The organism is archaeon CG10_big_fil_rev_8_21_14_0_10_43_11, from assembly GCA_002763265.1.
In the GTDB taxonomy this organism is placed as follows: domain Archaea; phylum Nanobdellota; class Nanobdellia; order PEZQ01; family PEZQ01; genus PEZQ01.
Map to the genome: position 1 here is coordinate 57,672 of PEZQ01000002.1, position 54,018 is coordinate 111,689.

Sequence of the window (54,018 nt, forward strand, 5' to 3'; positions counted from 1 at the left end):
TTTCCTTTTCCTTCATAGAACTCAGCAAGTCCGCGTGCAAACGTTGTCTTTCCCGAACCAGGACTTCCTGCAATAAGAATACCTTCTGCTTTTTGTTCAAAACGCTCAACAATTGCGGGGTCAAGCTTGTAGTCTGTTAATTCCAATTGCACAAGCGGGCGTACTGCGGTAATTTCAAGACCATCACTAAAGGGCGGTCGCGTAATAACAATACGTATATCTGCATATTGTACAATAGTCGAATATTTTCGGTCAATCTCAATAAAAGTATCATCAAAAAAATGTGTTTTTAAGATGATTTCATCAATCAGATCTTTCATTCGTGCTTTTTCAAGAATATCACTTGACGCCGCAATAAATTCAAATTCACCGGGCTTGCCTTTCTTAACGTAGGGTTCTACACCTTCTTTGAGATGAATGCTCATTGTATGCTCATCAAAATAGTCTTCAATGCCAAGACGCTTGTCAACTTTCTTGTCTTCGCGAAGCACCATGACTTCCATGCCCATTGCTTTAGCTGTTTTTCCCTGTACTACATCACCCGTCACAAGCGTTGCTTTTCGCTCCCACGCAGCGTCACGTATCATTGCATCAATCTCGCCTGAACGTGCGCGTTTGATTTGCGATTCACTGGGGCGCTGGCCAACATACTCAATTGCAATTGCGCCTTTTGCAGCAAGCTCGTTTAAGCGCGTCAATTCCTCAAGACCGCGAAAACCTGTTTCACGGCCAAAATTTGCCTGATGTTCAATTTCGCCAATAACTGCTTTATGAATTATAATCGTTCCTGAAACTTTTTTTTCAGAAATCAATTTAGTAAGCATGCCTTCAATAACCACTGACGTGTCAACAAGAAATGTCTTTTCCTTTGCTGTCATACACTATCTTACAAAAAGCTCGCACTTAATAAACATTCTTCAGAAAAGAAAAAAAAACACAAGAGGCAAAGTGCCTCTTAGGTTGCATTCTTGATTATTTTCTTCCCGTTCATGTAGGTCACGAGCACATCTGGAATCTTGATTGAACCGTCTTTTTGCTGGTATGTTTCAATTACCGCAATCATTGTTCTGCTTGTTGCAATTGCCGTGTTATTGAGCGTGTGCACATACTCTTTTGGCGGTTTTCCAACACCTTCACGATACTTGGTGTTTAAGCGCCGCGCCTGATAATCAGTGCAGTTACTATTTGAGCCGCACTCACGATACTCATTGTCTGAACCTAAATATTCTGTGTCATACTTTTTTGCAGCAATAGGTCCAAGGTCGCCTGTGCACACATTGACCACGCGGTAGGGGATGCCCAGTGCCTGATAGAGGTCTTCTGCATTTTTTTGTAATTCTTCATGGTATTTCCATGAATCTTTGGGAAGACAAAAAATGAATTGCTCAACTTTGTTGAAATGATGCATGCGAAACAATCCTTTTGTGTACTTACCATGACTGCCCACTTCTTTTCTAAAACACGGGCTTACACCAACAAATTTGAGTGGCAACTCTTTTTCTAACACTACTTCATCTTTGTACATTGTGCCAATTGCGTGCTCGCTTGTTGCAATAAGATACGTGTCATCTCCTTCAATCTTGTACATAACCTCTTCAAAATCGTCGAGTGAAACCACGCCTTCGTAGGCATTTCTGCGCAGCATTAAGGGGGGATAAATAAGCGTGTATCCTCGCTTGCGAAGAAGGTCAATTGCAAAGTGCTGCAGTGCCCGATCAAGAAGCACAAGGTCATCTTTTAAGTAGACAAAACTTGCGCCTGCTGTTTTTGCCGCGCGCTCTTCATCAATAAGGTTAAGCTCTTTGAGCACCTCTAAGTGATTTTTTGCTTCAAAATCCCGCTTTGGCACGGTTCCCCACCTGCGTACCTCAATATTATCATTTTCATCTGCGCCATAGGGCACGGAATCATGAATCAGGTTTGGAATGCGCATAAGAAGCAGTCGTCGTTGGCTAAAGAGCATGTCAACTTTTGCCTGGGCGCGCGTGATATCATCATTTACTTTTTTCATTTGTGCAATTTTTTCTTTGTCTTTTCCTTTGCTTGCAGCAAGCTCGCGAGAAACGGTGTTTCTCACATTGCGTAATTCTTCAAGTTTTTTTGTTCCTGCTCGCCACTGCTCGTCTTTTTTGAGCACTTCATCAACCATTTTTGGAAGTTCCGGGTTTTTTCTGCGCGCAAGATTTTGTTTTATCAGCTCAGGCTCTTGCCTGATGCGTTTTATGTCAAACATAGTTGTACCCCACATATGGTGTGTTTATATTCAAGAATATGACAAAGAATTGGTTGAGTCATTCTCCAGACAGGCGGGAATCACATCCGTGAGTCATATCAAAGACTTCACACGCACACACTTTTTAAATATTACTATCCCCTATCAGGGTATGCGCCTTTTTCTTGCAATTACCCTTCCAAAAGAATATGCACACGCAATTTCACGCATTCCTCTCACACCTTTTGCAGGCAAGCGTGTTGAAGAAGAAAACTACCACATTAACCTGCACTTTTTTGGTGAGGTTGCTGACGAAAAGCCCATTATCAAAACGCTTGAAACTATTTCATTTAAGGCGTTTCCACTGGAAATAAAGGGGTTTTCCGAGTTTCCTTCAAAACAACATCCGCGTGTGGTGTTTCTTGGTGTTTTTTCTCCGTTTCTTCTTGAACTTCACAAAAAAATAGTGTCAGCACTCCATCTTAGTGAAGACAGACCATACACGCCACACCTCACGCTTATGCGCGTTTCTAAAACAAACACAAAACTCGCGCAGGCATTTTTTAAAACACCGTTTCACGCGCCTTTTCTCGTGTCATGCTTTTCACTTTTTAAAAGCACACTCACACCGCAAGGACCGCGTTATTCTGTTGTTAAACACTTTTGTGCACACTAATTATTTTAGTCTGGTAGCGTCTTGTTTGGTATATCCAATTTTTGGATTACTTAAAACGAAAAAGAGAGAGTGGCATCGTCCTAACGGACATTTTTCCTTTTACTTCGTAAAAGCATGTATAGGAATGTGCGTCAAGATAGTCTTTTTCTGCGAAAACAGAAATTTTAGTGGGGGGATTTCCTAACCAAATGTCAAAACTTTATCTGATTCTTCAACTAACTTTAACAAATCTTTCATGGTTGAAATTGGACAAACTTTACTGCTTTCTTTTTCTCTTGATTTTAGGCAAGTTCCACAAGCCAATATCTGTCCCTTGTTTTCAAGAAATAAATCAGTCTGTTCTTTTGCATTATATTTTTCATTTTTAATCTCTTCAATTTCAACTCCTTTATTTATTAAGAAAACTTTTACTTTGTGATTTGCTTTTAATGAGGTGCTTCCAAATCTAAAAGCATTCCAGACAACTTCGGGTTCATTTGTACCTATAACAATTCCAATTTTCATTTAAATCACCTGTTTAATTCTTTTCTCATTTCCTCAAATTGTTTTTTACTTATTTCTCCTTTAGCATATCTTTTCTGTAAAATATTAACTGGAGTCTCATGCATCCCCCAATTTTTTGTAAATTTATAAATCAGCCAAACCATCAGTGCAATTGCGCCTATTAAAAAAATCAGCCAGAGTATATTCCAAAAACTATTATACCCATAATATGTGGGATAGTTTCCCATCATTCCAGAACCACTCATATTCATCATGCCTCCACCCATCAATCCTCCAACATCTTCATTACAATAAAGCCGTTTTGCCATGTTGATATGTACTTGTCTTAAACTTTCAGAACCCTCTCCACCCATCATGTTATCCCTCATCTCATGGGCTTCGCCAGTATGCATTTGCTCCATATAATAATCACCAAAGGATTCAAGTTGTTCATCTGTAAGTTTATCACAACTAATTCCAGAATCTATAAGTTGTTTTGTTTCATTAAAATCATGTTCGTGAGCAAAAACTAAGCTGACGCTTAATAACAACATACCGAAAATCAGAATTGTGAATATTTTTCTCATTTTTTTATCTCATAACCCGTAACAATATCTCCATTTTTCTTTAATCTTTCAGCCAAAACGTCTCTTATTATATCAAATGCTTTGATGATTTTCGGATTTGTAAGTCTGTAATAGATATTCTTGCCTTTCCTGTCTGTTGTAACAATTCCTTTGGATTTCATAATTGACAAATGCTGGGAGATATTGGCTTGACTTAGTTTTGTCTTTTTTATCAATTCTGTTACTGATAATTCTTTATCTTTCAATAAATTCAATATTTCCAACCTTGTTGAATTTGAAAATACTTTGCACATTCCAGCATGAATTTCATACCGTTCTTTCATATTATTATATTAGAATAATCTAATATTTAAATATCTTCCAATCATTAAACGGAAATCCCCCCGTCCTGTGGACATTTAGTCTGTTCTCAAAAATCAAAGATTTTTGGAACCCCAAAAAAGCTAAGCTTTTTTGATGGCTACGCAGAAATTGATATAGCCGGCAAAAACTACGGCACTAACTGGATTTTTGGCAGTAAGAAAACTCTGCGCTCCCTTTGGTTGGTTGGGGCGCTGCGCTTTTGTCGCTTCACTCCTCACTCTCGTTTAATAGGCATTAACCGAGAAATTGCTCGGCTTGCAATTTCTCCAAATTCACTTTTTCAGCTCTGTTCCGCTCTCTTCGGTCGCTCCACGAGGGAAAAGTGAACTTCCCTTAAGCCCAATGTTATATGAACCAAAACAACCTAACTCAATTAGTTAATTACGTGCCGCAATTAAACGCACATACCTGAGCAGTCTCACTTTTTTTCCAAAAGAGTTAAATGAGTTTCATTGCGCGTGAGTACGTAATGGCAACACTTATCATTGCAGAAAAACCAAATGCGTGCAAAAAAATTGTTGAAGCCATTGCTGACACGTACCAAACAAAAAAACGCGGGGGCGTTGCGTATTATGAGTTTGTGCGCAAAAACAAAACATATTACGCAGTTCCTGCAGTTGGACACTTATTTAATCTTACGCATAAGCGCGGCGCGCGAATCCCTATTTTTGATGTTTCATGGGCGCCGTCACACACGCTTAGTGACGCGTCAGCGTTTACTAAAAAGTATTTGGATAATTTTGTTAAACTTAAAAAATCAGTTAAAGACATTATTGTTGCAACTGACTATGACATTGAAGGGTCAGTTATTGCCTTTACTATCCTTGAAAACGTGTTTGGAAAACACGACGCAAAACGCATGAAATTCTCAACACTCACAAAAGAAGATTTAGTGCACGCGTTTGACCACATGCATGACCACATTAACCGCGGATTTGTGAATGCAGGCGTGCTTCGCCACCACCTTGATTACTTTTGGGGTGTAAACGCGTCACGCGCTCTTATGAACTCAATTAAAGAAGCCGGCCGTTTTCGCATTCTTTCAATAGGTCGCGTGCAAGGTCCAACACTCAAACTCTTGTATGACCGCGAAAAAGAAATAGAACAGTTCATTTCCACAACCTTTTTTGAACTCTCTTTTACTTACAAAGGCGTTGTTTGCGAGCACGCTCATACAATTTTAGAAAAACAGGAAGCAAAAAAACTCTTTAACAAAGTCAATAAAAAAGTTGCGGTTGTTACTAACATTACGGTGTCAGACCAACACCTCACCCCTCCTGAACCGTTTAACCTCACTACGCTGCAAACAACCGCACACCGCGTGTTTAAGTTCTCACCAAAAAAGACACTTGACCTTGCCCAATCTCTCTATGAACACGGTCTTATATCATATCCCCGAACATCTTCGCAAAAACTTCCCCTAAGTATTGGATATGAAAAAATACTCAAAAAACTCGCAAAAATAAAAACATACGCGCCGCTTTGCGAGTCACTTCTCAAAAAAACACTCAAGCCGCGTGAGGGGAAAAAAACAGATCCCGCACACCCCGCGATTTATCCAACTGGCGAGCTTGTTGACGTTTCAGGTGCTGAGAAAAAACTATATGACCTTATTGTGCGCCGATTTTTTGCCGCATTTGGCGAACGCGCAGTAAAAGAACTTACCAAAATCGCATTTGACGTGTGCGGGGTTGATTTTTACGCGCATGGTCACACTATTAAAAAACCAGGATTTCTCACCTATTACGCACCCTATGATGGGGGTCAGGAGAAGCTGCTTGAGCATTTTGAGGTTGGACAACGCATCACTCCAGATTCATTTGAAAACGCGCAAAAACAAACCAAACCCCCGTCACGGTATTCGCAAGCATCACTTATTCATATGCTTGACAAACGAGACCTTGGCACAAAAGCAACACGAACGGGTATTATCAAAACACTCTACGACCGTGGCTATCTGGAGGACACCAACATTCATGTCACCGAGCTTGGCATGACGGTTGTTGATATTCTCAAAAAGTATTCGCCTAAACTCGTGTCAATTGAGCTGACAAGCGAGACTGAGAAAAACATGAAACTTGTTGAATCGCACAAGCGAAATAAGGATGCTGTGTTAGAGGACGCAAAAACGCATCTTGTGGACATACTCAATGATTTTAAAAAACACGCAAAAAGCATTGGCAGCGAGCTTGCAAAAGCAGTTAAAGAAGACAGTGCGCTTGGACCCTGCAGCGCGTGCGGTCAGGACTTGCGTGTTATTCATTCACGCAGAACCGGTAAACTCTTTGTTGGCTGTAGCGGGTATCCAAAGTGCACAAACAGTTATCCCCTGCCCCAGCACGGTTTGGTAAAAAACGTGCACAAGGCATGTAAAACCTGCACGTCGCCGCTTGTCTTGCTTATTAAAAAAGGCAAACGCCCCTGGCAGCTGTGTATAAATCCGCAATGTCCTACAAAAGAAGAATATGAAAAAAAATTAAGACCAAAAACTGATTAGTTTATACATCCTTTGCTGCAAGCTTGATATCCTCTTCTTTGATGGTTTTTCTTCCAGCATGCTTTGAGAGATGTGCAGCGCGCTCTGAAATTTTAAAACCAATCTCGCTAAGCACCTTTTCCATTGCTTCAGTTGCGCTTGCAGAAACGCGCGGTGCACCGCTTCCTGTTCTAATAAGTTTTTCAATGGGTGCAAGTGGTAAAACGGGAGAAGAACGATTAGACATCACGTATCACACAGTATTCTTTTTTAAATGCACAGAGCACGTAGTGCGTACCATACCTCACGCTTCAAACCTATTTAATGATTTCGGTTAAGCTCGCAGAAGCCGTATTTTGAGCAAAGAACGTTTCTGATTTATTCAATTCAATTTTGTGGTTACGATGGGCTTTTCTTTTACTAAAACAGTGTGTTCCTGTTGCGAAACAATGCCTCCGCTGGCTTCTACAAGCACCGGGTACTCTTTTATAATGCCCTGTTTGGTCAGCACTAAGAGCGCAAGATTTGCGCTCTTTCCAAACTCTTCGAGCACCCATCTGCGTGAAAACGGCAACGTGTTTCGCTCTTTTTTAATCCAGTCCAAGATTTTTCGGGCGCTAAACACGCGCACAGGCCGTATATTTTCAATCATGAATATTTCAACATCTTTTCCGTTTATTGCAAAACCCTCTCCATACGTGGCGTAGGGTTCAATAGCGATTTGCATCCCGTCTTTGAACACGCCGCCTCCTTTATTTGTGTAATTGGGCACGTTCACGCCAGCATGAATACAATAGGGCTCAATACTATGACCCACTAAATTCCTGACTGTGTTAAAACCATACTTGTCCATTATGGGTTGCACTGCTGCGCCAACTGCACTGATTTTTGCACCGGTCTTGATAACACCCAATGCTGCAGTAAGTGAATCGCGCACGCACGCGATTAATTTCTCATGTTTGTTTGTTCCTATCTCAAATGTTCGCGCATTGTCTGATATGTGTCCATCAATATGCGCTCCTAAATCAATTTTAACCACGTCCCCTTTTTTGATAACGCGCTCATCTTCAAAACGCGCGGTACCGTGAGCTGCAACCTCGTTTACTGAGATATTCACGGGAAATGCAATGCCTGCCCCGCTGTCAAGAATTTTTTTTTCAAGCGTTTTTGCAATATCAAGATAGCGTGCGCCCGCTTTTACTAGTGATGCTGAGTGCGCAAGAACGCGCGCCCCAACCTGTCCTGCTTCAATCACTTTTTTTTCATCCATAGTAATACCTCTTATCGTGCAAAAACTATGTGAACTACCCTACCTCAAGAGATAGGGCTTCTTGCTTCATAGAACCTACTTGCTCTAAAGGAACAGAGGTAGATTTCTCCACACCGGACAATTCCTGCCCTGCTAATTTATTTAGTATGTTTATCGCTGAATTGTAATCTCTATCTATGACAAAGCCACATTCAGCACACTCGTAGGTTCTCTTATACAAAGGCATATCCTGTATGCGTCCGCATTGAGAACAGGTTTTACTTGTGTTTCTTGGATTTACTTTAACTATCTGACAACCAGCACTCTCAGCCTTGAAGTTCAGAAGTTGAGTAAATTTACCCCAAGAAGCATCTACCCTATTTTTCGCATTGAAATATTTTTGTTGAGACATCTGTTTTATATTCAAATCTTCCATAACGATTGTTTTGCATTCTTTGACTAAGTTAGTTGTAATCTTATGCAAGAAATCTGTTCTTTGATTTGTTATTTTAAGATGAAGTTTTGATAATCTTTTTCTTGCTTTTTTTCTGTTATTACTTCCTTTCTTTTTTCTTGATAATTCTTTATTTAAATGCTTTAATTTTGATAAGTTCTGTTCTAATATTTTGGGATTTTCAGTTTTATTTCCCTTGCTATCAACTAAATAATTATTTATACCTAAATCAATTCCGATAATTCTATTTCCACAGAATATCTGCTTTTTTTCGTCTGTAATTATGATAGCATACCATCTGTCAATTCCTTTCTTAATCTGAATTTGTTTTATATTTCCATTCACGTCTCTATGAACTTTTATTTTTATATTTCCTATTTTTGAAAGATGTAGTTTATTATTTTCCAAAGAAAAACCGCTTTGATTATAATTTATCGTCTTGAACCAGCCTTTTCCCTTGAATCTTAATCTCCCAACTTTTTTATGATTTCCCTTCAAAACTTTTAATGCAGATAGATTGGAAAATAATTTGTAGCATTCATATTGAAGTGTTTTAGAATAAACTTCTCTAAATCTTGGTTCGCATATTTTCAAGTCTGGAAGCATTGCCTGTATCATATTTCTATCAATTATTATTTGATTATTCAATTCTCCGAGCATCATATTGTATGCTTGTCTACAAGTATCTAAAGCAAATTCTAATTTTTTTGTCTGTTCTTTATTTGGATACATCCTATATTTTGTTGCTAACATCTTAATTTACTCCTTGTTTATCAACATAACTTTTCAAAACATCAAGAGTCACTTGTCCTGATGTCGCTAAGAAATATGATGGAGACCAAAAAGTTCCGTTCCATAATTTCTTTTTTACTTCTGGAAAATTCCTTTGTATTTCTCTTGAAGTTATACTTTTTATAGCATTTAGATAACGAGTGATATCTAAAGTTGGTTTGCATTTGAACAACATATGAAAATGGTCTTTATCTGGTTCTATTCCTAAAATATCAACTTGGAAATTCTGGCTTATATTATTTATCTGAGTTTTGAGCATATCAATAATTTTATCACTATCTAAAACTTTCCTTCGATATTTTACACACTGAACAAAATGATAATTCAGTGAATATACTGAATGAGAGCCTTTATCTAATTTGTGTTTCATAGTTCTTTATATTATCTAACAACCATATCATTATAGCTTTTCTATACCTAATCATATATCATAATAATTATGGTAGCCTTTCATCTCCCCTCTTACAAAAGGAGACTTCTCGGCTACGAAGTTAAAAATGTCTTAATCTATCATGCCCGTTTCATTACACAAACGTTTTTATTCGTTGTAGGGCTCAAAAATCAACGCAAACACGCGGTGTAGCATGCGTGCAGAACTCGTGGCGCATGTGTTTGGATTGCAGGTATTGAACAGTTATGAAACATATCACATCAATTGACCTTTTTTGTATCGTACGCGAACTTCAAGCACTCAAAGACGCCCGCGTTGAAAAAATTTACCAACCAAAAAAAGGCGAACTTCTCTTTGTGTTCCATCATCGACAATATGGTAAAATATTCTTTCGCATCATTAGTGGTGTTGCTGCTTTTTTTACAAAAAGCAAAAAAGATTACACCAATTTTCCGCCCCACTTTTGCATGTTTTTGCGAAAACACTTGCGAGGCGCGAGTGTGAAGAGTGTAAAACAACGACGAGAAGACCGCATTATTGAGATACATTTTGAAACAAAAGAAGGACCGCGCATTCTTGTCTCTGAACTCTTCTCGCCAGGAAACGTGCTGCTATGTGAAGGAGACTATAAAATTATTGCTCTTCAACACGTTCAAATCTTTAACGACCGAAAACTTATTGTCCACAAAGTCTATGAGCCTCCTGAGCCCTTTATTTCAGGTCTTAGCGTGAATTCGCTTACGTTTAAACGCGCCCTTATGGCATCAGGCAAAGACACGGTGGTCAAAGCACTTGCTTCGTCACTTGGTCTTGGCGGAAAATATGCAGAAGAACTGTGCGCACGCGCACATGTCTTGCGAGAAACGCCGCTGTTACAGCTGGGAAAAGAAGAATATGACACCCTCTATAAAGTACTTGACGAGCTCGTGCGCTTGCTTAAATACAAACCCTATAATCCCTTTGTTATTCTTGAGTCTGGAAAACCTGCTGACTTCTCGCCCGCAGCGTTTGAGATTTATGCAAACGCAGAGTCAAAAAAGGTTTCATCCTTTAACGAAGCGCTTGACGAGTACTATACCCATATGATTGTTGAAGATGTTCTTGCACAAAAACAAGCAGAACAATCAAAACAAACAGGAAAATTTGAAGCAATACATAAACACCAAGTTGAAACAGTTCGTGCATATGGGGATACTGCGGCAAAAAAACGCGAAAGCGCGCAGAGCATGCTCTCCCGGATTGACTTTATTGAGAGTATACGAAACGCGATTAACAGTGCGCGAGACCGCGGCGATTCATGGTCTGATATTGAGCAAAAGCTTGAAAACGACCGAAAAAATGGCATTGAAGCCGCGAAAATGGTTAAACAAATTGACCCGGTTACTAAAGAAGTGATTCTTGACACCGAACCCGAACTGCGTATTGCGCTTTTTGAGAGTGCGGGCAAACAATTAACCAGCGTGTATGAGCAGGCAAAAAAGCTTGAAACAAAAGCAGAAATTGCACAAGAACACGCCCATTCAACTCAACAAAAAATTGAAGAACTGCGCACACAACCCCTGCCCGAACTTGCTTCCCACGAAGTGCCTCGCCACGCACTTCCCAAGCCCACATCAGTAGCGTGGTTTGAACAATTCAAACATTTCTACACTTCTCAAGGACATCTTGTTGTGTGCGGAAAAGACGCTGACACGAATGAATTGCTCATTAAACGCTACATGAACGATTCTGACATAGTGTTTCATGCAGATATTTTTGGCTCGCCTTTTGGTTTGCTGCAAGCTCAAGGGGAACAAACGCCTGATGAGATTGTGCAGGCAGCTATTTTTGTTGGCTCCCATTCGCGCGTGTGGCGTGAAGGCCTGGGCACTACTGACGTCTACTGGGTTGAACCTTCTCAGGTCGCAAAAGAGGGCGGACTCCAAAAAGGAAGTTTCATGATTTATGGCAGAAGAAACTATGTGTATACTATTGAACTTGAACTTGCCATTGGCATTGTTGATGGTGCTATTATTTCAGGACCAAAAAATGTAGTTGCAGAAAAAACAGCGCAGTACATGAGTATTGTGCCTGGACACACGTCTCAACATGACACTGCACTCAAACTTAAAGAAGTATTGCACTACGCAGGAAGCGTTGACGATTTTGTTAAGCATATTCCTGCAGGCTCATCAGACCTGCGCGAAGCTCAACCCCGCGCGCGCAGCGAGCAAAAAGAAGAACACAAACCTTCAAACACGCCGTTTTTTGGCGAAGAATCTGAAGAACCTGAAGAAGAGGATGCCACAGAGCCAGAGCTTCCACGGTATGGTTCACTTGATGAAAACAAAGAAGCGCCTTCTTTTTTTGACGAGTCAGATGCCAAAAAAAATGATGAAGACGCATCGCGTGAAAGCGAGAGTGATGATACTGATTCGGATGACTTTTTTTTCAATGGTTTTGACGAATTACAGTTATAACTTCTGCGTGGCATTAATAAACACAAACTACCCCTCTTAAGACTATGCAACGCGTGCTTGACACGATTCTCAAAAAGAGTACACCCACTTCATCAGAGCATCGCAAGGACAAAAAAATCATTGAGCACGTGGTTAGCACGCTCACAAAAAATCTGAGTGCTCAAAACCAGTCTGCACAAGTCATGGTTGGTGGAAGTTTTGCAAAACAAACCTATCTAAAAAATGATAAAGACGTTGACCTTTTTATCAGGTTTCCGTTAGGCACCAATAATATAAGCGAACTCGCAAAACGCGCGTGCGCACCCTTCAAACCTAAGACTATTCACGGTTCGCGCGATTATTTTTTATTCACGCACAAAGCGCTGCACTTTGAAGTTATTCCTGTGTTTAACATCACACACCCAGACCACGCGCAAAACATTATGGATGCATCACCTCTTCACGTAGCCTATGTGACAAAACACCTCAAAAACGTGGATGATGTTCGTCTTTTCAAAGCACTGTGCAAGGCACATCATGTGTATGGTGCTGAATCATACATTTCTGGCATAAGCGGGTATGTCTTGGAGTTGCTTGTTATCTACTATGGTTCATTTACATCAGCACTCCGTCATATTGCAAACTGGGGTGAAGATGCATTTGTTGACCCCGCAAAGCACTACAGCGGAAAAGAACCGGCAAAGCGCGCCCTATCAAAAAGCAAACACTCACCCCTTATTCTCATTGACCCCACGCAAAAAACGCGCAACGCTGCAAGCGCGCTTTCAAAACGCAATTTTAATTATCTTAAAAAAATAAGCCGCGCCTTTCTTGACAACCCGTCAAAAAAACTCTTTGAAGACGCGCTCACGCTTCCCTTACTTCGTGCGCAGGCAAAAAAAGAGAACCACTTTTTCGTATCAAAAAATCTCCGCATTACTGGGAAAAAAGATATTTATCTTGCAAAATTGCATCGCGCTCTTCGAAAACTCAACAAAAAACTTGAACTCCTTGATTTTACTATCCTTGCTCTTGGTTTTATCCCTGACACAAACTATGTCAGGGTATATGCGGTGTTTCCCTCACGTTTTATTCCGCTTATCAAACGCGTGATTGGCCCCCCAAAACACATGAAAAAACATGCAAACCTCTTTGTCAAACGGTGGGCGGGAAAAAGCATTCGCGGTCCGTACTCCTATGGCGGGCACGTGTGTGTTGATGTTGAGCGCACTCTGTCTGATGCAAAAGAAGCGTTTTTTGTTTTTCTGTTAGATGCTTTAGAGCGCTTTTCGTAAGCTCATCACATATTTTTTTATGTGGTCACAGTCAGTTCGTTCCATTTTATGCCGCATTGAGACTTCTTCTTTTTTAGCAAACAATGTGTTCATTCCTTCTGGAGTGAAACTAAAGCGCTTGCTTTTTGAAAGAAACTCAATAGCGTCACGCGCGTCAAGTTCAACATTAAGTTTTTTACTCACATATAGTTGCGCGTATTCCCCTAAACTGGTAAAATACATGAAGAATGCGTTTGCATAATTCTTGCTGCGCACAAATACATTAGCCATTTTGTAGTGGTTTTGCGCGTTTTCTTCAAGACTTTTTTGCGCGCCTGTTTTTGCAAATGCTGATTCCTTTTGCGAGAGAATCGCATTTTGAACATCCTTGAGACTCATAACAACAACATTTAAAAACGGGTTCTTTTTTAACGTTTGCTATGGAATGCATTTTTTGCAAAATCACACAAGGAGAGGTTCAGACCTCAAAAATCTATGAAGATCAAGGAGTTATTGCAAGTCTTGAAATCAGACCTGCCTCGCTTGGACATGTTATTATTTTCTCAAAAAAACACTACACCACCCTTGAGCAGATTCCTCCCCAAGAGTATCTAAACATCATGAGTGTTGTGCGTTTTTTCTCAGGTATGCTCCAGGAGGCAGTTTCGCCAAAAGGGTTCAACATTGTTATGAGTATCGGCGAGGTAAAAAACCAGCAAACAGACCACTTTACAATACACCTTATTCCGGTTTCAGATTCTGAGGAGCTTGCTATTCAGTGGAATCCAAAACAATTTGCGCAAGAAGAACTCGTAACCTTTTATAAACAATTGCAAGACATTATGAACCGTAAATTTGGTGAAGCGCGCGAAAAAATTAAAGACAATATGGATGATATCGTGCAGGTTCAAAAAGGCGATGCTCCAGCGCAAAAAAGCGAGCAAACCAAAAAAGAAGAGCAAAAACAAGAAGAGAAGAAGCCTGAGACGTTTAGACGACCAGTTGCGTAAGCACAAACAAGGTTGCATAGGGATTAACAAGAGTTACCAGCAGTGCAATAAAAAATGAGGGCACAAAAGGAACGCCTTCCATGATACGCACGTGCGTTATACCCGCGTCCTTCATTGTTTTGATATCTTTGAGCGTCACTGCAACACTCTTTTTTGGGTCGTAGAGAATATTCTTTTCCCTTTTAACCTTGTCAATCACCCAATCTCCTTCAGTAAGTGCGTCAAGCGTGATGTGTTTTATCATGAGCACGTTTGCTGAGCGAAGCAGAATACTCATAAGCCAGAGTGTGCCAATAAAACAAAGCACGCCTGCAAACACAATATCGCGCAGAATAATCCAGAACACAACGCTTGACAGAATAACCGCTAGACTAAGACCAATTGACCGCTTGTATTTTTGATAATCTTTTTTTACTTGTGCAACATACGTTTTTCTTTTTAGTATCATGATAAGCAGTGTGGTAACAAGACCATACACTGCACCAACCCACAGGAAATTGATAAAAAACAGGATGAAGAGGGGTATGCCTGCGTTCATGCCAAGCAATAAACCAAGCGCAACAAGCAGTTTGGTATCAGCCCCGCCCCACTGCTTGAGACGATACATAGTATAACCAAACACGAAGGCACCAGCACCAAATAAGATGCTTATTGCCGCTTCATTAACAGCTCCTTGAATAATCGCACGCTCAAACTGGTAAAATACGCCAAGTGCAATTAAACCATAGGAGAGCAGGTCGGGGACTTCACGCGTTTTAATATCATGCAGCGAAGCTAAACCAAACCCGACTACTGCTGTCCACGTTGCAATAATATCAATCATGCCCATGCCTCGAGAGATTCTTCTTCCCTAAAATGGAGTGTTCCTGGAATAATAAGCGCGTTTGGCCCGATAAATCTTTTTTTCATCAATACACTAATTGGCGCGTACACAATTTTTTGGTGTGCGCTTCCAAGACGCGATACCACCACAATTTTTGTTTTGTGCGTTACCCGCTTGTCTAAGAGCAGGCGCTCAAGGGCTTCACTCACCTGCATGAACGTGTTTTTTGCCACATCTAAATCAAGCAATACAAGCGTGTGTGCGTCTATGCTTCTGTTTTGTTCAAGAATATCCAAAAAAGAAGTTGGCTTGAACGTATCCTGCCAAAACGGAATGCTGATTGTTTTTCCAAACTTATACATCTGCAATCCCACTTCGCCTATTGCGCTGAGAATGCTTGCATTATGAATCACGCGAACGCCGATTTTTGCTGCGCGCGCTTCAAGTTGTAAATCCTCATGTGTGGTTGCACAAAGTGGGTCGCCAACAACAATAAGGCCTACACGCTTTTTTTTGGCAAGCTCGATTAGAAGCGTGCTTTCAACTTCACCACGACCCAGAAGAGCAACTGTTTTTCCAATTGTGCGCTCTAATTTTTGTATGTCAAGGTCAGGCGCGCTTCCGGTATAGGCTTCTAAATATACCTCCGTGCATGCGTTTAATGCTTCAATTCCTTGAATAGTCAAATCCTTTTCACTTGCAAGTCCAAGCCCAACCAATACTAACATAGCATCCTTTTTTCCGTACGTAGAGTTATGGTGCGTGCACGCTTATATTATGTTTGGCGTCTGCTTTTTTTTTGCGTATAACACATCATCTCTACGCGCTTCAAGAAATTCCTCAAATTTGTAGTGAGCAGGCCGGGCAAGTTTGTCAAATATGAGTTTGACATAGGCTTGGTCTTTTTTGTCAACCTTTTCTTCAATTAAATGAAGTAACTCAATATATTCTTTTACAAAACGGTGTGTGAGCGCCGTTTCTTCATCATCACTAAGACTCACAAATTTCCACTCGCCATGCTCATCTTTAAAATATTTCTTACGCATATCTTTTTTGTGCGTGTTTGCATTAAAAAACTCATTGCGTGCTTGCTATTTGTGTTCTGATACGTTTTGCATAGTCCCGCAAGCGTTGCGCGTATGAAATAAGCTGCGCTTGATTTGGCGCGTCCTGCGCGTTTGCTTCAACCTGGGCGGCGTATTGTTCAAGCTTCTGCGCGTAGGCGAGCCACTCCTGTTTTTTTGTTTGTTCTTCAAGCTGAGAGCTTGCACTTACCATACCTGAAGAAAAGGATTGGGGCGTCTGCTCTTGCCCGCGTTTTTGCTGTTTTGCTTTTTCCTGGCGCTCAAAGTACATATACATGCCAGCAACAATAAGTAGCGCCGCAAGAATTGGCGGGACAAAACCAGTCATGAATAACAAGAGCGTATTTGTCATATCCCTCTACTATTCATATTTCCTCCAAACCTTATAAACACTCGCGTAACGCGCGCGGAAACAATTATATGTGCGCACATAAAGAATATACTAGAAATGGCATTGTTTGATTCTCTTTTTACCAGTCCTGTTGGCGGCTTTATTGCAATAGGCGGTTTTTTTGTGCTCGTTGGCATTATGATTATATTTGTTGGCAAAGCTGCAGAAGGAAGCTATCAACGAAACCCACAGTCAAGATTGCTTGGCTTGCTTACTGGCCCGCGCCGGCGTTTGCTTGGTTGGAAGCGCAGATTCACACGCCTTGGCCAGCGCGGTTTTAGCCCAAGAAAAGCAAAAAAGAAGTCAAAAAAGTTATTGCGAAATTTGCTTCCGCGCAGATTGCGCAAACATCCTGAAAAAATCACAAAAGATATCAGAAAGCAGCTTAAGCGATTGCATCAGATTTCAAAAAAACATGACCTTGAAGAGTTTTCAAAAGCAGTTGAGCCACTTGCGCACATTCTCAAAGAATTTGAAGCCCTTGAACTTTCATTCTTTGTTACTGTCTATGACCACATTGAAGAAATCAATGCATTACTTGAAGATGAAGCAAAAAGCCTTGGCCGCCTGAGTGTGTACACCACTGACGCACAAAAACGTGCACAACCCCACATCAATGCAGAACGTGAATTTATCATGCACACAATAACAAACGAAGAGACTCACGTTGCACAGATTTCACAAGAAATACGAAACGAAGCATACTCAACAAAAATTTCAGTTCGCGAAGACCAGGTGCTTATGCAAATTCTTGAACAACTTAAAGCAAATATTCAACAACAAGCCCCGCACATCCAAAAAGAGCTTGAAGAAATCCAGCAAAAAATAGCTCAGGAAAAAAACCAAAAAAAGACAAAAAAGCTCCAAAAACAGCACGCAAAATTAAGCACCTCCCTTGAACACATTGGCAAAATACCCTCCCTTTTGGATGCAATGAACTCTGCAATCAAAAATGAACATAACACTATGATTGGAGAGTACCGTTCACTTTCATCACTGCTTCCACTAAGCATGAACCTGACTCAAACGCTTTCCCAACGAAAAGAACTTTGCGCAAAACTGTTCTCAACACCTCTTCAAACAAAAGATTCGGTTACTCACTACACACCTCAGCTGAACATATGGGTAACCCATCTTCAATCATTTAAACAAGCGCTTGGTGTCTATGCAAACAATCTGCGTTCAATGTCACATGCAGTAAGCACTGCTCTTGAAAACCTTTCACAAATCGCGCGTATTCTCAAGGTCTCAAAGGTTCATGCCGATAAGTTAGGCGCTGTTGTTGACAAAATCATTGGTGCAACAACACAAGAACCTCAGCTAAACATTCAAGAAGGCGTTGCTCAAGGAATAGCGGGCGCAGAGCACGAACAAAAAGCAGATGTAGGTTCTGCCCAACAAAAAATAGCAGAGACCCACCAAAACCAATCCTCCCAAACCGCAACTAGCCCACAGCAAGCTGCTGTTTCTAAACCAGTACGGGTAATTGGATTTGATGTTTCTCGAAACGAAACCGGAACAATTGGTGCTGCAGCACAATTATGGTTTTCTCAACCTGTTGAAGGCGATTCTGCCAGACAAATCGCGAATATGGCAAAGCAAAAACTTCTTCAATTAATCAAGACAGAAGTCATTGATAAGACTGCTCTTGAAACCCAAGTCAAAGAGCAGCTTTCTCATGAACTTGGAGAGAATGCATCGATTATTGCACAACTAAGCATAGTCCCGCAAAGACCACGGGGATGAAATGATTAAGTTTTTAAACCCCTCACTCTGCTTGTGTTTCTAGCATGAAAATTGCATGTCTTGTTTCAGGCGGCGTTGACAGTTCAGTAGCGCTCGCGCTGCTTCAACAACAAGGCCATGACGTGCACGCGTTCTATCTTAAAATCTGGCTTGAAGATGAGCTTTCCTATCTTGGAAATTGTCCCTGGGAAGAAGACCTAGAATATGTGCAAAAAACCTGCAAACAGCTAAGAGTTCCGTTTACTATTATAAACCTACAAAAAGAATACTTTGACACGGTTGTTTCCTACACGCTCAAAGAAGTAAAACAGGGAAGAACACCAAATCCCGATATGCTCTGCAATGCGCGCATCAAGTTTGATGCATTTCTCAAACGCATTGATACAACTTACAAAAAAGTGGCAACAGGCCACTACGCAGGCATCGAAGAAAAAGAAGGACTGTTTTATTTGAAGCAAAACCCCGACCCGGTAAAAGACCAAACCTACTTTTTAGCTCATCTTTCACAAACCCAGCTTGCCCGAATTGTATTTCCTCTTGCTAACCTCACAAAAAAAGAAGTGAGAAGAATCGCACACGAGCTTGATTTACCAAGCAAAAACAGAAAAGACAGCCAGGGCATTTGTTTTCTTGGAAAAATCCGTTACACTGATTTTTTAAAACACTACTTTGGCGAGAAAAAAGGAAATATTATTGATGCAAAAACAAACACAGTTCTTGGCACGCACAAAGGTTATTGGAACTTTACGCGCGGACAAAGAAAAGGTCTGCGCCTTGGCGGCGGTCCGTGGTACGTGGTCTATAAAAATCCACGCACAAACGAGGTTTTTGTGACAAATGGGTATGATTCATTTTCAAAAGAACGAAAAGAAGCCATGCTTGCAAACCTCAACTGGATCCCACAAAAGCCGGAAAACCTCAGCAATCTCAAAGTAAAAATTCGGCATGGTCCGGTCTTTTACCAGTCAAAACTCTCACAAGAACATGATACGTATACCCTCACTATTTCAGCAAAAGACCAAGGACTTGCGCCAGGACAGTTTATTGTATTCTATCATGAGAAGTATTGTTATGGGTGCGGGGTTATTACTGATGCTCAGAAAAGCTGAAAATCAATAACAACGCGATACTGTCTGATACCAATCTCACCTGCTTTTGCTTCACGCAAAAATTTCACTGAAAAACCATACTCTTTTGCTTTTTTGATGATTTGTTTTTTTTGTGTTTCAAATAAGTCTTCTTCTCCGCTAAAGTGATAGAAGTGAACAACGGTTCCATTTTTGCTCATCTTAAACGCAGCATCAAGAAATGCTTCACTATCTTTTGGCAGGTTCATAAGAATGCGGTCTGCGTTTTTGATTGCAAGATTTTCTGCATCCTTGTTTGAGCAGGCAATTGACACTTTGTTTTTTGCTGCATTTTCCACTAGTAGTTTGTATGCGTCTGGATTTTTGTCATTAGCATACGCTTCAACATTTCTGAACTTTGCAATAGGAATAATATACGGCCCTACGCCTGAAAACATGTCAACTACGCGCTCCCCATTTTTTACTTGTTCGAGAATACGCTTGCGCTCCCCGCTTAAGCGAGGGGTGTAAAATACAGTATTAAGGTCAACAAAAAATACGCACCCGTTTTCTTTGTGAAGTGTTTTTGTTTTTTTCTCGCCAGCAACATGACGAACGTGGCGTACACGAAACTCTCCGCTTGTTTTTGTGCTTTTCGCAACAACGGTTTTTGCACTCTTATAAAAATCAAGATACTGTTGTGCAACATCTTTTAATTCCCGCGCGTTTTTTTCTGATTCAAGCACTACAATATCCCCCACCACGTCATGCGCGCGCGCTACAACACCCTTCCTGTCTGGTGCGTGCTTTGTCTTTTTTTCACGTGCTTCAAGCGCGCTATGTACCACGTTTCCCAGGCCTGAGATATTCACCCCTTTTTTTACTGCAAAGTAGACAAAACTCGCATCAGCTCTAATGCGAAAACGTTTGTCAAGCGCGCCACGCTCAAGAAGTTTTTGACGCGTTTTTTCAGCTGTTTCTTTCTTTGCTTTAAGAACCTTCATACCTACATTTAGTACGACACAAATCCTTTTTTAATCCTTGTGCTCTATTAGACTCTTATCATGCTTTCTAAAGCAGTTATCATTGCTGCAGGGAAGGGTACGCGTCTTCACCCCCTTACTCTTGGCGTTCCAAAGGAGCTCTTGCTTGTTGGCAGGCAGCCGGTTATTTTTTACGCGCTTGACCAGACAAAACAGGCGCGCATCCCGCATGTGCAAGTTATCACTGGATTGAAAAAGGGCGTTATTCAAGACATGATTGGAAGCGGGGCACGCTATGGGATGCATGTGTCATACGCGTTTCAAGAAACGCCCCGCGGCGTTGGTCACGCGCTGTGGCATGCTAAGCACTTTGTTGGCACTGATGATTTTGCTGTTTTGTTTGGAGACAACATTATCACACCTGAAAACACGCTTGCAAACATGGGTGTGTTTCACACAAAAAAAGGAGCTACTGCAACACTGCTTGTTAAAGAAGTGTCTGACCCCTCCCGCTTTGGTGTGGTGCGCGTTGATGAGACGGGCCGCATTCTTGACGTGTTTGAAAAACCAAATAAAACTGAGCGCATACCCTTTATGCAGGAAAACACCTTGTTTTTTGCAATTGTCGGCATGTACATATTCTCACCGCGCATTTTTGATGCAATAGAAAAAACCACCCCCTCGCACAATGGCGAGATACAGCTTACTGATGCTATACGCGCCCTTATCTTTGAGAATGAACCGTGCTTTGCGTTTCGTGAAAATGTGTGGTTTAGTGATATTGGCACGTTCTCCTCTCTTTTTGAAACACAAAAATTGCTCATGAGCAATTTTGATGTTGTTTACCACGCTGATTGGTGGGACAAGAAAAGAGACACTACTCTCTAAGTGTGTTGAAGCGGAAAATTATTAATACTGTCCTGTTATGTGTACCCTCTTATGAAGATAGCTATCTACACTATTTCAACCTATCCTCATCTTGGCGGCATGACGTCTCATATGCAGGAACTGCAAGCCGGGCTCAACGCGCTTGGAAACAAAACCGACTGTTTTGGATTTCCGCTCTCAGTTATTATCAACGCGCCAAAAAAAGTATACCACAAGAATCGCGACACGCTCACTCAAGCGCGCACGTTTCACCTTATGTCAAGTCTCTTCATTCTTTTTCGTGAACTCTTTTTTATCTTTGTCATGAACTTTTTTGTGCTCTACAAACACGTACGAAACCACTACGACCTATACATGACCCAAGATGCAGTTGCGTTTCACTCATCATTTTTGGTTCGCACTTTTTTTAGAAAGCGCGTCTCACTTACTGTGCATGGCTACTACGTTGATGAAAAGATTGCAGACAATAAACTCCCCCAAAAAAGCCCTATCACGTGGCTTCTCTATAAAATAGAGCATGCCGCTTATAAACGCGCAGCATGCATTTTTAGTGTTGACTCACGCATTAAAGACTACATTGTTTCTACTCTCAAAAAAGACCCGGGAATTGTTGTGCTCAAAAACTTTGTTAACACTGATTTTTTCAAGCCTCTGCCGCTTGTAAAAAACAAAGCGTTTAGCGCGCTTTGCGCACGGCGGTTTGTTGAAAAAAACGGGGTCGTGTTTGCAGTTGAAGCAATGAAATACATGCCAAAAGGCTATGAGCTCATCTGTGTTGGCGAGGGTCAAACCAAACCTGACTTGATGCGTGTTATTGAAAAAAACAAGCTAACAAATGTAACCCTTCTTGATGGGCGACCCCGCGAAGAAATGCCACAGCTTCTTAACCGCGTGCACGTAGCGCTTGTGCCTTCTATTAGTATCAAGGGGGTTGAGGAAGCAACTTCAATTTCTGCTCTTGAAGCGATGAGCTGTGCAATCCCGGTTATTGCGTCTAACATTGGTGGTCTCAAAGAGATTGTTATTGATGGAAAAACCGGTTTTCTTGTTGATGATAAGAACCCAAAACAAATCGCGCAAAAAATAAAAGAACTCAAAGAGCATCCCTCACTTCTCAAAAAAATGGGCAAACGCGCGCGAAAACTTGTTGAAGAACATTATTCACACACGCAACGCGCAAAAGAATATTTAAAACACGTGCGAGGATAAACACAATTATGAAAATATGTATCATTATTGGTACGCGTCCTGAAATCATAAAAATGGCGCCTATCATCCGCGCGTGTGAAGAGCGCGCTATTCCTCATTTTATTCTTCACACGGGTCAGCATTACTCTTATGAACTTGACAAAAAAATGTTTGAAGACCTTAATTTGTCTCAGCCACGACATCACTTAACTGTTGCAGGAAAACCCTATCATGTGCAGTTGAGTCTTATGGTGCAAGGCATTCTTGACATTCTTGACAGAGAAAAACCCGATGTCGTGCTTGTACAGGGCGATACAAATTCAGTTCTTGCAGGTGCTCTTGGGGCAAACAAGCGTTCAATTCCTATTGGTCACGTTGAAGCAGGACTGCGCTCACACGACCTTCGCATGCTTGAAGAAATTAACAGAATCATAACTGACCAAATTTCTGATTACTTGTTTTTGCCAACAAAACAAACGCGCAAAAATGTTCAAGAAGAAGCAATTGACCCTTCCCGCCTTTTTGTTACGGGAAACACGGTTGTTGATGCAATCAAACAAAACAAAGCTCTTGCAGAGCAAAAAAGCACGATTCTCAAAGACAAGGGGCTTAAAGATAAGGCATACCTTCTTGTGACTGCGCACCGTGCAGAAAATGTTGATGACAAGAAACGCTTGAAAGGCATTCTTGACGGTCTTAAGAAAGTGCATGACTACACAAATCTTCCTCTTGTATACCCTATTCATCCGCGCACAAAAAACAAACTTGCACGCTTTGGTCTTGACCTGTCAAAAGGTGTTATGACCATTGGCCCGGTAGGATATCTTGATATGATTGCGCTTCAAGCCCATGCAAAACTCGTGCTCACTGACTCAGGAGGATTACAAGAAGAAGCATGCGTGCTCGGGGTTCCCTGTGTTACTATGCGCGATTCAACTGAGCGACCTGAAACACTTGAGATTGGTTCAAACATGCTTGCTGGAACTGATGGGTCACGCATTCTTTTATGCACTAAAAAAATGCTTGGAAAAAAGCCGGTGTGGAAAAACCCTTTTGGTGATGGTCGGTCAGCACAAGCAATTCTTGATATTCTTGAAATCCGTCTCAGCCAGAAATGAATGTTTTTAGATAACGCAGGTCTTGTTTTGTAATGACACCAAATGCAAAAAGAATCACAAAATACAAGGGTGCTACAAACGCGCCAAAAACCAGACTCATCAGGTCACTTGCGGTTTGTAACACGGGAATGCTCACCAGACCAACAATCAAAAGCGCGCCAATACACTTGAGCGCCACACCAAGAGGAAAGGCAAACTTCAGTGTTTGCTTGCTAAAGAAAAGAAGCAGCACGTTTCCAAGTATCATGCCAATCAAAACCGCTACAGCAGCACCCATAGCTTCATAGCGCGGGATAAGAATAACTGCAAAAAACAAGATAACAACTGCTTTTATCGCAATGCTTTTTGAAAGAAGCTCAGGGCGCGCCATGCCTGTTAAGAGCTTGTGAAACAAAATGCTTACTGCATCAACAATTGCTGACAGCATAATAACAGCAAATACCAGTTCTGAACCAACAATCTTGTTTCCATACACCACATGCAAAAATGGTTTTGCAAAAATAATACTCATCCCGCCAAGGAAAATAGGAAGAATCAGGTTGTATTTGAAAAAGATGTTAAACTGGGAGAGCAATTCAATTGGTTGTTTGCGCAATTCAACAATGCGCGGATACAAGACTTTAAGCACGCTGTCTGAAAATGAGGTAACAAGAATGGTAAACTTTGCAAGCGCGCCAAAAATGCCATTACCCGAAAGGGTGAAATATCCTAAAATAAGCACAACCCCATGCGCCTGAATCAGATTGAAGAAGGTGCCCATAACAATTTTTCGCCCATACAAAAACAAGGTGCGCAGCACGCTCCACGAAAACTGTGCTGAAAACAATTTTTTTAACACGAAAAAAGCAAGCATAATGCTCACTAACTGTCCAACAACTTCGCCACTTATCGCGCCAAACGTGCCAAGCCCAAGAATAACAAACAGCACGGATGAGAACCTGCTTGCAGTAAAAACAATACCGCTCAAACTTCGCGCCTTAAAGTGCTTGTGCGCTTCAAGCGCTTGGTCTAGACCCACTTTTACCACAACAGCACAAAGCATAACTCCACAGAGAATAAAATAGAGCACATTAATCGAGTATATGCGCGCGAGAACTGGTGAAACAACGATTAACCCAAGCGCAAACATAAGGGCAAGCACGCCAATAGAAAGAAAGCCGGTTGCAAACACTTTTTTTGCCTGCTTTTGGTTGTGTGCATTTTTTGCAAGATAATACATAGTAGCTTCGCCCAATCCCACGTCTGAGAGTGTTTGTGCAATTGCAACAAATGAAATAATCAACGCGTAAATACCCATGCCTTCAGTGCTAAGAGTTCGAAACAGGATAACATTCAAAAAGAACGCAAGACCAAGCTCAATACCCCGTGAAATCGTGAGGTATTTTATGCTTGAAATGGTTTCGCCCATATGTCATCTATGTGGTTTAGCAAGACTTATAAATTAACTGTTGAAGTGTATCTAACGTATGGTACGGGTTCTTTTGCGCAAAGGAAGCCATCAATTGTATGATTCATTTCTCTCAAACCCGCCCCACGGTGTTGACTATGTTATATCCCGTCTTTCACTTAGGCGCGAGGATAAAAGCCGGCTTGCAAAACTCAAACGTTTAGTATGGACGCAGTACACAAAATATTTCCCCCCAATAGTAAGACTCTCACGCGCCGATTGTGATTTGATTCATTCAACTGCAGGCATTCTTCTTAACACAAAAGATACGTGGGTAATTGATACTGAAAATGTGTACGGGTTTGTCAATCACGCGCACACAAAACTTCCTGCCCACAAAAAACAAATACAGGCTATTCTTGAGAAGGATAATTGCAAAGCAATCATGCCCCATTGTGAAGCAGCAAAACGAAGCATTGAAAACTTTTTTCAAAGCGACATTATCAACAAAAAACTCACGGTTCTCTACCCGGCAATGCCTATGGACATTATTGCAAAACAGGCACACGATGATTTTACTTTTCTTTTTGTTGGCGTCCGATTTTTGGAGAAAGGAGGTCGCGAAACACTTAATGCCTTTGAGTTATTTCGAAAAAAGCATGCTGCAAAGCTGGTTATGATAAGTAACATGCCCTCTGAGTACGCACAAAAATATGAGAACGACCCTGATGTAACTATTGTTCCTGCAACACTCTCACGCGAACGCGTTCTTGAATACATGAGCAAAGCAGATGTGTTTATGTTTCCAAGCTACAAAGAAAGCTTTGGCATTGTGTATATGGAAGCTATGAGCATGGGTCTTCCTATTATCACGGTTGAGGTGTGCGCGGGAAAAGAGCTTGTTGAAGGCGCAGGCATTGTGCTCAAAAGCCCGATTAGCTGGCATGATACGCGTGACCTGCTTCAATACCCCTCATGGCCCGCGTTTGTTTTGGATATTGAAAACAATTCATTTCCTGAATTTGAAAAAGACCTTGCCCATGCAATGAGCACTCTTTTTAATGATGCTGATATGCGCGCTACTATGGGTCGTGTTGGTGAGGAAAAAGTCAGAAACGGCGTGCTCTCAGTTGCGTACCGAAATGAAACACTCAAACGCGTGTATGAGGCAGCACTCAAATGAAAGTGTATTTGCGGCGAGGACGTCACAACCTGTACACATATATAGTAGACTACCCTCCAAAGGGTGTTGAATACATAGTACCTCCAAAACCAACTATTTCAAAATCATCCCGCTTTGACTCGCTCAAACGCTTCGCGTATCTTCATGCGCATACGCTATTCAAAGAGCCGCTCAAAATACCTATTACCACTGATGCTGAGCTTGTCCATAGCGCGGGCGGCATGATACCGGTCACCAATAAGCCTTGGATTCTTGGCTATGTTGAGCACATAGGAGACTTTGTGGGTTTTACAAAAGGATGGCTTGCCCGTGCGCGAGACCCTGTGTATCACCGAAAAATAGAAAAAGCCCTTTCAGGTGAGCAGTGCAAAGGTATTATTACGTACGCTGATGCAGGAAAACGCACCCTTGAGCGCACCCTTGACATAAGCCGGTTTGAAGAAAAACTAAGCACTATCAATATTGCGGTTCCTCTTAATGCACCTGCAAAACGACAAGAAACAGGCATGACCCGCTTCTTTTTTATGGGCAGCATGAATTTTCCTCACAATTTTGAAATCAAAGGAGGCAGGGAGGTGATTCATGCTTTCAAGCGTATGCATGAGACTAATCCTGATACTGAACTTATTATTCGCTCAGCAATTCCCGACTATCTGAAAAAAGAGGTTGAACATGACGCGATTCGCGTTATAAGCGCTCCACTTTCATGGAGCAAACTTTCTGAATTGTTTATGCAAACCCACGTGTTTGTACAGCCAAACTATCTGTCAGCAGCAACTGCGCCAATTGAAGCAATGAGCTTTGGTCTGCCCCTTATCACCGCCCGTGTTGGCTCAAACCCGGAAATTGTTGCGCACAAAAAAAATGGATTGTTATTTGATGCGCCAACGCTGCCGTATTATGATGATGACCTTATACCGCGCTATGAACACATGCTTGACTATGCAGCAGATATTCGCAATCACTCTTTTGATGAGGAAACCGCGCAGATTGAAGCCTGTATGATTCTGATGGCAGAGCGCCCGCAAAAACGAAAAGCAATGGCACAAGACGCGCACGCAAGTGTTGAGCACGGTAAATTCTCTATTGGTGTGCGAAACAAAACGCTCAAAGCGCTCTACAACGCTGCACTTGACGTGTAGGTTTGGGCATATATTTATATATAAATTTACTTTTTATCTTCCTTTAATACGCAGGTTATTTACTATGGAGCCCACGAAAAAAAACACATTTGTAAAAGATGCGTCATACTGGAAAGACAAGCGCGTTCTTGTCACCGGCATTACGGGCTTTATTGGCAGCAGAATTGCTGAAATGCTTGTTGAAAAAGGCGCAATCGTAAGCGGTCTTGCACCGTTCACTTGTATTGATGATTTTCAAAATATCAAATCAATTGCTCGCAACATCAAAATATTTCGCGCTGACTTGTATGATGAGAACATTATTCGAAAAATATTTCGTGACTGGCGACCGCACGTGGTGTTTCACATGGCTGCAATCACGCATGTTCATTACTCTTTTGAGCGCCCGCTTGAAACGCTTCGCGTAAACGCGATTGGCACAACAAATCTTCTTGAAGCCGCGCGCGAATACCCTGTTGAACGCTTTGTGTATGCAGGTTCAAGCGAGCAGTATGGCAATCTTGGCGAGGAACACATGCCTCTTAATGAGAACTCACCGTTCAGACCATCAAGCCCGTACGCGGTTGGCAAACTTGCAGGTGATTTAATGTGCCAGGTGTATTATGAATCATATGGCGTTCCCTGCGTTCGTGTTCGAAACTTTAATAGCTTTGGCAGAAAACACGATGCAAACTATATCACGGAAAAAGTGATTTATCACGCGCTCAAAGATGGTCGCGTTGACCTTGGCACCCCAAAATCAACGCGCGACTTCAACCACGTTGATAATGTTGCTGACGCGTTTATTTTTCTTGGCGAGCACCCTGATGCTATTGGAAACGTAACAGTTATTGCAACTGAGAAGGAAAAAACAATCAAAGAACATGCAGAAACAATTGCAAAAATAATTGAACAAGATTATGGTGTTACTCCTGAACTTCGCTGGAATACGTTTAAGCCGCGACCAAACGAGTTGTGGCGCTTGTGCGGCGACCCGTCACGTTTGCAGGCAATGGGCTACACGCCGCTTATCAGTTATGAAGAGGGGCTCAAAAAAACCATTGCACACTGGCATGCCACGCTTAAAGAAGAAAACAGCCTTCATGGAGAAGAGTAAACTCTAAAAACACAGACACAATTGTTGTCGTGGTTATTATGTGATACTAATGAATGTAGGAATATTTTTTGGGACGCGTCCTGAAATCGTGAAGCTTTCAAGACTTATGTTTTTGTCAAAGCAGAAATATGCTGATGAATTTTCTCTTATACACACGGGACAGCACTATTCATATAGTATGAGCGGTCAGTTTATGGATGAGCTCGCACTCCCCTCAATTGATTACAATCTTGGCATCGGTTCGGGCACGCACAATTACCAGATTGGTTCCATGCTTTTGAAACTTGAACGGTTAATAAAAGAAAAAGATATTGATACCATGGTAATCTTGGGCGATACGAATTCAGCTCTTGCAGGCGCACTGTGCGCGAACCGAAGCGGGATACGCGTATGTCATATTGAGGCAGGAATTCGCTCATTTGACCGAACAATGCCTGAAGAGATTAATAGAATCCTCACTGACGCAGTTTCAAACCATTGCTATGCACCAACAACCATTGCAGTTGAACACCTCAAAAAAGAAAATATTTCTGATGACCGCATTTTTTTGACAGGAAACGTGATTGTTGATGCTCTTAATTATTATCTGCCTCTTGCCAAAAAACGAGAGCGCATTATTCCTGATGAGTCATATGGCCTGGTTACATTACATAGACCGGCAAATGTTGATCGAAAAGAAAAATTGCTTGAGCTTGTTAACGCACTCAATACAATTTCTGTTGATAATGGTTTACCACTCTATTTTCCCATACATCCCAGAACAAGGAATAATCTGGAGAAATTTGGGCTTTTGAAAAAAATTAAACTAAACTTAATAGACCCCTTGGGTTATTTTGATTTTCTAAGGGCAATGAGCGAATCAAAGATTATGATAACTGATTCAGGCGGTCTGCAAGAAGAATCATGTATATTGGGTGTTCCGTGCGCTACCATACGGGAAAACACTGAGCGACCAGAAACCGTGCACATTGGTTCAAATTATCTGTGTGGAACAACCTATAGTGGCATTGTTGAAGGGGTGAACATAATGCTTAACAAGAAGCCTGACTGGAAACAGCCGTATGGTGATGGCCGGTCTTCAGAACGGATACTGAATTTAATACAGACACTAAATTAATGTATAACTGAAAATTTATGTGCCTGTCCTGCCTGTTTAGAGGTACTTTTGGGATGAGTCTTCTATGAAGAAATACCTTAAAAACACCCCTTACATAAAAACTTCTAAACCAATAAAAGAAGAAAACAGCCTTCATGGAGAAGAGTAAACTCTAAAAACACAGACACACTCTAATTTCATGTAATGATGTTTGCATCACTTTTTAAAACAACGCTCTATCTTGGCGTACTCACTGGCATCCTGCTCGCGTTTGGCGCGTTTTTTGCCGGAACAACCGGCCTTATTATTGCTTTTATGTTTGCATCAGTCATTAATGTAATATCCTATTTTTATTCTGACCGAATTGTTATCGCGCTCTATCATGGCAGAGAGGTCACACAAGAACAAGAACCCGAACTCCACGCGCTTGTATCCCGACTCGTGGTAAAAGCGCGTCTTCCTATGCCCCGCGTTTACCTTCTTCCAACACCAGTTCTTAACGCATTTGCAACCGGACGCAGCCCAAAGCACGCTGCAATTGCAGTAACCCAACGCTTGCTTGACACGCTGCCAAAACAACATGTTGAAGCAGTGCTCGCACACGAGCTCACGCACGTAAAGAATCGTGACACGCTCATCTCAACTGTTGCTGCAATTCTTGCAGGCATGATATCCATGATTGGCAACATGGCGTGGTACTCAGGATTTCTCTTTGGCACGCGCGACCGGGACAACGCGCTTGGCGACATGCTCGCGTCTCTTGCTCTTATTATTATCACTCCCATTCTTGCTCTTATTATCCGCTTTGCTCTTTCGAGAACACGCGAATACGCGGCAGATAAGGGTGGTGCGCGCCTTACAAGCCCTCAAGCAATGATTGGCGCGCTTGAAGCCCTTGAATTTGGTCCGCGCTTGCGCACGCACGGAAGTTCGGCAACAGCGCATTTGTTTATTGTCAACCCGTTTTCTCGCGGCGCATTTTCAGAACTGTTCTCAACACACCCTTCGCTTGCAAAACGTGTTGAAACAATTCGTCAAGAATTTAAGATATAGTTTTGCTTGGCGTGCCAATACCAATAAGGGTTACGCCAAGAACAATCACGCTTAATCCTATGAATTTGACCCAGGTAAAACTTTCATTGAATGCAAACCGTCCAATAAGCGCGGTAAATATGAATCCAAGACCAAGCATAGGATACACAAATGATAAGTCAGCTTGAGACAACACAATAAGCCAGAGAATAGAAGAAAACCCGTACAAAGCAAGACCGGTGAACACAAACGGCTGGAAGAGCATGAGTATGATGCGGGGAAGTTCCTGCAATGAAAGCGAGACAAGCCCGTACTGATTCATACCATATTTCATGAAGAATTGTCCAATACTTCCAAGCGTAACACTGATAACAACGAGAACCACAACGAGCACCCTGCTGTCCATTACTTCTTTTTAGAACGCGTTTGAGGTCATAAATGTTTCTCCAGCATGCGCGTGGTTCATAACGTTTATAAGCCTGTTTTTGATGCTCTCCTTTCAATGACTCGCGTGCTTATGACCGGTTCTAAGGAATTTCCGCTTGGAACAAACAACAATTATGACCCCAGCCCAAGCGGAGGAATGGAAGTGTATGCTCAAGAACTTGCAAAACGCCTTTCTAAACATCATGCAGTTACGATTATCACCCGAAAATTTCCAAACACGCCTGCACAGGAGAACGCGCTTGGCGTGGATGTTGTGCGCGTCCCCTTTCTTCGTGGCAGGCTTATACGAAACGCGTCTTACAATCTTTTTGCCTTTGTAAAAACTTTGTTCACCCCTTTTGATGTGCTTATCACCCATGACCTTATTGCATCATTTCTTGGCGCGTTTAGCGCGCGGTTGCGAAGAAAACCACACATTGCCGTGTGTCATGGCATTGTTTCAAATCAACCGCAATTTTCAAAATTGTTTCGCCACTTTTTGCGCGTTGTTGAACACCTAGCGTACAATTGGCCGTCTCTTACCGTAACCCACTGCCCCCCACGCCAAATTGAACAGGTCACAAAAAACTATGTGCAGGTAAAGCCTGGCTTTAATTTTGCATATCTGCGCATCCCCAAAAAAGCGCACAAAAGAGCAGTTATTGTATTTACCGGCCGCTTGCTTAAAGTTAAGCGCGTTGATACTCTTATTGAAGCACTTATGTACCTTTCATTTCCCTATGCCTGTTTTATTGTAGGTGATGGTGAGGAGCGCAAACGCCTTGAAGCGCTCGCAAAAGAGAAAGGCGTTAACACCGTGTTTGCAGGTCACGTGGATGATGTAGCTCATTATCTTTTGGGTGCAGATGTATTTGTGCTTCCCTCAGAAAGTGAGAGTCTTGGGTATTCCATGCTTGAAGCAATGAGCATGAACCTACCGTGCGTGGTAACTGACCTTGGCATTGTAAGCAGAAAAGAAGCATATGTTGTCCCGGTAGCACAACCACGCGCACTTGCGCGCGCATTAACAACTGCGTTTCGTAACAAAGAATTGTCTCGCAAAAAAGTGAAAGCAGCGCACGCGTTTCTCAAAAGCTTCTCATGGAACAATGCAACAAAACACTACTTGGAGGCTATTAACAAACTTACCCGCTAACTGTGCCAGTCCAGTTCTCGCGGTTTTTGTGTTTTTGCAGAGTCAAGACAGGCTTGCGCGATTTTAAGATTGTCTGTTGCCTGCTCTGCGCTTACTAATGGCTGTTTTTTGTTCACTACACAATCAAGAAAATGTTCAACTTCACGATAAAGAGGCTCTCCTCCAAATCGCGTTTTTGTTTCAAGTCCAAGACTTGCCACCTGAAAATCCTCCCATGACGTTGGCGGTTGTGTAGTTGTAAGCCCCTCAAGCACCTCAAGTTCTTGGAGAGCATAGTTAAGCTGGAACGCACGCTTGTCATTGAGCGCAGTAAGCGTGCGTATTTTTCGCGCAGTGCTCCAATGTGCAACAATATTTGCCACGCGCGCGTCTGAATAGTTTAAAATGATGTGCGCGTAATCTTCATGTTTTTTACTTTTGCCCCGATTTTGTGCAACACAATACACGCGCTCAGGTTTTGCATTAAATAAATAATTAGCAATATCAATATCATGGATTGCCATGTCAAAGACCACGCCCACATCGCTGATGCGTTGAGGAAAGCTTCCTACCCGCTGAACCATAATGGTGTGCACGCTTTCATGTTCTTTTAAGAGAAATGAATACAATTCCTGTACGCATGGATTGAATCGTTCAATATGACCTACCATGAAAACAAGCTCTTTTTTGTTGTAGTGTGAACACACATTTTGCGCGCTCTCAACACTATGCGTGATTGGTTTTTCAACAAGCACGTGCGTGTTTTGTGAGAGAACATACTCAATATTTTTCTCGTGATAGCGTGTTGGGGTTGCTATAATCATTGCATCAACGTCATGCACGAGTGATTCAAGCGTATCATACTTGCGTGTATGATAGTTTGATGCAATTTTTTTTGCGCGTGAATCATCAACATCAAATACACCGCAAAAGGTTATGGGAAGTTTTGCTTTTTGCTCTATTTCATACAATTTTTTGGCGTGCAAGTTTCCCATCACACCCACCCCTGCTAAACCTACGTTGTATGTGTCCATGTCAGGGCAAAAGCGGGTACTGCTTAAAAACATTAGGAACTACACGAACACCACAAGGCTTATTGCACAAATAATCACTTGCAAACCTAACAGAATAGCAACAACGTGCTTTTCTTTTAAACCCTTAATAAAATAGGGAAAAACCCAGTAGAGTGTGTACCATGACGGTGGATTGATATCACCATGAATGCCTACTTTTGCGAATTTTTGTTTGCTTCTGCTAAACAAGTAAAACATGAATAAGAAGAAATTAACAAAGTAAAGACTGAAAATGCCAATGGCGAGCTTTTCCATATTACCAATAATAAGTGCTGAAATAAGTAGTGCACCCCACACAAAGGTTCCGGTATCCCCTGGAAAAACGCGTGAAGGGTAGCGATTGAAAATGTAGAATGCAAGTGTTGCGCCAAGACCTGAGGCTGCGAGCACCATAACATCAGTGTTTCCCACTTTAAGCGCTGCTAGCGCGACAGTTGCAAGCGAGATAATTGCCATACCTGACTCCAACCCGTTAAATCCTGCAAGCATGTTATACGAGTTAATTGCAAAGTTAACCATAAGGGGAATCATAACAAGACTGTAAAATAATCCTAATTCAACTGAGCCAATAAGGGGAAATATCATGCTGCTTGTTCCTGCTTTAAGCGCAATAAGCGGCAAAGCAGGAATAAATGCTGATACAAGCTTCACTCGCCACGGCAGTGCGAGCATGTCATCAATCACACCAATAATGCCTGCCATTAAAATAGTGAGTGTTGCAGCAAGCAAGTTCACTTTCAGCACTGAATTGGTGAATGTTAAAAACGCAACGTAAAGCAGAATGGTAAACATAAATGAAAACACCACGCCAAAACCGCCGGGTTCTGCAACTTTTACTTTTTGACGCTTGTGCACATCAAAACCAAAAAATCCCTTCTCAAGCAAGTGTTTGATAAGATACGGCATGAATATCATGCCAAGAATGAATGCAATTGAAAAAAACGTGAGTGCAATAACTACCATTACCACACCACTCCTTGCGCTATTGCTTCCTCCATTGCTGTGTAATTGATTTTGTAGATGCGCACGTTTTGTTGTGAACCAAGAATGGTTTGCATGTCATACGGACTTGATGCGGTTTCAAATACAACTTCAAAACCCGGAATTTCACGATTGAGCAAGTAAGCTTGCGTCATAAACATATCTTTTGCTTTTTCAGGAATCCAAATAAGACCCCGCTGGATGAGGTCAACATATCCTGGAACAACCCCATTTGCAATATCAGTGCATCCGCTGTTTGGCGCGCAGTATCCTTGCGGGTACCTAATCTCCTGACCATACTGCGCATTTTGTAAAATAACAAGAGGTTGCCCAACTGAACCTGCTTCATTGATTGGCAAGATGATTCCAGTTACATAGGTTTGGCCCATTGCATAAATACGATTATCAATGGTAAAATCGCGCTCAATAGGAATCGCGTTGTTTGTTGGTTTAAACACAATAATATTTGGATATTCTGTTGCGTTCACGTTGCCAAGAGTATTTTGAACCTGCTGGTCGTAGAGCGCGTACGAGTAGTACGTGTTTCGCTCGCCAATACGTGCCATTTGATAGAACTTTCCAATATCATCGCTTACCACATAAAAATAATCAGGACTGCTAAAATTCACTAACTGGTCATAGACTTCTTGGAGACTGTATCCCCCAAACAAGTGGCGTCCCATCAGGAAATTGCGATATGGATACGCATTGCCTCCATCAGTAACCGTTGTGCGATTGCCAAGTGATTGTATCCAATATCCATAATCCCACCAATGAACAAACACTGCGTCTTCAGGCGTGTTTTGCGCAATCCAATCAAATCCCTGCTTCCACTCGCCGCCTACACTTGGTCCGTACAACGCGCTTGACGCCCATGATTGGTTGACAAACACGCCAAGCACAATGATAATCAGAATGTAGGGTATGTATGCGTAGAGCGGGTCTTTAAACCGTTTTAGTATTGCTTCGCTCACGCGAACAACCGAGTACGCGCCAATAATTGCTGCAGGCAAAAGGAAGGGGAAAAAGAGCCTGACTGCCCCGCGTGCGCCAAGGGTGTGGAGCAAAAACCAGAAGAGCAAGAGCACGTAGTGTGCAGGAATGTCTTTGAATGCACCAATGCCTTTCTTTTTCAACACAAAGAAAATAGCAACAGCAAAAAACGCGCCAAAAAGGGTAATACTATACAGGAAAATGTTTCCAAGCAATAGGGTAAGCGCGTTTCCTGCTTTGTAGCGGCTAAAAATTATGATTCCTAAAAAGAGCGTGAACGCTGCGGTAGTGTAATACTTGAACAAGCTTTTTCCTGCTTTTACTTTTTGAACAATTTCATAAAAGAGAATTATCGCGCCAAAAAAGGCAAGGTAAAACAAGTAGCCAACGTTTCCGCGCCAGTCAGGGTCAAAAAAGGGTTGTTGGTTTTCTGAAACAGACTGGCCCATTGCTTCACCGCCGCCAAGAGGGTCTCCAAGCCGTGTAACAATGCTTAATCCCATAGTTGCAATGTGGTTTGGTCCAAGAAGCACCATGCCGGCGCTTGTTCCAATAATTATGGCAAACAGTAATGAAATGACACCAGTTGGAATAGTTTTGAGATTCACCCGTTTTTGCAGGTGCGGCCACGCATAGAATTCAATAAGTGATGCTACTAGAGCAAGAAGCGCAAGTTCGTAGGGCAGTTCTTTGAAGATGGCATATCTGTTTGTGAACACATCTGAAAGTGTGAGCGCTGCAATCCAAATAATCTGCAAAATAATATCTTTTTTTCGAACTGTTGAAGTAAAGACTTTGAAAAGGTTGAGCGCAACAATGCTGTATGCGGCAAACAGGTATCCGCCCCAGGTCATGCCAAGAAGTGCAATAGAAATTCCTGCAAGAACTGCGTGTGCATAAAACCATTTTTTGCGCCCTTCTTTGAGAGCAGCCATGTAAAAGGCGATACTCATCACAAGAAATGTCATGGAAAGCGCATCTTTATCCGCAAACCCTGCAATAGTCCGAAACAAGAAACCTGGCGCAACAGCAATAACACTTGACGCAAACAATCCTACTTTCCAGTTGAAAAAGACCATGCCAAGCATAAACAAAAAAATCAGCGTGACCACGGTTGCAACAGGAGGATAGTACTGCATGACGCGTGCAAGCGTGAGCGATGGGGCAAGCGGGCTTAGCAGTTTGTATGCGTACGCAGGAAGGTATGAGACAATAGTTGACTCCCTGCTGGTATCATATCCATCAGGATAATAGCGCATAGTGTCATTTGCCACAACACTTCCGGTTTCAACAATGTCTTGGGCATAGCGATAAAACACCCAGGGGTCGAGTGCGAGCATGTTCTCTCCAAGACGATGTGTGTTTTGCGTTCGGATGAAAAAACCAAATGATGAGACAAGCACAAGCGCGAGAATAACAAGAAGCATTTTATGCGCTTTAAACCAGGCATACTGTTCCTTAACTAAAGCGATAACGTCAATTGCCTCATCTTCCTCGCGAGGTTCGCTTTGTTTTGCTTCTTTTCCTTCCTCTGCGTTCATAAGAATGTCTACAAGACAAAAACCTCAGTAAATTAAAAGGTTTTCTGTAATGCGCTACGCGCCAATAAAGGGGCTTATCGAGACTTCAATAAGTGCTGAAACAAACAAGAGAAGAATAGCAAGCACAATAAGGTCTGCTGAATCAATAATGATTTTTGTCAAATACTTTTTTGACACTTTATTTCTGATAAGTGCCGTGCTTAAAATGCCACCTGCAATGCCTGCAAGAAAGTATGCCCCCACTTCGGGCAGGCCATGCACGAGATAGCGTCCAAAACTTAGGGGAATAATCTGAAAATAATTCCATCCTGACGCTGCTTCAAGCGAGCGGCGCGTAAGGTCGCCAATTGCAGCACTAATCACGCTTGCATTCCAGGTGAGAATGAAAATCGCGCCAGAACCGTACAGAAAAGAGAAGAGCAGGCAAAAAAACAATACTTTGAGATTGTTTGCAATAATGAGCATGAGTACACTATCTGCAGTTGCATACCCGCGGATAGTGATAATAGTTGAAACTTGGTCCTCAAACAGTGCTTCAACAAACCCCTGCGGGAGCAGGATAAAAAGCAGGGTAAAACCAAGCACAAGCCCCAAAAATAAGTGGAGATACACTAAAAAAACATCTTTGTGCTCGCGAATGAATATTTTATGCTTTACGCGCAAACTCTTTTCATCACGCAATTCTTCATCTCTAAGCAGAGAAACAACAAGCGGGAGCGCTGCCATGACCGTGAGAAAAACTGCAGCAAAACTTGCTTTGGTCGGAAAAATCCAGAGCGCAAGAAACGCGCTTAAAAATACGTATCCCGCGCCAATGAGAATCAAGCGACGCGGATGATTGCGCGCGTTTGTTACATTAAGAAAGGACTCAACAACCATTACTTATTTCCACGCACTCGCGGGTTATATACATTTTCTCACAAACCCGCGAATAGAAATACCTTTAATTGTTTACTGATGCACGTTTATTTAGTATGGGCGTTAACTTCAAAGGCCTCTTCGAGTTTGAACCACGCGCGCTTTCCGACTTTTCAGGAAAACTGCTTGCTGTTGACGCGTATAATACTATTTACCAGTTTCTTTCAACTATTCGCCAGTATGATGGCACACCCCTCAAAGACAGTGAAGGTCGCATAACCTCCCACTTGTCAGGATTATTTTATCGCAATATCAATTTGTTACTTGAAAATATTAAGCCCGTATACGTGTTTGACGGCAAGCCTCCTGTGTTAAAGTCCTCGACCCTTGAAGCGCGAAAAGAGCGGAAAATGCGCGCGCGCAGAGAATATGAAACTGCACTTGAAAAAGGAGACTTTGAAATGGCAAAGTCAAAAGCGTCACAAACCGCGCACATGGACGAACGCATTGTTTTAGAGAGTAAAGCCCTTCTTGAAGCTCTGGGCATTCCTAGTATTCAAGCACCATCAGAAGGTGAAGCACAATCCGCATACCTCGTGCAAAAAGGTTTGTGTTATGCTACTGCAAGCCAGGATTATGACTCACTCTTGTTTGGCACACCACTTCTTGTGCGAAACATTAACACAAGCGGCAAACGAAAACTGCCCAAAAAAAACGCGTACGTTCAAATAACGCCCGAAGAAGTTAAGCTCTCGTACGTGCTCAATAAATTAGGTATTGACCGTGACCAGCTTATTCTTGTTGGTATGCTCTGTGGTACTGATTTTAATGAAGGTGTGCGCGGAATTGGTCCAAAAACCGCGATAAAAAAAGTCAAAGAACACAAAACGTTTGATGCGCTCAAAAAAGCACTTGATTGGAATGAGCCCTATCTAGAGGAGGTGTTTAGTCTTTTTAAAAACCCCAGCGTCACGCAAACAAAAGAAATCACGTTTTCAAAACCAAATGAAGATGTTGTAAAAACCATTCTTGTTGACAAACACGAATTTTCAGAAGAACGAATTAATGCAACACTCACCAAGCTAAGAGAACAAAAACAATCCCAAAGCCAAACCAACCTGTTTAATTATTAGGCGGGCGTAGCATGTCATCAACCACTTTCTTCACTGGTTCGCGAAGCGCATTACCAAACGCGATGCCAACTGCAATTGCAAGCCCAACGCTTAGCCCTGCTGCAAGAAACTTGAAAGTCTCAACAAGAATTTCTGTATTAACAAACCCAAATTTTGGCAGTGCAAGCACAAGCGCGAAATACAAAATAACAAAATACACTATCCTGCTGCCAATCGCGCCAAACAACATGTTTGATTCTTCAATCTTTTCTTGCACGCGATGACCAATAATAAGTGCAGCACCAATCATAGCTCCGCCAAGCACCCACTCCTGCAATGAACTGAGAACGCGCTGAAGCATGCCTGCAATGAATTCAAGACTCAACACTTTTGCTGCTTCACTCAAAAACACGAGAAGCACGTACCACTTAATTGCCTGACTAATAATAGTGACAAGGCGCAAGCCGTATAACGCTTTGTCAATACGATACTTTTTCTCCCACGTGTCCAGTTTTATTTCTAAGAGCACACGCATAATCACTTTTTCAACAATAACTGCAGTAATCCAGCCGAGGAGCAGAATAATTGATGCAGAAAGAAGTAAGGGCACTGCAGTTGCAGTTGACTGAACAAGCCAATTGATAATAAGCGTGAGCGGTTCAACAATAGGCAATGAGGTAATATTGGTTACCATTTGGTGTCTTGTTTTAATCATGCGCGCCCAAAATTAATAAACATTGCGAGAATCACGACAAAAACATTTTAGTATGGTACGTTTGTGTGTTTGCGCTATGACCTGTTCTTGCGCCAAGAAAGGCATTGTGTGTGTGTGCGAACCCCTTTGTGCTGAGCACTTTTTTCTTGACATAGAATCGCGCGTGCTCAACACCATCAAAACACACCGCCTTATCACACGAAAAGACAACGTGCTTGTCGCAGTTTCTGGGGGAAAAGATTCTATGGTACTTATCCATATTCTTGCAAAACACTTCAAAGACCAAATATTTGCCCTTATTATTGATGAAGGAATTATGGGGTATCGTGACTGCAGTATTGAAGGATTTCTCAAACTCGCGCCTGAACTGGGTATTCCTTATGAAATTGTTCATGCCCGCGACCAAATGGGTGTGACAAGCGATGAGCTTGCAAAGCACATTTCTGGCTCAAACTGCCAAGCCTGCGGCGTTGTGCGCAGATACGTGCTCAACACCTACGCGCGAACGCATGGTTTTTCAAAAGTTGCAACAGGCCACAATCGTGATGATGAAGCGCAATCTGCGCTCATGAATCTGGTAATGGGTGATGTCTCGCGCCAAGCACGCGCCGGCTACACAACAGGAAGAGTTGCACACAAACACTTTGTTGAACGAATCAAACCGCTTCGTGACGTAAGCGAGCGCGAAACCGCGCGTTTTGTTATGCAAAAAAAGTGGCCGGTACACCCCTGCGCGTGTCCATACTCTGTTGGTGCATTTCGAAAGTTTGTCCAACAAGCACTTGACACCTATGAATCTCATGAATCGCGCGCAAAGCAAAACCTGCTTGAATCCTTTGATACCCTCTCAGCGCGTCTCAAAACCTTTCCAAGCGCTCAAAAACCCTTGCATGAGTGCACAACGTGCGGAGAACCCACTTCTGATGTGGTGTGCAAGGCGTGTAAGATACTCTTAAAAATAGCAAAGCGCACAAAATGAGCTATGGGTGCGCATAATAATAAAGAACTCAAAGCAGACGACTTGGTTAAGCACGGTTTGGTTTCTCTCGAGCTTAAAACAGATAACCGCCTCCACTTTAAAGTTGATTCAAATGAAGAGTATTCAGTCTTTTTTGACCGAAAAACCCTGAGCTGGAATTGTGATTGCCGATATTTTAGCATCAAAGAACGCATGTGCTCCCACATTCTAGCAGCAAAACAGTTCTATGAATCGCGTATCAAAAACAAATCGGAAAAAGAATTAGAACGCGTCAAATTTGCCGTTAAAGAATTGAAACTCACAAAGGAAACAAAGAAATCAAAAGACTTGCTTATGCTTATTAAGAGTTATGAACGGGATGCCCAGCACTTTTTTGACAAAAAAGAGTATCTTGAATGTTTTGAACTGTGCAGCTATGTGTTTGGGCTTCTTGATTCTGCAGCAAGTCTTGGCTTTATTGACCCTGGTGATGCACGCAAGCACTATAAAATAGAGCAGGATGACTGATTGTCTAAAACTTTAAAAATAGTAACGCGTTGAAGTTCAACATTCTGGGGCCCGTGGTCTAGCGGTTATGACGACGCCTTCACACGGCGTAGGTCGCAGGTTCGATTCCTGCCGGGCCCATGTTGTTTGTTTTTATTTTAACCGCACCAATTCTCTGAGCTTCTGCTTGTAATTGTCAAGGATGTGTACAAATCGTTCTTTTTCATCCTCGTGATGCGGTGAAAGCATGAATACATTTCTTTCTGCTTCCGTTATGAGCCGGTTGACCATTTCAACGGTTCCTGCGTCAAATGTTACTGTTCCTGATACCCTGCTCAATGCTTTAATAAGTTCTTTTAACCCTTCCAGTTGCTCAAGTGATTGTTTCATAAGAAGCTTGTCTCGTTCTTTTAGGTTTTTTTCTAATGTTAGTTTTGCTTCACTTACTTTTCTTTCAAAAAACGCTTTGATTTCATGCGGGTGTTGTGCCATATTTGTTTTATGGTCATCTCTTTTTTATATTCTTTTTTTTTACATAACCATTCTTACCTTTTCAAAAAATAGGTGTGATTGTTTTTCTTTTAGTTTCTTTAACATAGTTATGTTTAAGTATTTAACAATAGTTAATAGCGTAACATGGAACGACTTCCCCAAGAAATTGAAGTATGGTACATTATTCCTGAACTCAGAAAAGAATTTGCTGTTGGTATGAGACGAAGCGGCATGAAGCAAAAAGACATAGCCTCACTTCTCGGCCTTACTGGCGCGGCAGTTTCGCAATACATTTCTCAAAAACGGGCGGGCAAAATCACGTTTTGCGCGCGTGTCAAACAGGAAATAAAAGAATCAGTCCCGCGTATTACTAAAGAAGCTACCAGTGCAAATGAAGAGATACAGCGAATCCTTACACTTATGAGAAATGACAAACATTTGTGTGAAACGCACAAACTGCTTGACCCAAGTATTGATAAGGACTGTAGTATTTGCTTTTCTTAAACACTATGAGCATCTATCTTGACTCAGGCGCTTCAACACGCCTTGATCCCGACGTGCGTGCTGCAATCAAACCCTATTTTAGTGACCACTACGCAAACGCAGCGTCACTCCACAAAGAAGGACAAATCGCGCACAGCGCAGTTGAAAAAGCACGAGAAACCATTGCAAAAAGCATTGGTGCAAAGTCTCATGAAATCGTGTTCACGTCAGGAGGCACAGAATCAAATAATTTCGCGCTCAAAGGCGTGGGGTTTGCAAACAAAACAAATCGGAATCATATTATCATATCTTCTGTTGAACACGAGTGCGTGCTTAATGCCGCGCGATTTCTTGAGCGGCAAGGATTTAAAGTAACCGCACTGCCCGTGGATAAACAGGGATTTGTTTCTTTTGATGCACTCAAAAAAACACTTTCAAAACAAACCCTCCTTGTTTCGATTATTCATGGCAACAATGAAGTTGGTACCATTAATGATTTAGAAAAAATCGGCGCACTCGTAAAAGAACATGGCGCGCTTTTTCATACTGATGCGTGCCAAAGCTATACAAAAGTACCGGTCAATGTTGATATGATGAATCTTGATCTTGTTTCAATTAACGCGCACAAAATTCATGGGCCAAAAGGAGTTGGCGCGCTCTACATTCGAGGCGGAACAGCAATTGAACCATTGCTGCACGGTGGCGGCCAAGAACGGGGTTTTCGTTCAGGAACGCTCAACATTCCTGGTATTGTTGGTTTTGGAATGGCAGTTGAAGCTATAAAACACCAAGACTTTTTGCGCATGGCAAAACTGCGCGACCTGCTTATTGACGAACTGCTTTCAATTTCTGGGGCCCGCCTTAATGGACCGCGCGAAAACCGCTTGTGTAATAATGTGAATATTTCGTTTAAGGCAGTTGATGGAAATTCGCTTCTTCTCCAACTCAGTGACCAGGGAATTATGGTCTCAACGGGTTCAGCGTGTTCGTCAGAAAAAATGCACGAAAGTCATGTTCTTAATGCAATGCGCGTTCCAAAACAACACATCACCAGCGCAATTCGTTTTTCTCTTGGAAAATACACCACAAAAGCAGAGATTGAGCAGACAATTCGCACGATAAAAAAGCTTATTAAGCATATGCGCGAGGTGAAGTAGTAATGGAAACACAAGAAGAACTCAAAGAAGTCACTAAAGACCTGATTATTGGTGAGGTCATTATGAAACGGCCTGACTTGGCTGAAGTGTTCTTTAAATATGGCATACACTGCGTAGGGTGTGGTGCTGCGTTTTATGACACAATTGAGCAAGGCTGCAGCATTCATGGCATTGAGCCCGAAACTGTGGTAAAAGACTTGAATGCATTCTTAACAGAAAACCCTACCACGAATTAATCGCTTTTTCAGCGCTTTTAACCCATTCTTCAATGATTCCAAGCGTTTTCTTCTTCAAAATGCTTTTGTCAATTGGCGCGTACACAAACACGTAGCCCCCTGTTTTCAAATTCACTTGCCCGCGTTTAACCAGTTCTTTTCCTACTAGTGATTTGATAACTTTTTGAATGGTTGTCCGCTCCTTTTTCATAGCAGTAGAAATCTCAACAATGCGCATGTTCTTGTTTTTTTCAAGCAAAAACATGAGTACTGCGTATTCAGTTTTTTTCAAACCAAAACCGCATCGAACAATCTCTTCAAGTTCAACATTGGTACACGCAAAATTGATAATCATGGTTATTTCTTCTCAAGGCAGTTAGTGCTTATTAATGATGGCATTTGTGTGATTACGCAATTGCGTCTTCAATCTTTTTTTGCAGCATGGCTTGTGGCATGAACCCCATAAAGCGCTTTGCTTCCGCACCTTTCTTGAACACAAGAATAGTTGGAATGCTCATAACACCAAACATTTGACCCAGTGTTGGCTCTTTATCAACATTAATCTTAACAAATTTGACGTTCTTCATTTTCGCGCTCAAATCCTCAAATACAGGCGCAAGCATTCTACATGGCGCGCACCAATCTGCCCAAAAATCTGCAATAACAGGAACGGAACTTTTTAGCACTTCATCGTTAAAATTGTCTTTTGTTACATGAATAATACTCATAATAATCACCTACTATGTGTGAAGAAAAACATGCAGTATTATAAGCCTAATGGTGAACTGCAAAAACTGTGGTTGATTTTTTCACTACTCTTTTTGCAGCCCATGCAGGTTACTTTCAACTCCTGTTGTGTCTTGCAGTTGTGCGCTAATAAGACTTAACAATATGAGTGTTGCGCCAAGCTTTTTTGAAACAGCATCACTCTGCGGGTGGCTTGTGAGGCGTGTTTTTTCTGCAAGCAAATCTCTAAGAATTTCTCGCAGCGTATGCGTGTCATCCACACGAAGCGCGTCAGCAAGCTGAAACACGGTTTTTTCCCAGTTCATACCTGTTTTTTACGCGCCGCGTGCTTAAACCTTTTATTCTCACATCATCTGGGCATAGGTATGGAGGAGTATATATTTTTGTTTGACTTTGATGGCACGCTTATAAAAAGTACCAATACGGTTCTTACGCTCTGGAAAAACCTTGCACAAGAATTTGGTTTTTTAGTCACAAAAGCAAGGCTTCGAAAAAAACTCAGCTCAGACTGGCAGACTATGCTCAAAAAAGAATTTCGCCAAGACTGGAAAGAACACCTGCTTCTTCTTAAACGTCACTTTGACTGGTATCAAGAGCAACTCAAAACCAAACCGCTCATCCCGGAACTCGTTTCTTTTCTAAGAACACACCGCTTTGGCATTATCTCCTCATCTTTTCAAACTATTATACAACATAAAATAAAAGAGTACGCGCTTGCGCCTGAATTTGTATACACTTCTGATTCGCTCCATTCATCTTCTAAAGAGCGTTTGCTTGCACATGCAATTAAGAAAAACAAGCTTGATGTGAAACGCTGCGTGTATGTGTGTGATATGAAACAAGACATTAGCGGCGCAAAAGCGCACAACATCAAAACAATTGGCGTTCTCTGGGGGTTTCACACAAAAAATATGCTCAAAAATGCTGATATGCTTGCACACACCCCCACTCAGCTTATCAGTATGCTCAGGCGAGTTCAACAATCTTAAATACAATGCGCGCTCTGTAAAATGCCATGGGCGACGAGTGGCACACGCTTTCTGCAAAAAAAACTCTTTTGCGGCTCAAATCAAGCGAAGACGGCTTATCTGAGAATGAAGCAAAAGCGCGGCTTGAACACTATGGCCCAAACGAGCTTGTTGAAAAAGGCGGAGTCTCACCTTTTCGCGTATTGCTCAACCAGTTTAAAGGCATTATGATTCTCATCCTTTTTTTTGCTGCCTTTGTTTCAGCAGTGCTTGGCGAGTTTATTGATTCCTTGTTTATTGTTGCAATTATCATCCTCAACGCAGTGCTTGGTTTTGTTCAGGAATATCGCGCTGAGCGCGCGCTTGAAGCACTTAAAAAACTAACAACTCCCCAAGCGCAAGTTATTCGGGATGGGGTGAATAAAGAAGTGCTTGCCCGCGAACTTGTTGTTGGTGATATTATTGTTCTTGATGAAGGAAAAAAGATTCCTGCAGACGCGCGTCTTATCCGCGCGTCAAGCCTGCGCATTGATGAGAGCATGCTTACGGGAGAATCAACAGCAACCCAAAAACAAATTGCACCCCTTAAATCAGGTATTCCCTCAACTGATATGACCAATCGCGTGTTTATGGGAACGCTTGTTACCGCAGGAAACGCGCTTGCTGTTGTTACTGAAACCGGCATGGGCACGAGTATGGGAAAAATTACTGAACTTGTGCAAAGCGCGCAAACACAACCAACCCTTCTTCAGATACGCCTTGACAAGCTCGCAAAAATTCTTGCTCTTTTTGTTGTTCTTATTAGTGCGTTCACGTTCGTGCTTGGCATGCTCTCAGGCCAAGACCTTGTTGAAATGTTTCTTGTTACCGTAAGCCTTGCGGTTTCTGCCGTGCCCGAAGGGCTTCCTGCTATTATTACGGTAACCCTTGCCCTTGGCGTGCAACGCATGGCGCGAAAAGATGCGCTCGTGCGCAGGCTTCCTGCTGTTGAATCATTAGGAAGCGCAAACATCATTTGCACTGACAAAACTGGAACACTCACAAAAAACCAAATGACCGTTCGCGAATACGCATTCGCGCACACGTCTCCTATTTCTGTTACCGGCCTTGGCTACGAACCAAAAGGTGAGTTTTTCTCCAAAAAGAACGTAGTTTCAGCAAAAAATCCGCTTCTTCGAGAAGCACTTATTAGCGGCGTGCTCTGCAATAATTCATCATTACAAACAGTTGACCATTCTTGGGACATTCTTGGTGACCATACTGAAGGCGCGCTTCTTGTTGCTGCACGAAAAGCAGGCATTTCTCATGAGAAACTCAAAGAAGACTACACATTTTTCAAAGAATTTCCCTTCACATCTGAGCGAAAACGCATGAGCATCGTGTTTAAAACAAAAAACAAATACCGTGCATACGTAAAAGGCGCGCCTGAACTCCTTCTTGACCAATGCGTTTATTATTATGACGGCAAACAGCGAAAAAAACTCACCAAAAAAGAACGTGACCGCATCCTCACGCAAGCAGGAACCATGGCTGACCGTGCACTACGAGTCCTGCTTCTTGCGCGCAACGACGTTACCAAAAATGTCAATGAAAAAAGCGCTGAGACTAATCTTACCTTTATTGCGCTTGTTGGCATGATTGACCCGCCACGAGAAGAGGTCAAAGAATCAATTATGCGCGCGCGCAATGCGGGGATTCGAACAATCATGATAACTGGAGACCATGCAAACACGGCACGTGCCATTGCAAAAGAAGTGGGACTTGTTGAAGGCGATGTTGTTGCTATTACTGGAAGCGAACTTGACATCATGCACGACGACGAGCTTATGCGAAGAATTGAAAAAGTAAGCGTGTTTGCACGCGTTTCGCCTGAACATAAAGTACGCATCCTCCAAATACTCATGCGCGATGAAAACAATTTTGTTGCAATGACTGGGGATGGCGTTAATGATGCTCCTGCAATCAAAAGTTCGCATATTGGCATTTCTATGGGTCTTCGCGGCACTGATGTTGCAAAAGAAAGCTCAGACATTATTCTTCTTGATGACAATTATGCAACCATTGTAAGCGCGGTTGAAGAAGGCCGCAACATTTACGAGAACATCACTAAATTTGTGCGATTCCTTTTATCGGTTAATTTCTCAGAATTATTCCTTGTCGGGATTGCAGCTATTGCAGGGTTTCCGCTTCCTCTTCTTGCGCTCCAAATTTTATGGCTTAACATAGTGACTGATGGTCTTCCTGCGCTTGCCCTTGGCGTTGACACATTTCATGAGGATGTTATGAAGCGCCCGCCACGAAAACCAAAAGAAGGTATGATACATCGCATGCTTTTCTACGCGCTTGTTGGCGGCATTTTTGCATTTGGAACAGAACTCCTTGTATTCCTGCTTCACCTGGAAAATATTGACCTTGCGCGAACAATGGTGTTTAGCGTTGCAGTTGTGTTTGAACTTGCCTTTGTGTTTAGTTCGCGAACCCTTACAAAAAGCATGTTTCGCGGATTATTCAAGAACTGGTATTTGCTTCTTGCCGTGCTCTTTTCATTTGCACTCCAGCTCTTTGCAATCTACACAGGTTTTATGAATTCACTTCTTTCAACTGTTCCTCTTTCACTGATGCACTGGGTTGAAGTGTTTGCTATTGCCATTTCAGGCGTCATCATTGTTGATGTTATCAAAGTGCTTGTCTACCACGTAATTAAAAAAGACGTGTGAGGACACAATCCTTTTATTCTTTAAACAAGTCTGTTACCACTATGAAACGATTGCTCGCGCTCATGGTGCTTGGCGGAATCTTCTTTAGCTCTGCACACGCACTCGCTGTTTCAGTTGTAGACCCTACAACGTACCCGCTTACCTCAAACCAGCCGTTCAGTATCACGGTCAAAGTCTTTAATGATGGTGTGACAAAACTTGAAGACTACTCAGTTGGAATCCAGTCTGAATACCCCTACAAGTCGCTTGCAGGAGAAGTGTACACCCAAAAAATAGGTGACATCAATGGAAAAGAAACCATACTCAAAACATTTCGCTTTCTTACCTATGACAATGTAATTGAAGGCTCCTACCCGCTTAAAGTATTCACTTGCACTGGCCAGTGCGGGGCCAAATCATTTGCAGTACAAAATCTTCAATTTAGCGGAAGCGCAAATATCCAGATATCTCAATACTCATTTAACACATCAGAACTCGCGCCAGGAGAGGTAGCACAGCTCACTATCCAACTCAAAAATTATGGTCTTGGCCTTGCAAGTGATGGGATTATCAATCTCACTAACGTTGTTTCTTCATACACACCGTTTATTTTTCTTGACAAACCAAGCGCGTACTATATTGGTGATATTGCGGTTAATCAAACAAAAAACGTGACGTTTCTTGTACGCGTTAATGACAACATCACCAAAGGAGTGTATGCAATGCCCGTACAAATAAACTATGATAACATCGCCCACGATCTTGCAAATGTTCAGTTCGAGATTGTTTCAAAAGCAAATCTTGAAATTTTTAAAATTGAAACAGAACCTCTTCAGCCCGTGCGAGGCTCTGAATTTACTGTACTCATCTCAATTGAAAACATAGGAAAAGGAGAAGCAACCTCAACACGCATCTCGCTTGAAGGAGACTACATTGGAGAACGCGTTTCTTTTATTGGCTCGCTTGATGAACATGAAGATGATATTGGTTTGCTTCGCATATTCTCACTTTCTGGAGAACAACTTACTGCAACTCTTACCTATACTGATGACCTTGGTACGCATACGATTACACAGCCTATAACCCTTACTCTTGGTCCTGCTCCCCCACTAAGCATCACACCCTTCATACTTGGCGTGTTCGCACTTGCTGGCGTGCTCGCGTACATGTTTAGAAAACGGATTTTTAAAAAAAAGCAGTAGAACGCGTTTTTTTTCGCACACTTTTTAAGTTCAGAGACACACAAAAGAAGATATGAACGTATATGAAAGCCTTTTTGAAAGTGTGCGAAGAGTTGCAAAAAACCTTTGGCTTGGCCCGCTTTTTTTGCTTTCAGACTTTTTTTCAGGCATAGTCCTTATTGTTTTGATTATGCTCATTTTTGGTCAGAGAATAAATGCACTGACTAGTGCGGGAATTGGTGTTGGTGAAGCAGTGCGAAGCGCGCTTGTTGAAAATGTGCTTGGTAGCGTTATTGTATTTGGCGGTGTGATTATTGCACTTGGATTTTTTGAATCAGTAAAGCGTGCATTAAGCATTCGTGTTGCGCAAAAAAAGCGCCTTGATATTCGAAAAGCATTGTATCGTGCAAAAGAAACATGGGCGCGCATTACGGGCATTATTATCTTTAACAGCATCCTTATGATTGGAGCAGCGGTGTTTTCTGTGGTAAGCAATTTTAATTTCCTGATAGTTATTTTTTCTATTATATTTTCGTTTCTTGTTGCGCTTTTTACCCAGTACAATATGTATCTGGTTTTTGTAACAAACAAGAGTATTATTGGCGCGATTATTGGAGGAGTCAGGCTCGTGGTTCGACGCCCTCTTGAGAGTATTGTGATTGCGCTTGTGTTAAGCATTGTTAGCGGAACCCTTGGGCTTGTGTTTGCAAAAAATTTGATTGCACAGTTTGTTCTTGGCTCTCTGGTGTTTGCGCCAATCACAACAGTCTACGTGTTTCTTAATGTATTAGAAATGAAAAAGGATAGTGCATAAGAATCACGCAACACGATACACCCATACTGTCTGGCAGGTATCAGAAAACGTTGCAACTTTATGTAAATAATCGCGCGCGTCAAAAAAGCTTTGATTACGCACGTAATCTGGTTCAATCACTTGAGACGTGCCAAACACAAATGAAATATTTTTTAGTCTAATGTCTGAGTCAAACTCATGCTCCCATGACATCCACCACGTTTCAGTAATGTCACCATAATATGCAACAAGAGGCCAGAACGGGCTCATCACCGCGCCACCCTGTTCTCCAACAAAATGTGATGCCTCAACAATTGGCTCCATCCCGCACATTGCCTGAAGTCCTGCCATGCGCGGAACAAATGTGCTAAACAGGATAAGACCGCATACCACACTTAACCCAATAAGCCAGTACGAAAAGCGAATTTGGCTAAACCATTCTGATACATCACGAAGCAGGATACTACCCATAATAACAATTGGAAAAAATAACGGCCACAAGTACCGAATTTCTTTATGGCGCAATACTGCGTGAAAATACACTACGTATCCGATAAAATAACCACTTAAAATAAGAAGCACCCACGCCTGATTTTTATAGCGTTTCACAAGCTTCTTGAGCACGGGTTGCTTGAGGGTGACTACACTGGAGAGAAGCACAAGCAGGAACACACCAAGCACGTAGGGAATTGCAAATAATCCAATACCATAGAGCAGAGAAAACATTACAACTCCATACATCACATAATACGTTACTTCAGTATCATATTCATTTCCGGCAATAATTGCATGACCACGCTCAAATGAATGGAACATGTTTCCATATTCAACTGCGTTGAATATGAGCCACGGACTCATAATAAGAATCCAAAGCATGATACTGCTATAGATACGAGTATCACTAAGTGATTTTTTGAGACCTTTTTTTGTCCAGGGTTTGTGCGAAACAAATTGCACAAATACAAAAAGCGGGAGCAATGCAAGGTACACGTAGCGCGCAAGTGCTGCGAGCGCAGCAAAGATGAATGCAAGCGCAGTGTTCTTTGTCTTTGCAAAAAGTCCGCGCCTAAGAAACAAAACACCAAGCATTGCAAGCGCGCTTGACATGATACCGGTATAAAATCGCGGACTCCACTCAAAGTGATACGGATTAAAAAGTGTGAGCACGGTTGCAAATAACCCTACCTTTTTGCCAAACCATTCTTTGCTAACAACATACACAAGTGTGATAAAGAGGGCTGAAAACAACACTGGAATAATACGTGCAAGAGATTCGTTTACACCAAACCCACCAAACACGACACTAATAAGCGCGGCAAGAAGCGGTGGGCGAAATTCTTCAAAATACCCGCCTCCTCCAAGAAAGTATTGTGCATTAAGCAGATATACCGCTGCATCCCACTGCACGTACGGGTAAAAAAATAACATGAGCGAGCGAGAAAAAAGTGCAATCAAAAACACTAATCCAATATCACCATACTTTTTTACAACACGCACTGCCCATTCCATGTTTATCCTATAATGGCACAAGAAATATTTATAATGCTTTATTTGTGCTTAATACTGTTTACATGAAATATTCTCTTGTTATTCCTGCATATAATGAAGAACGCCGTATCACTGACTCACTGCACGCGCTTGACTCATACTTTTCAAAACACGCAAAAAACCAGTACGAAATCATTGTTGTTGACGACGGCTCAAAAGACAAAACATTTTCCCTTCTCAAACACGAAAAACAACACATTCCCTCACTGGTGATTGTGCACCACAAAACAAATCAGGGCAAAGGAAGTGCAATTGAAGCAGGAGTTTCGCACGCGCGCGCAGAGCGCATTGCGTTTTGCGATGCTGATTTATCAACACCGCCGTCTGACATTCTCAAACTCCTCAACGCGCTTGACACAGTTGATATTGCTATTGCATCACGCTACTTGCCGTTATCAACAGCAGATATCCCTTTTTTTCGAAAAGTTCTGAGCAGAATCTATAACTTGCTTACCCGCATTCTTTTTGCGCATGCTATGCATGACACGCAGTGCGGATTTAAAGCATTCAAAAAAGAGGTGAGACCTGTTATGAACCGTATTACGAGCCACCACTTTGTATTTGACCTTGACTTTCTTATGCGCGCACGAAGCGCAGGATTTTCCATCCGTGAAATCCCTGTGCACTGGACATATGAAGAAGGCACCACACTCAAAAGCAGCACGCCGCTTCACATGCTCTTTGAAGTTCTCAAACTTCGAGTTCGCTACACACTCAAACCGCTCACTAAAAAATAGGGGAAAAGCGGACATTCATGCTCATGCGTCTTAAATATGCAGAATGAGTTCATAGAACTATGCACAACCGTTCCCTCGGCCAACTCTATGGGCTTATCATGGACAAAGGAAAAATACAGAAAACAAAAATCTCTTTTAGCACCACACGCCCCTTTGAAGCACGTGTCTATGTAACCCTTATGCAAACGCTCCTGCGCGTTCCAATAAACTCGTTTACTATTTACCTTGAAGATGTTCGGTATGGCAGCGAAGAACGTGCCTTCAATGACTTTGCAGAATACCTTCCTGAACTCCTGCAGTCCGAACCGCGCATCTTTTACCATCCATTCAAAAACAAACCACGCCTCACCATTATCTACCATGATGAAAACGTCACAAAACTTATTTCTTCTTTTCTCAAGCATGTTCAAATCCTGCAAAAAAATAATGAATTCTCACAAGGATTTCTTGATGCGATACTCACTCATGCTCACTTTGATACGCACACGTTCACGCTTAATGTTGGATACAATGAAATAACCCCCTACCTCATAAACAGTCTTGAAGTGCTGCACGTTGCATATGAACAAGAAGCGCATCAAGTTATCATCCATGACCTGTATGACTTGCATGAGATATCTTCATTTTCAGAGCTTTCAAAAGAACTACTTGCCCCCTATCTTATAGCATAACTCTTTTTAGGACAAAATACCTGTAGTACTTGCATGGAGGGGGGCATGCTTCTTGAGAAATTACTTTTAGAAGGAGCAATCAGAACAAAACGCGTCAAAACCGCATTCGAGCGCGTCGACCGAAAAAAGTTTGTTCCTCCTGCATACAAGGATTTTGCCTATCTTGACACGCCTGTTCCCATCAGTTTTGACCAAACCATTTCTGCACCGCACATTGTTGCAGTTATGACTGAATACCTTAGGGTAAAACCCGGAAACACAATTCTTGAAGTTGGTGCGGGTAGCGGATATCAAAGTGCTATACTGCTCCATCTTCTCAAAGGAAAAGGAAACCTGTACGCGCTTGAACGAATAAAAGAGCTTGCAAAAATGGCACGCAAAAACCTTACGACCCAGCCTTATCAAAACGTGTCTGTTATCACGGGTGATGGAAGCAAAGGCTTAGAAAAACACGCACCATTTGACCGCATTATAGTGTGCGCTTCTGCAAAAAAAGTTCCCCCAAAGCTTATACAACAACTTGCTGTTGGAGGCATACTCGTGATGCCGCTTGGAAACGAGCTTAAAGTATACACAAAACACGCAAAAAAAGACATTCATGAAAAGACCGTTGGTTTTGTGAGCTTTGTGCCGCTTGTTGAAAAAGAATAACATGTGTGTTGTGTCAGATACCTTCTTAATCATCACAGTTCAGTTGGTGTCCACATCATCACCCACACCACACCTGTTTACGCTCTCGCGTAATCTTTATTAAGATTCTCACCCATATTCAACTCTATGCGTATGAGTCCTAAACACATTTTTATCTCACTTTTCACTATGTTTTCAGTATCTCCCGTGTTTGCGCAGTTGGAGGGTTCGGGGTTGTTTGGTGGGTTGAGTGTTGTGGGTGGTGTTGTTGGTGGGTTGATTGGTGTGTTGCAGGAGTCGTCAAATATTTTGACGGTTGCGCGCGTGTTTTCGTTTGTGATTCTTATTGCGGTTACGGGTGCTGCGGCGCGTTCGATGAGCGCGTCTCGTCGTGGTCAGGGTTTGGATAGGGCTGCTGCGGTTTTTGGTGTTGTGGTGGCGGTTGCGACTCAGGTTTTGGCGCCGCCCGTGTATCATTTGTTGTTTATGGTGGTTGCGGCGGTGTTGGGTGAGTTGATTCTTTTGGTTGTTGTTGTGGTGTATGTTAGGACGTATTTTTCTGGTGGTGGTCAGCGGGTGTCTAGTGCGCCGATGCAGGTGTTGACGGGTTTTGCTGCGCTGGGTGCGGGTTCTTTGTTTTTTTTGTTAACCGCGCTTAATTTTGAGTATTTGATGGGTGTTGTTTCGCAGTCTCTTGGTTGGACTGCGGGTGGTGCGTGGTTTATTACGAGTCTTGCGGGTTGGTTGGCGCTTCCTAATGTGGTGGTTATT

General features: G+C 42.2%; 56 protein-coding genes and 1 tRNA gene (1 of these 57 cut by a window edge). 31 read left to right on the forward strand and 26 right to left on the reverse strand.

The window, feature by feature from the left end; translation table 11 throughout:
• Positions 1-878: the beginning of an ATPase gene (locus COT72_00530; GenBank protein ID PIO00547.1), read on the reverse strand. Its footprint begins 982 nt before the window's first position; 878 of the gene's 1,860 nt are visible here — the first part of the coding sequence; its start codon is at positions 876-878; its stop codon lies off the left edge, out of view.
• A 77-nt stretch (positions 879-955) separates the two neighbouring features.
• On the reverse strand, positions 956-2,233 hold the full coding sequence (locus COT72_00535) for a serine--tRNA ligase (GenBank protein ID PIO00548.1): 1,278 nt from the start codon (positions 2,231-2,233) through the stop codon (positions 956-958).
• On the opposite strand from COT72_00535, the gene COT72_00540 reads away from it, so the two are divergent.
• On the forward strand, positions 2,214-2,888 hold the full coding sequence (locus COT72_00540) for an RNA 2',3'-cyclic phosphodiesterase (GenBank protein ID PIO00549.1): 675 nt from the start codon (positions 2,214-2,216) through the stop codon (positions 2,886-2,888). The two genes, COT72_00535 and COT72_00540, sit on opposite strands and share 20 nt — an antisense overlap.
• Positions 2,889-3,068: 180 nt before the next feature.
• On the opposite strand, the gene COT72_00545 is transcribed toward COT72_00540, so the two are convergent.
• From COT72_00545 to COT72_00555, 3 genes are read right to left on the reverse strand one after another with little or no spacing between them, the layout of a single operon-like run.
• Complete coding sequence (locus COT72_00545; protein PIO00550.1) at positions 3,069-3,392, reverse strand: sulfur reduction protein DsrE; 324 nt, start codon at positions 3,390-3,392, stop codon at positions 3,069-3,071.
• A 5-nt stretch (positions 3,393-3,397) separates the two neighbouring features.
• On the reverse strand, positions 3,398-3,958 hold the full coding sequence (locus COT72_00550; GenBank protein ID PIO00551.1) for a hypothetical protein: 561 nt from the start codon (positions 3,956-3,958) through the stop codon (positions 3,398-3,400).
• Entirely contained in the window at positions 3,955-4,281 is a 327-nt protein-coding gene (locus COT72_00555; GenBank protein PIO00552.1) for a transcriptional regulator, read from the reverse strand. The genes COT72_00550 and COT72_00555 overlap by 4 nt, the downstream gene beginning before the upstream one ends.
• Before the next feature lie 482 nt (positions 4,282-4,763).
• On the opposite strand from COT72_00555, the gene topA reads away from it, so the two are divergent.
• The gene (gene topA, locus COT72_00560) at positions 4,764-6,818 is read left to right on the forward strand and encodes a DNA topoisomerase I (GenBank protein PIO00553.1); all 2,055 of its coding nucleotides are present in this window, start codon (positions 4,764-4,766) and stop codon (positions 6,816-6,818) included.
• Position 6,819: 1 nt separating this feature from the next.
• Here the strand turns inward: topA and COT72_00565 are convergent, their stop codons facing one another.
• From COT72_00565 to COT72_00580, 4 genes are all read right to left on the reverse strand, one after another.
• Positions 6,820-7,044 (reverse strand): histone, encoded by a 225-nt coding sequence (locus COT72_00565; GenBank protein PIO00554.1) that lies wholly within the window; start codon positions 7,042-7,044, stop codon positions 6,820-6,822.
• Between the two features lie 135 nt (positions 7,045-7,179).
• On the reverse strand, positions 7,180-8,067 hold the full coding sequence (locus COT72_00570) for a type II methionyl aminopeptidase (GenBank protein ID PIO00555.1): 888 nt from the start codon (positions 8,065-8,067) through the stop codon (positions 7,180-7,182).
• A gap of 34 nt (positions 8,068-8,101) precedes the next feature.
• Positions 8,102-9,253, reverse strand: coding sequence for a transposase (locus COT72_00575; protein ID PIO00556.1), 1,152 nt, complete (start codon positions 9,251-9,253; stop codon positions 8,102-8,104).
• A gap of 1 nt (position 9,254) precedes the next feature.
• Positions 9,255-9,662, reverse strand: a complete 408-nt coding sequence (locus COT72_00580; GenBank protein PIO00557.1) for an IS200/IS605 family transposase — start codon at positions 9,660-9,662, stop codon at positions 9,255-9,257.
• 266 nt (positions 9,663-9,928) lie between these two features.
• Between COT72_00580 and COT72_00585 the strand changes: the two genes are divergently transcribed.
• Positions 9,929-12,142, forward strand: a complete 2,214-nt coding sequence (locus tag COT72_00585) for a hypothetical protein (protein ID PIO00558.1) — start codon at positions 9,929-9,931, stop codon at positions 12,140-12,142.
• A 44-nt stretch (positions 12,143-12,186) separates the two neighbouring features.
• On the forward strand, positions 12,187-13,416 hold the full coding sequence (locus tag COT72_00590) for a hypothetical protein (protein PIO00559.1): 1,230 nt from the start codon (positions 12,187-12,189) through the stop codon (positions 13,414-13,416).
• Here the strand turns inward: COT72_00590 and COT72_00595 are convergent.
• On the reverse strand, positions 13,399-13,794 hold the full coding sequence (locus COT72_00595) for a hypothetical protein (GenBank protein ID PIO00560.1): 396 nt from the start codon (positions 13,792-13,794) through the stop codon (positions 13,399-13,401). The two genes, COT72_00590 and COT72_00595, sit on opposite strands and share 18 nt — an antisense overlap.
• Before the next feature lie 41 nt (positions 13,795-13,835).
• Between COT72_00595 and COT72_00600 the strand changes: the two genes are divergently transcribed.
• Positions 13,836-14,405 carry a hypothetical protein gene (locus COT72_00600; protein ID PIO00561.1) on the forward strand — a complete coding sequence of 190 codons (570 nt, stop codon included), beginning with the start codon at positions 13,836-13,838 and terminating at the stop codon, positions 14,403-14,405.
• Here COT72_00600 and COT72_00605 read toward each other — a convergent pair.
• Genes COT72_00605 through COT72_00620 form a run of 4 tightly spaced genes read right to left on the reverse strand, consistent with a single transcriptional unit; the run spans position 14,386 to position 16,665 of the window.
• Positions 14,386-15,234 (reverse strand): hypothetical protein, encoded by an 849-nt coding sequence (locus tag COT72_00605; protein PIO00562.1) that lies wholly within the window; start codon positions 15,232-15,234, stop codon positions 14,386-14,388. The two genes, COT72_00600 and COT72_00605, sit on opposite strands and share 20 nt — an antisense overlap.
• Complete coding sequence (gene dph5, locus COT72_00610; protein PIO00563.1) at positions 15,225-15,956, reverse strand: diphthine synthase; 732 nt, start codon at positions 15,954-15,956, stop codon at positions 15,225-15,227. Before dph5 ends, COT72_00605 begins: the two co-directional genes overlap by 10 nt.
• A 42-nt stretch (positions 15,957-15,998) precedes the next feature.
• A complete protein-coding gene (locus COT72_00615; protein ID PIO00564.1) occupies positions 15,999-16,274 on the reverse strand; it encodes a hypothetical protein in 276 nt (91 codons plus the stop codon).
• A 31-nt stretch (positions 16,275-16,305) separates the two neighbouring features.
• Positions 16,306-16,665: a hypothetical protein gene (locus COT72_00620; protein PIO00565.1), complete on the reverse strand. Its 360-nt coding sequence runs from the start codon at positions 16,663-16,665 to the stop codon at positions 16,306-16,308.
• 96 nt (positions 16,666-16,761) lie between these two features.
• Here COT72_00620 and COT72_00625 point away from each other — a divergent pair, with 96 nt between their 5' ends.
• Together COT72_00625 and mnmA are read left to right on the forward strand one after the other, a co-directional pair.
• The gene (locus COT72_00625; GenBank protein PIO00566.1) at positions 16,762-18,450 is read left to right on the forward strand and encodes a hypothetical protein; all 1,689 of its coding nucleotides are present in this window, start codon (positions 16,762-16,764) and stop codon (positions 18,448-18,450) included.
• A 44-nt stretch (positions 18,451-18,494) separates the two neighbouring features.
• Entirely contained in the window at positions 18,495-19,559 is a 1,065-nt protein-coding gene (gene mnmA / locus COT72_00630; GenBank protein PIO00567.1) for a tRNA 2-thiouridine(34) synthase MnmA, read from the forward strand.
• Here mnmA and COT72_00635 read toward each other — a convergent pair.
• Positions 19,547-20,521, reverse strand: a complete 975-nt coding sequence (locus COT72_00635) for a hypothetical protein (protein ID PIO00568.1) — start codon at positions 20,519-20,521, stop codon at positions 19,547-19,549. The genes mnmA and COT72_00635 overlap by 13 nt on opposite strands.
• Positions 20,522-20,581: 60 nt before the next feature.
• Here COT72_00635 and COT72_00640 point away from each other — a divergent pair, with 60 nt between their 5' ends.
• From COT72_00640 to COT72_00650, 3 genes are read left to right on the forward strand one after another with little or no spacing between them, the layout of a single operon-like run.
• Positions 20,582-21,388, forward strand: a complete 807-nt coding sequence (locus COT72_00640) for a hypothetical protein (GenBank protein ID PIO00569.1) — start codon at positions 20,582-20,584, stop codon at positions 21,386-21,388.
• Between the two features lie 51 nt (positions 21,389-21,439).
• Positions 21,440-22,597, forward strand: coding sequence for a hypothetical protein (locus COT72_00645; protein PIO00570.1), 1,158 nt, complete (start codon positions 21,440-21,442; stop codon positions 22,595-22,597).
• A gap of 8 nt (positions 22,598-22,605) precedes the next feature.
• Positions 22,606-23,694, forward strand: coding sequence for a UDP-N-acetylglucosamine 2-epimerase (non-hydrolyzing) (locus COT72_00650; protein ID PIO00571.1), 1,089 nt, complete (start codon positions 22,606-22,608; stop codon positions 23,692-23,694).
• Here the strand turns inward: COT72_00650 and COT72_00655 are convergent.
• On the reverse strand, positions 23,681-25,102 hold the full coding sequence (locus tag COT72_00655) for a hypothetical protein (GenBank protein ID PIO00572.1): 1,422 nt from the start codon (positions 25,100-25,102) through the stop codon (positions 23,681-23,683). The two genes, COT72_00650 and COT72_00655, sit on opposite strands and share 14 nt — an antisense overlap.
• A gap of 58 nt (positions 25,103-25,160) precedes the next feature.
• On the opposite strand from COT72_00655, the gene COT72_00660 reads away from it, so the two are divergent.
• From COT72_00660 to COT72_00680, 5 genes are all read left to right on the forward strand, one after another.
• Positions 25,161-26,264, forward strand: a complete 1,104-nt coding sequence (locus COT72_00660; GenBank protein PIO00573.1) for a hypothetical protein — start codon at positions 25,161-25,163, stop codon at positions 26,262-26,264.
• Entirely contained in the window at positions 26,261-27,406 is a 1,146-nt protein-coding gene (locus COT72_00665) for a hypothetical protein (GenBank protein PIO00574.1), read from the forward strand. The genes COT72_00660 and COT72_00665 overlap by 4 nt, the downstream gene beginning before the upstream one ends.
• 64 nt (positions 27,407-27,470) lie before the next feature.
• Positions 27,471-28,502: a hypothetical protein gene (locus COT72_00670; protein ID PIO00575.1), complete on the forward strand. Its 1,032-nt coding sequence runs from the start codon at positions 27,471-27,473 to the stop codon at positions 28,500-28,502.
• Between the two features lie 49 nt (positions 28,503-28,551).
• Complete coding sequence (locus COT72_00675) at positions 28,552-29,619, forward strand: UDP-N-acetylglucosamine 2-epimerase (non-hydrolyzing) (GenBank protein ID PIO00576.1); 1,068 nt, start codon at positions 28,552-28,554, stop codon at positions 29,617-29,619.
• Between the two features lie 183 nt (positions 29,620-29,802).
• The gene (locus tag COT72_00680) at positions 29,803-30,651 is read left to right on the forward strand and encodes a protease HtpX (GenBank protein PIO00577.1); all 849 of its coding nucleotides are present in this window, start codon (positions 29,803-29,805) and stop codon (positions 30,649-30,651) included.
• Here the strand turns inward: COT72_00680 and COT72_00685 are convergent.
• Positions 30,641-31,036, reverse strand: a complete 396-nt coding sequence (locus tag COT72_00685; protein PIO00578.1) for a small multi-drug resistant family protein — start codon at positions 31,034-31,036, stop codon at positions 30,641-30,643. The two genes, COT72_00680 and COT72_00685, sit on opposite strands and share 11 nt — an antisense overlap.
• 45 nt (positions 31,037-31,081) lie before the next feature.
• Here COT72_00685 and COT72_00690 point away from each other — a divergent pair, with 45 nt between their 5' ends.
• Positions 31,082-32,212 (forward strand): hypothetical protein, encoded by a 1,131-nt coding sequence (locus COT72_00690; GenBank protein ID PIO00579.1) that lies wholly within the window; start codon positions 31,082-31,084, stop codon positions 32,210-32,212.
• Here COT72_00690 and COT72_00695 read toward each other — a convergent pair.
• The 4 genes from COT72_00695 to COT72_00710 are packed head-to-tail and all read right to left on the reverse strand — an operon-like array spanning position 32,209 to position 37,658.
• Entirely contained in the window at positions 32,209-33,258 is a 1,050-nt protein-coding gene (locus tag COT72_00695; GenBank protein ID PIO00580.1) for a hypothetical protein, read from the reverse strand. The genes COT72_00690 and COT72_00695 overlap by 4 nt on opposite strands.
• A gap of 6 nt (positions 33,259-33,264) precedes the next feature.
• Positions 33,265-34,227 (reverse strand): hypothetical protein, encoded by a 963-nt coding sequence (locus tag COT72_00700; protein ID PIO00581.1) that lies wholly within the window; start codon positions 34,225-34,227, stop codon positions 33,265-33,267.
• Positions 34,227-36,779 carry a hypothetical protein gene (locus COT72_00705; protein PIO00582.1) on the reverse strand — a complete coding sequence of 851 codons (2,553 nt, stop codon included), beginning with the start codon at positions 36,777-36,779 and terminating at the stop codon, positions 34,227-34,229. The genes COT72_00700 and COT72_00705 overlap by 1 nt, the downstream gene beginning before the upstream one ends.
• A 54-nt stretch (positions 36,780-36,833) precedes the next feature.
• Entirely contained in the window at positions 36,834-37,658 is an 825-nt protein-coding gene (locus COT72_00710; protein PIO00583.1) for a hypothetical protein, read from the reverse strand.
• Between the two features lie 95 nt (positions 37,659-37,753).
• On the opposite strand from COT72_00710, the gene COT72_00715 reads away from it, so the two are divergent.
• Positions 37,754-38,770 carry a flap endonuclease-1 gene (locus tag COT72_00715; protein PIO00584.1) on the forward strand — a complete coding sequence of 339 codons (1,017 nt, stop codon included), beginning with the start codon at positions 37,754-37,756 and terminating at the stop codon, positions 38,768-38,770.
• Here the strand turns inward: COT72_00715 and COT72_00720 are convergent.
• Positions 38,760-39,443 (reverse strand): hypothetical protein, encoded by a 684-nt coding sequence (locus COT72_00720; protein PIO00585.1) that lies wholly within the window; start codon positions 39,441-39,443, stop codon positions 38,760-38,762. The genes COT72_00715 and COT72_00720 overlap by 11 nt on opposite strands.
• Before the next feature lie 73 nt (positions 39,444-39,516).
• Here COT72_00720 and COT72_00725 point away from each other — a divergent pair, with 73 nt between their 5' ends.
• The 3 genes from COT72_00725 (at position 39,517) to COT72_00735 (ending at position 41,070) form a co-directional block, all read left to right on the forward strand.
• A complete protein-coding gene (locus tag COT72_00725) occupies positions 39,517-40,443 on the forward strand; it encodes a TIGR00269 family protein (protein ID PIO00586.1) in 927 nt (308 codons plus the stop codon).
• 3 nt (positions 40,444-40,446) lie between these two features.
• Positions 40,447-40,950, forward strand: coding sequence for a hypothetical protein (locus COT72_00730; GenBank protein PIO00587.1), 504 nt, complete (start codon positions 40,447-40,449; stop codon positions 40,948-40,950).
• 47 nt (positions 40,951-40,997) lie between these two features.
• Positions 40,998-41,070 (forward strand) — tRNA-Val (locus COT72_00735).
• A 12-nt stretch (positions 41,071-41,082) separates the two neighbouring features.
• Here the strand turns inward: COT72_00735 and COT72_00740 are convergent.
• The gene (locus COT72_00740; GenBank protein PIO00588.1) at positions 41,083-41,421 is read right to left on the reverse strand and encodes a hypothetical protein; all 339 of its coding nucleotides are present in this window, start codon (positions 41,419-41,421) and stop codon (positions 41,083-41,085) included.
• 144 nt (positions 41,422-41,565) lie between these two features.
• Between COT72_00740 and COT72_00745 the strand changes: the two genes are divergently transcribed.
• From COT72_00745 to COT72_00755, 3 genes are read left to right on the forward strand one after another with little or no spacing between them, the layout of a single operon-like run.
• A complete protein-coding gene (locus COT72_00745; GenBank protein PIO00589.1) occupies positions 41,566-41,925 on the forward strand; it encodes a transcriptional regulator in 360 nt (119 codons plus the stop codon).
• 5 nt (positions 41,926-41,930) lie between these two features.
• Positions 41,931-43,061 (forward strand): cysteine desulfurase NifS, encoded by a 1,131-nt coding sequence (locus COT72_00750; protein PIO00590.1) that lies wholly within the window; start codon positions 41,931-41,933, stop codon positions 43,059-43,061.
• 2 nt (positions 43,062-43,063) lie between these two features.
• A complete protein-coding gene (locus COT72_00755) occupies positions 43,064-43,297 on the forward strand; it encodes a disulfide oxidoreductase (GenBank protein ID PIO00591.1) in 234 nt (77 codons plus the stop codon).
• Here COT72_00755 and COT72_00760 read toward each other — a convergent pair.
• Both COT72_00760 and trxA read right to left on the reverse strand, forming a co-directional pair.
• On the reverse strand, positions 43,284-43,631 hold the full coding sequence (locus tag COT72_00760; protein PIO00592.1) for a hypothetical protein: 348 nt from the start codon (positions 43,629-43,631) through the stop codon (positions 43,284-43,286). The two genes, COT72_00755 and COT72_00760, sit on opposite strands and share 14 nt — an antisense overlap.
• Before the next feature lie 52 nt (positions 43,632-43,683).
• Complete coding sequence (gene trxA / locus COT72_00765) at positions 43,684-44,004, reverse strand: thioredoxin (protein ID PIO00593.1); 321 nt, start codon at positions 44,002-44,004, stop codon at positions 43,684-43,686.
• 264 nt (positions 44,005-44,268) lie between these two features.
• On the opposite strand from trxA, the gene COT72_00770 reads away from it, so the two are divergent.
• The 4 genes from COT72_00770 to COT72_00785 are packed head-to-tail and all read left to right on the forward strand — an operon-like array spanning position 44,269 to position 49,682.
• Entirely contained in the window at positions 44,269-45,012 is a 744-nt protein-coding gene (locus tag COT72_00770; GenBank protein ID PIO00594.1) for a hypothetical protein, read from the forward strand.
• Between the two features lie 26 nt (positions 45,013-45,038).
• Positions 45,039-47,708 carry an ATPase gene (locus COT72_00775; protein PIO00595.1) on the forward strand — a complete coding sequence of 890 codons (2,670 nt, stop codon included), beginning with the start codon at positions 45,039-45,041 and terminating at the stop codon, positions 47,706-47,708.
• Between the two features lie 41 nt (positions 47,709-47,749).
• On the forward strand, positions 47,750-48,889 hold the full coding sequence (locus COT72_00780; GenBank protein PIO00596.1) for a hypothetical protein: 1,140 nt from the start codon (positions 47,750-47,752) through the stop codon (positions 48,887-48,889).
• A 52-nt stretch (positions 48,890-48,941) separates the two neighbouring features.
• A complete protein-coding gene (locus tag COT72_00785; GenBank protein ID PIO00597.1) occupies positions 48,942-49,682 on the forward strand; it encodes a hypothetical protein in 741 nt (246 codons plus the stop codon).
• A 3-nt stretch (positions 49,683-49,685) separates the two neighbouring features.
• On the opposite strand, the gene COT72_00790 is transcribed toward COT72_00785, so the two are convergent.
• Complete coding sequence (locus tag COT72_00790) at positions 49,686-51,170, reverse strand: hypothetical protein (GenBank protein ID PIO00598.1); 1,485 nt, start codon at positions 51,168-51,170, stop codon at positions 49,686-49,688.
• A gap of 62 nt (positions 51,171-51,232) precedes the next feature.
• Between COT72_00790 and COT72_00795 the strand changes: the two genes are divergently transcribed.
• From COT72_00795 to COT72_00810, 4 genes are all read left to right on the forward strand, one after another.
• A complete protein-coding gene (locus COT72_00795; protein PIO00599.1) occupies positions 51,233-51,946 on the forward strand; it encodes a hypothetical protein in 714 nt (237 codons plus the stop codon).
• A gap of 59 nt (positions 51,947-52,005) precedes the next feature.
• On the forward strand, positions 52,006-52,617 hold the full coding sequence (locus tag COT72_00800; GenBank protein PIO00600.1) for a hypothetical protein: 612 nt from the start codon (positions 52,006-52,008) through the stop codon (positions 52,615-52,617).
• 45 nt (positions 52,618-52,662) lie between these two features.
• The gene (locus COT72_00805) at positions 52,663-53,268 is read left to right on the forward strand and encodes a protein-L-isoaspartate O-methyltransferase (protein PIO00603.1); all 606 of its coding nucleotides are present in this window, start codon (positions 52,663-52,665) and stop codon (positions 53,266-53,268) included.
• A gap of 126 nt (positions 53,269-53,394) precedes the next feature.
• On the forward strand, positions 53,395-54,018 hold a 624-nt coding region (locus COT72_00810), incomplete at its 3' end, for a hypothetical protein (GenBank protein ID PIO00601.1).

Coding starts and splice junctions, on each gene's coding strand:
- COT72_00540 (PIO00549.1), top strand. CDS start 2,214: ATGCGTTTTATGTCAAACATAGTTGTACCCCACATATGGTGTGTTTAT.
- COT72_00535 (PIO00548.1), bottom strand. CDS start 2,233: ATGTTTGACATAAAACGCATCAGGCAAGAGCCTGAGCTGATAAAACAA.
- COT72_00545 (PIO00550.1), bottom strand. CDS start 3,392: ATGAAAATTGGAATTGTTATAGGTACAAATGAACCCGAAGTTGTCTGG.
- COT72_00550 (PIO00551.1), bottom strand. CDS start 3,958: ATGAGAAAAATATTCACAATTCTGATTTTCGGTATGTTGTTATTAAGC.
- COT72_00555 (PIO00552.1), bottom strand. CDS start 4,281: ATGAAAGAACGGTATGAAATTCATGCTGGAATGTGCAAAGTATTTTCA.
- topA (PIO00553.1), top strand. CDS start 4,764: ATGAGTTTCATTGCGCGTGAGTACGTAATGGCAACACTTATCATTGCA.
- COT72_00565 (PIO00554.1), bottom strand. CDS start 7,044: ATGTCTAATCGTTCTTCTCCCGTTTTACCACTTGCACCCATTGAAAAA.
- COT72_00570 (PIO00555.1), bottom strand. CDS start 8,067: ATGGATGAAAAAAAAGTGATTGAAGCAGGACAGGTTGGGGCGCGCGTT.
- COT72_00575 (PIO00556.1), bottom strand. CDS start 9,253: ATGTTAGCAACAAAATATAGGATGTATCCAAATAAAGAACAGACAAAA.
- COT72_00580 (PIO00557.1), bottom strand. CDS start 9,662: ATGAAACACAAATTAGATAAAGGCTCTCATTCAGTATATTCACTGAAT.
- COT72_00585 (PIO00558.1), top strand. CDS start 9,929: ATGAAACATATCACATCAATTGACCTTTTTTGTATCGTACGCGAACTT.
- COT72_00590 (PIO00559.1), top strand. CDS start 12,187: ATGCAACGCGTGCTTGACACGATTCTCAAAAAGAGTACACCCACTTCA.
- COT72_00595 (PIO00560.1), bottom strand. CDS start 13,794: ATGAGTCTCAAGGATGTTCAAAATGCGATTCTCTCGCAAAAGGAATCA.
- COT72_00600 (PIO00561.1), top strand. CDS start 13,836: ATGGAATGCATTTTTTGCAAAATCACACAAGGAGAGGTTCAGACCTCA.
- COT72_00605 (PIO00562.1), bottom strand. CDS start 15,234: ATGGGCATGATTGATATTATTGCAACGTGGACAGCAGTAGTCGGGTTT.
- dph5 (PIO00563.1), bottom strand. CDS start 15,956: ATGTTAGTATTGGTTGGGCTTGGACTTGCAAGTGAAAAGGATTTGACT.
- COT72_00615 (PIO00564.1), bottom strand. CDS start 16,274: ATGCGTAAGAAATATTTTAAAGATGAGCATGGCGAGTGGAAATTTGTG.
- COT72_00620 (PIO00565.1), bottom strand. CDS start 16,665: ATGACAAATACGCTCTTGTTATTCATGACTGGTTTTGTCCCGCCAATT.
- COT72_00625 (PIO00566.1), top strand. CDS start 16,762: ATGGCATTGTTTGATTCTCTTTTTACCAGTCCTGTTGGCGGCTTTATT.
- mnmA (PIO00567.1), top strand. CDS start 18,495: ATGAAAATTGCATGTCTTGTTTCAGGCGGCGTTGACAGTTCAGTAGCG.
- COT72_00635 (PIO00568.1), bottom strand. CDS start 20,521: ATGAAGGTTCTTAAAGCAAAGAAAGAAACAGCTGAAAAAACGCGTCAA.
- COT72_00640 (PIO00569.1), top strand. CDS start 20,582: ATGCTTTCTAAAGCAGTTATCATTGCTGCAGGGAAGGGTACGCGTCTT.
- COT72_00645 (PIO00570.1), top strand. CDS start 21,440: ATGAAGATAGCTATCTACACTATTTCAACCTATCCTCATCTTGGCGGC.
- COT72_00650 (PIO00571.1), top strand. CDS start 22,606: ATGAAAATATGTATCATTATTGGTACGCGTCCTGAAATCATAAAAATG.
- COT72_00655 (PIO00572.1), bottom strand. CDS start 25,102: ATGGGCGAAACCATTTCAAGCATAAAATACCTCACGATTTCACGGGGT.
- COT72_00660 (PIO00573.1), top strand. CDS start 25,161: ATGGTACGGGTTCTTTTGCGCAAAGGAAGCCATCAATTGTATGATTCA.
- COT72_00665 (PIO00574.1), top strand. CDS start 26,261: ATGAAAGTGTATTTGCGGCGAGGACGTCACAACCTGTACACATATATA.
- COT72_00670 (PIO00575.1), top strand. CDS start 27,471: ATGGAGCCCACGAAAAAAAACACATTTGTAAAAGATGCGTCATACTGG.
- COT72_00675 (PIO00576.1), top strand. CDS start 28,552: ATGAATGTAGGAATATTTTTTGGGACGCGTCCTGAAATCGTGAAGCTT.
- COT72_00680 (PIO00577.1), top strand. CDS start 29,803: ATGATGTTTGCATCACTTTTTAAAACAACGCTCTATCTTGGCGTACTC.
- COT72_00685 (PIO00578.1), bottom strand. CDS start 31,036: ATGGACAGCAGGGTGCTCGTTGTGGTTCTCGTTGTTATCAGTGTTACG.
- COT72_00690 (PIO00579.1), top strand. CDS start 31,082: ATGCGCGTGGTTCATAACGTTTATAAGCCTGTTTTTGATGCTCTCCTT.
- COT72_00695 (PIO00580.1), bottom strand. CDS start 33,258: ATGTTTTTAAGCAGTACCCGCTTTTGCCCTGACATGGACACATACAAC.
- COT72_00700 (PIO00581.1), bottom strand. CDS start 34,227: ATGGTAGTTATTGCACTCACGTTTTTTTCAATTGCATTCATTCTTGGC.
- COT72_00705 (PIO00582.1), bottom strand. CDS start 36,779: ATGAACGCAGAGGAAGGAAAAGAAGCAAAACAAAGCGAACCTCGCGAG.
- COT72_00710 (PIO00583.1), bottom strand. CDS start 37,658: ATGGTTGTTGAGTCCTTTCTTAATGTAACAAACGCGCGCAATCATCCG.
- COT72_00715 (PIO00584.1), top strand. CDS start 37,754: ATGGGCGTTAACTTCAAAGGCCTCTTCGAGTTTGAACCACGCGCGCTT.
- COT72_00720 (PIO00585.1), bottom strand. CDS start 39,443: ATGGTAACCAATATTACCTCATTGCCTATTGTTGAACCGCTCACGCTT.
- COT72_00725 (PIO00586.1), top strand. CDS start 39,517: ATGGTACGTTTGTGTGTTTGCGCTATGACCTGTTCTTGCGCCAAGAAA.
- COT72_00730 (PIO00587.1), top strand. CDS start 40,447: ATGGGTGCGCATAATAATAAAGAACTCAAAGCAGACGACTTGGTTAAG.
- COT72_00740 (PIO00588.1), bottom strand. CDS start 41,421: ATGGCACAACACCCGCATGAAATCAAAGCGTTTTTTGAAAGAAAAGTA.
- COT72_00745 (PIO00589.1), top strand. CDS start 41,566: ATGGAACGACTTCCCCAAGAAATTGAAGTATGGTACATTATTCCTGAA.
- COT72_00750 (PIO00590.1), top strand. CDS start 41,931: ATGAGCATCTATCTTGACTCAGGCGCTTCAACACGCCTTGATCCCGAC.
- COT72_00755 (PIO00591.1), top strand. CDS start 43,064: ATGGAAACACAAGAAGAACTCAAAGAAGTCACTAAAGACCTGATTATT.
- COT72_00760 (PIO00592.1), bottom strand. CDS start 43,631: ATGATTATCAATTTTGCGTGTACCAATGTTGAACTTGAAGAGATTGTT.
- trxA (PIO00593.1), bottom strand. CDS start 44,004: ATGAGTATTATTCATGTAACAAAAGACAATTTTAACGATGAAGTGCTA.
- COT72_00770 (PIO00594.1), top strand. CDS start 44,269: ATGCGTGTCATCCACACGAAGCGCGTCAGCAAGCTGAAACACGGTTTT.
- COT72_00775 (PIO00595.1), top strand. CDS start 45,039: ATGGGCGACGAGTGGCACACGCTTTCTGCAAAAAAAACTCTTTTGCGG.
- COT72_00780 (PIO00596.1), top strand. CDS start 47,750: ATGAAACGATTGCTCGCGCTCATGGTGCTTGGCGGAATCTTCTTTAGC.
- COT72_00785 (PIO00597.1), top strand. CDS start 48,942: ATGAACGTATATGAAAGCCTTTTTGAAAGTGTGCGAAGAGTTGCAAAA.
- COT72_00790 (PIO00598.1), bottom strand. CDS start 51,170: ATGGAATGGGCAGTGCGTGTTGTAAAAAAGTATGGTGATATTGGATTA.
- COT72_00795 (PIO00599.1), top strand. CDS start 51,233: ATGAAATATTCTCTTGTTATTCCTGCATATAATGAAGAACGCCGTATC.
- COT72_00800 (PIO00600.1), top strand. CDS start 52,006: ATGCACAACCGTTCCCTCGGCCAACTCTATGGGCTTATCATGGACAAA.
- COT72_00805 (PIO00603.1), top strand. CDS start 52,663: ATGCTTCTTGAGAAATTACTTTTAGAAGGAGCAATCAGAACAAAACGC.